This is a genomic window from Blastochloris viridis (assembly GCF_001402875.1).
GTDB lineage: Bacteria > Pseudomonadota > Alphaproteobacteria > Rhizobiales > Xanthobacteraceae > Blastochloris > Blastochloris viridis.
This window is the reverse complement of the sequence record NZ_CP012946.1, coordinates 167,778-222,992: the sequence shown is the minus strand read 5'-3', so window position 1 is coordinate 222,992 and position 55,215 is coordinate 167,778. Positions and strand designations below refer to the sequence as shown.

Here is a 55,215-nt window from a genome sequence, read left to right as displayed (position 1 = left end):
CGGATGTCGTGGCCGAAGCTGGCGCCGAGCGGGTCATTCTTGACCTTGCCGATGAAGGCGCCGCGGCCGCCGAGCGCGGCGACCCCGGCGATGGTGTTGGCCGCCGAGCCGCCGGACACCTCGATCGCCGGGCCCATGGCGGCGTAGATCGCCTCGGCGCGGGCCTCGTCGATCAGCGTCATCGCGCCCTTGGCCATGCCGTGCTGGACCAGAAAATCCTCCTCGCAGCGCGAGAGCACATCAACGATGGCGTTGCCGAGGCCGAGCACGTCGTAGCGAAGGGTCATGGGTCAGGATCCACTGGCGAGCGTTGGCGCGGCCTACCATCGCCACTGCGCCGACGCAACGGCTTGGCCGGCGCAGGCTGCCCGGTGACGGCGCTGGCGCCGCCGGCTAGGGTCGGGCAAAGGCGATTCCGATGGCCGCTTCCAGATCCCTCGCCCGCAAGGTCTCGACCGTCGGCGCCTTCACGCTGCTGTCGCGCCTGCTCGGCTTTGCGCGCGATGCCCTGATGGCGGCGGTGCTGGGCGCGGGGCCGCTGGCGGACGCCTTCGTCGCCGCGTTCCAGCTGCCCAACCTCGCCCGCCGCCTGCTGGCGGAGGGCGCGCTCAACGCGGCGTTCGTGCCGGCCTGGCTTCGCCTGCGCGCCGAGGGTGGCGCCGCCGCCGCCCGCACCTTCACCGGCGCCGTGCTCGCGAGCCTCGCCGTGCTGCTGGCCGCGGCGGCGGCGGTGGCGGCGGTGGCGATGCCGCAGCTGATCGGCCTGATCGCGCCGGGCTTCGCGCCGGACGACGCCCGCTTCGCGCTGGCGGTGACGTGGGGGCGCTGGACGGTCGGCTACGCCGTGCTGGCGGGGGTGGTGGCAGTGCTGGCCGGGGTGCTGAACGCCGAGGGCCGGGTGGGCGCGGTGGCCGGCCTGCCGATCGCGTTCAATCTGGTGATGATCGCGGCGCTGGCGGCGGCGCTGGGCGGCGGCCTCACCGGCCAGCCGGCCGCCGGTGCGCTGCTGGCGGCGGCGGTGCTGGCGGCGGGGGCGGTGCAGGTCGCGGTGGTGGCGGTGGCGGCGGCCCGGCTTGCCGAGCCGCCGGTGGGACGTCTCACGCCGTCGCTGGCGCCGGAGGTCAGGCGGTTCTTCCGCCGGGCCGGGCCGGGGCTGATCGCCGCCGGCATTCCCCAGCTCAAGCTGATGGCGGCGGTGGCGGTCGCCTCCGGCGTGCCGGGGGCGGCGTCATATCTGTGGTACGCCGACCGCCTTTACGAGCTGCCGCTCGGCGTGGTGTCGGCGGTCGTCGCCGGCGTGCTGGTGCCGGTGCTGGCGGCGCACGCCCGCGCCGACGACGGCGTGGCGCTGGTGGCGGCGCAGTCGCGCGCGGTCGAGCTTGCCGCCGGCCTGGCGCTGCCGGCGGCGGTGGGCCTGGTCGTGCTGGCCGGGCCGATCGCCCGCACCTTGTTCGAGCGCGGCGCGTTCGATGCCGCCGACAGCGCCACCACCGCCGCGGTGCTGGCGGCACTGGCGTTCGGCCTGCCCGGTCACGTGCTGGAGAAGGTGTTCGCCGCCGGCGCCTATGCCCGCGGCGACACCGCGACCCCGATGACCACTGCCTTGATCGGGCTTGGCGTCGCCATCGGCGGCGGCGTGCTGTTGCTGCCGGCGTTCGGCGCCAGCGGCGTGGCGGCGGCGGTGGCGGCGTCGGGCTGGCTCAACGCGGCGACGCTGGCCGGGGCCGAGGCCTGGCGCGGCCGGCTGCGGCTCGACCATCCCGCCAGGGTGGCGCTGGCCAAGATCGTCGCCGCCGCCGCCGCGATGGCGGTGGCATTGACCGCGGCGCAAACGCTGGCGGCACCGCTGGCGGGCGGCACCGCGGCGCGCGCCGCCGTGCTGGCCGGGCTGATCGCGCTTGGCGCCGCGGTCTACGGCGCGGTGGTGCATCTCACCGGCGCGCTCGATCTGCGCCGGCTGGCAAGGCTCGGCGCGGGGGCCGGGCGGGACGGTTGACGCCCGTGGTTTGACAACGGCGCCAACATGGCCTTGATGGCGCTCGTTCCGGTCCGGTGGCCGCCCTGGCGTGCCGGCCGGGCCGCCGCGACGCGACGCGCGTCGCCAAAATCGCACGGAACGAACCAAGTGACCGACCGGACGCTCCAACAGGCTGGCCAAAGCGAGGCCGGCCGCGGCGAGGCTGGCCATGATGGCGACGCCGGCCGCGCCGCCGCCTGCCGGCTGAGCGAGCACGTGCTCAGCTCGCCGACCGCCACCGAGGGCCTTCTCACCTGGTGCGAGGCCCATGGCCTGTCGCACGGGCCGATCACCGTGCGCCTGCTGCGCGAGGTCGCGCCGCGGCCGCTCGACGAGGAATGCCGCGGCGAGCTGAGGCCGGAGGCCGGCGAGGCGGTGATCTACCGCCTGGTGGTGCTGAAGCGTGGCGATCTGGTGCTGGCGGAGGCCGACAACTGGTTCCGGCCGCGCCTGCTCAGCCCGGCCATGGTGGCGGCGCTGGAGACCACCGACATTCCGTTCAGCGGCGTCATCGAGCCGCTGCGGCCGGTGCGCCGGACCTTCGGCGTGTCGTTCGACACCCCGCGCCTGACCGCCGGCTTCGCGTTCGAGCACCGCGCGGTGCTGGTGGGCGAGGACGGCCGGCCGATCGCGGTGGTGCGGGAGCGCTTCCGCGCCGATTTGCTGGCACCCGCCGCCGGCTGATGCGAATTGCGGCCGGGCATATGAAATCCGGCCGGTCAGGCCGCAGTTCCGAATTCCTGTCGCCGAAAAAGCCCGCTCCAATCAAGGCGTTTGCGACGATGGTGCTTCGGGAGATCCGGCCGGCCATCGTATCGCTGGCGGGCGTTCGGATCACCGCCGCGGAAACAGCCGCGCCTCGACCAGCGTCGGGTCGGCCGGGATCTGGCGGACGCGGTGCTGGGCGATGGCCTCGTCGATCAGCTTCGACAGCAGCTCGGTGAACAACAGCGGCTCGGCCGCCGCCTCCCACAGGAAGAACGCGAACGAGCCGGGGCAGGGATTGACCTCGTTGAGGAACACCGCCCCGGTCTCGGCATTGCCGAGGAAGTCGATGCGCGGGGTGCCGGTGCCACCCACCGCCAGGAAGGTCTGCTCCGCCCATTTGCGCAGCTTGTCCGCCAGCCCGTCCGGCAAGGTGGGGTTGATGTCGCGGGTGAGCGACAGCATGCCCTCGCTGCGGGCGCCGGGGGACTTGCCCCCCTTCGCGCCGCCGGAGAGGTATTTCTGCTTGAAGTCGAGCAGGTCGGACGCCCGCTTCGGCCGCTCGACCGCCGAGGTGCGCACCTTGCCCTCGAAGCCGGCCACCGCGATGTTGTACTCGACCAGGTTCTCGACGAACGGCTCGACGATGGCCTGGTTGTCGAGCTTGAAGATCGGCGGCAGCACCGCCCGCAGTTCCTCGACGGTGGCCACCTTGGCGACGCCGATCGAGGAGCCGAGGTGGGCCGGCTTCACGATCACCGGGAAGGCCAGCGCCTTCGTCAGCTCGGCCAGCGCGGCGAGCGAGGGCAGCATGCCGGTCGCCGGCCGGTCGATCACCTCGCACGGCAGCAGCGGAATGCGGGTCTCGGCCAGCAGGCGCTTGGTGGCCGCCTTGTCCATCAGCACGGCGGAGGCCAGGGTGCGCATGCCGGTATAGGGCACGTTGGCGGTCTCGAATGCGCCCTGGATCTGGCCGTCCTCGCCGATCAGGCCGTGGAAGGCGGGCAGCGCGACGTCGAAGGCGATCTCCTTCGCCCGCGAGAACAGCCCGCCTTTGTCCTTGGGCAGCAGCACGCCGTGGCCAAGGTCGTTCGGCGTCAGATCGAGCGTGACCTGGGTCAGCTTCTTCTCGGCGTCGGGGCCGGGCAGGTAGAAGCTGCGCTCGCGGAGCTGCTCGCCGACGAACCAGCGCCCGGTGGTCGAGAGATAGACCGGGAACGCCTCGAACCGGCCCTGGTCGAGCGCGTCCAGCACCTGAAGCCCGGTGACGATCGACACGTCGTGCTCGGGCGAGCGCCCGCCGAACAACACCGCGACCCGCGTTTTCATGACGACGTCCCCCAATGCTCCGCGTCGGCGACGATGGCGGCCGTGCTCCGCGGCCGCGTCCGAACCGGCCTCCGGGCCAAGATTGTTTTGCCCGGGCCAAGCCGTCGTCCTACAACGCTCAAGTCATGGCAATAGTGAGTCCCGTTTGGCTGAAAAGCCATCCCGACGCCAGCCGCCCCGTTCCCAAGGTCGGGCGGGGCGCCATGGTTCGCGCGCGCCAGGTGCCGTTCGACGGCACCGACGGCCGCAGCCGCGAGCCGCTGGTCGAGGCCCGCGCCTTCGGCCTCGTCGGCGAATGCTATTACGCGATTCGCGACGGCCGCAACCCGCCCTATGGCGGGCCGATCGAGGGCGCCATCCCGGACCTGCTGGTCCGCCAGGGCGTGGCCGAGGCGCTGATACGGGTCGAGCGCGCGCTGGCCCCCCACGGCCTGGCGCTGTGGCTGCACGACGGCTGGCGGCCGCTCCTCACCCAGCGCGGGCTGTGGACCTTCTACGAGCGCAAGGTCCGGCGCGACAACCCGTCCTGGCCGGACGTGCAGATCGCCCACGAGGTCGCGACCTTCATCGCCGACCCGCGCGGGTTCGACCTCAACGATCCGGGTTCGTGGCCGCCGCATCTGACCGGCGGCGCGGTCGATCTGGTGCTGCGGCTGCGCGAGACCGACACGCTGCTCGATTTCGGCGCCGGCTTCGACCATGCCGGCGAGCGCAGCGAGACCGATTTCTTCGAGCGCGAGTTCGACGCCGGGCGGGTCCGCGCCGACGACCCCCGCCTGCTCGCCCGCCGCATCCTCACCCACGCCATGGCGGCGGAGGGCTTCACCAATTACGCTGAAGAATACTGGCATTTCGACCTCGGCACCAAGCTGTGGGCGGCGGTGGTCGGCAACGGCGCGCGCGCCTTCTACCGGCCGGTGCTGGCGCCGTGATAAGGCCACCTCATGACCGCTGAAACCGTTGTGATGGCCGGCGCGCCGGTCCACCTCGTCCATCTCGGCGATGCCGGCGAGGGCGGGCTGCACCTGATCTGGGCGCACGGCTGGGGCCACTCCGGCGCGGCGATGGCGCCGCTGGCCGAGAGCGCGCGCCGCTGGGGCCGCTCCACCCTGATCGACTTTCCCGGCTTCGGGTCGAGCCCGCCGCCGCCGGCGACGTGGACCACCGCCGATTATGCCGACGCCGTCGCCGGCTGGCTGGCCACCCTGCCGCCCGGCCGGCGGGTGTGGATCGGCCACTCGTTCGGCACGCGGGTCGGGCTGCAGCTCGCCGCCCGCCACCCCGATCTGGTCGACGCGCTGTGCCTGATCGCCGCCGCCGGCCTCAAGCGGCGGCGCTCGCCGCAGCAGCGGGCGTGGATGTGGCTCAAGGTGCGCACCTTCAAGGCGCTGAAGCTGTTGGTGCCCGAAGGGCCGGCGCGCGAGCGCCTGCGCGCCCGCTTCGGCAGCGCCGACTATGCCGGCGCCGGCGCGCTGCGCGCGGTGTTCCTCGCCGCCGTCCGCGAGGACCTGGCCGAGGTGGCGCGCCAGGTCCGGGCGCCGACGCTGTTGATCTACGGCAGCGCCGACACCGACACCCCGCCCGAGCTCGGCGAGCGCCTCAACGCGTTGATCCCCGCCTCCAAGCTGGTGCTCCTGGAGCGCCAGGACCACTTCACCGTGCTGGGCTCGGCCCGGCCGCAAACCCTGTTCCAGATCCAGACCTTCCTGAAGGGGCTCGGATGGTTGTCCTGACCGTGATTGCCCAGTTCGTCCTCGCCGGCGGCTTCGCCTTCTTCGCTTGGCGGCGCGCGCTGACCTATCTCCACGTCTTCCAGCAGGAGGAATACGACGGCGCCCGCTTTCTCGGCTGGCTGCTGCGCACCTTCACCGTCGACATCCGCGCCACCGTGGCGATGGCGGTGCTGGGCATCGCGTTCTACGCGCCCGAGGACGAGCTGGTCGCCGCCATCGGCGCCGTGCTCGGCGCGGTGACGTTCGTGGTGCTGGGCCTGCGCGAGTCCGATCCGCGCCGCGTCGCCAAGAAGACGCTGGCGATCACCGAGCGCGCCCGCCGCATCCTGATCGCCGCCGGCGCGGTGCAGGCGGCGGTGGTGCTCGCCATTGTCGCCGCCGGACTGCCGCTGCTGGCCTGGATCGCCGCGGTGCAGGCGATTCCGTTCGCGCTGATCGCCGGCAATCTGATGCTGAAGCCGTTCGAGGCGCGGGTGCAGCGGCGGTTCTGGACCGAGGCCCACCACAAGCTCCAGACGCTGAAGCCGACCACCGTCGGCATCACCGGCTCGTTCGGCAAGACCTCGGTCAAGCACATCCTCGGCCACCTGTTGTCGATGCAGGCGCCGACCCTGGTGACGCCTGGCAGCATCAACACCCCGATGGGCATCGCCCGCATCGTGCGCGAGCAGCTCGCGCCGCACCACCGCTTCTTCGTCTGCGAGATGGGCGCCTACGGACCGGGCTCGGTCGAGCGGCTGTGCAGGCTGGCGCCGCCCGATCTCGCCATCGTCACCGCCATCGGCCCGGCCCATTACGAACGCTTCAAGTCGCTCGACACCGTCGCCCGCGCCAAGTTCGAGCTGCCGGCAGCGGCGCGCGCCCGCGGCGGCATCGCCGTGCTCGCCGGCCAGGTGCTCGGATTCGACGCGGCCAAGGCGTTCCTCGCCGGCGGCACCGACAAGGTGATCGTGGTCGGGCCGGAGACCGAGGCCCGGCTCAAGGTGCTCGCCACCCGCGAAAGCCGCCAGGGCGTCGAGGCCGACGTGGTGTGGGAGGGCAAATCCTACGCCCTCAAGGCGCCGCTGCACGGCCTGCACCACGCCGGCAACATGGCGCTGGCGTTCGCGGCGGCGTGCGCGCTCGGCGCCGACCCCGACGACCTCGTCACCGCGCTGAAATCGACGCCGCAGATCGCCCACCGCCTGGAGGTGAAGCCGCAGCCCGACGGCTCGATCGTGGTCGACGACGCCTACAATTCGAACCCGGTCGGGTTCGCGGCGGCGCTGGCCTCGCTCGACCTCATCGTCGGCAAAACCGGCCGGCGCATCCTGGTGACGCCCGGCATGGTCGAGCTCGGCACCATGCACGACGAGGAGCACGCCCGGCTCGGCGGGGTGGCGGCCGACCACGTCGACGTGCTGCTGCCGGTGATCCCCGACCGCATCGACAGCTTCATCGACGCGTTCCGCCGCGCCGCGCCGGACCGCCCGGTGGTGCCGTGCGAGACGTTTGCCGACGCGATGGGCTGGCTCAAGGCCAATCTGCGCGCTGGCGACGTGGTGCTGTTCGAGAACGACCTGCCGGACCTCTACGAGCGCCGCATCCGGTTGTAGCGGCCGCGCCGCGGCGCCGGCCGGACCGACCTTTCGTTCACCAACTCGCGCGACGCCGGCCGCCGCCGAAAAGACACTCGCCTAGGAGTTGCCGGCAGGTTATCTCTGCATGGTCCACGAAGGTGGCTATGTTCGGGACGTCGTCGCGCAAACTTCTGTTCGAAACGGCGCTCACCGCGGACGGGTGGCAGCGCGAGGTGCTCGTCACCGTCGCCGATGGGCACTTCGCCACGGTTGAACCCGGCGGGGCAGCCGACGGGGCCGAGCGCATCGGCGGCGTGGCGCTGCCCGGCCTGCCCAACCTGCACTCCTGCGTTATCGAGCGCGCCCTGGCCGGCCTGCTCGAGCGCGACGGCGAGGCCGCCGCTGCCGAACTTGCCGCGCGCGTCGTCGCCGCTTTGAACCCGGACGACGTCGAGGCCATCGCCGCGCAGGCCTATGCCGAGATGTTGGAGGCCGGCTTCACCGCCGCCGGCGAGTTCCAGACCCTGCACCTCGATCCCAACGGGCGGCCCTATGCCGACGTTGCCGAGATCAACGCCCAGGTGGTGGCCGCCGCCGAGCAGACCGGCATCGCATTGACGCTGCTGCCGGTGCTGCAGGTCCATGGCGGCTTCGGGCCGTGCCCGGCCACCCCGCGCCAGCGCCGCTTCCTCCACGACCTCGACGGGTTCGCCGAGCTGATGCGCGCGACCCGGCTCACCGTGGCGTTCTATCCCGGCACCCGGCTCGGCCTCGCCTTCCACTCGCTGCGCACCGTGACGATCGGCGACATCCGCAGGTTGGCGCGCGAGGCCGCCGCCGGCCCGATCCACATCCAGCTCGCCGCGAGCGACCGCGAGGTCGCCGAGTGCCTCGCCGTCACCGGGGCGCGGCCGGCGAGCTATCTGCTCGACTGGGTCGCGGTCGACGAGCGCTGGTGTCTGATCCATCCGCTCCAGCTGTCGGCCGAGGAGCGGCTGCGGCTCGCCAAGGCGGGCGCGGTCGCCGGGCTGTGCCCGGTGGCGGAGGCGCACCGCGGCGAGGCGGCGTTCGACGCCGTGCCGTTCCTCAACGAGGGCGGGCGGATCGGGGTCGGCACCGGCTCGAACCTTTGCACCTCGCCGGCCGGCCTGTTGCGGACGCTGGAATACAGCCAGCGCCAGCGCAACCGCGCGCGGCCGCAACTGGTCCGGCCCGACGCCTCCGCCGGCCGGGCGCTGTTCGACCTGGCGCGCCTCGGCGGCAATCAGGCGCTGGCGCAGCCGGTCGGCGGCATCACCGCCGGCGCGCCGGCCGACGTCGTGGTGCTCGACACCGGCCATCCCGCGTTTGCCGGGCGAAGCGGCGATCGCGTGCTCGACGTCTGGGTGTTCGTGGCGGGCGCGGCGGCGGTGCGCGATGTCTGGGTCGGCGGCCGCCAGCTGGTGCGCGAGGGCCGCCACCGCGATCGCGACCGCATCCGCACCCGCTTCCGCGCCGCGATGGAGCGGCTGTCCGGCCGGGTCTAAGCCGGGTCTAAACAGAAACCGTGCGCGCTGCGCGCCACGGCGCCGTGGCGTCCGACGTCCAAGGCCGGCCGACCGCCCGGCCGCGGCGGAGACCTTGCGCCGTCGTCCGCATCGCCCGTAGCGGCGCGACCTTGCTCGCGTTGCCGTTGCCGGAAACGTCGCGGATCATGGGTTCGGAGTCTCAGCTTCGCTTCGCCCGGAACGACCGGCGGCTTCATCCCCGGCGAATCGGAATTCCGGCGGCAAAATTATACCAACGGCGGCGGCAGCGGCCGTTGGTACCGATGGCATATTCCCGTGGAATCATACCAACGGCCTTTACATTTGACCTTTGGCCGACGTCGGCTCGCCTCATCCTGAGGAGCGGTCGCAAGACCGCGTCTCGAAGGATGAGGCGACGCTGACGTCGGCCTTCGGCCCATGCTTCGAGACGGCTGCGGAGCCTGGCATCGGGCGCGCCTGCGGCGCGACCCGGTGGCAGCCTCCTCAGCATGAGGCCACGAAAGGTCGCCCCTCAGGGCCACCGGTATCATCCGGCCGATAACGCCAAATGGGCCAGAGCGGACTGACGTACGGCCTCGGCGACGGACGCGAACTGCTCGGACAGCGGGGTGGTTTTGCGCCAGACCATGCCCAGCCTACGTGTCGGACACGGCTGCGCGAGCCGCGCCACCGAGACCGCCGCGGACCGGGTTTCGATCGCGACGGCGATTTCCGGGATCAGGGTGACGCCGATACCGGCGCCGACCATCTGCACCAAGGTGGTGAGAGAACTGCCTTCCATGAGATTGCGCGTCATCGACGACGGCATCTTGCAGAAGGACAGCGCCTGATCGCGGAAGCAATGCCCCTCCTCCAGCAGAAGAAGGCGCATCTCGCGCAGCGTTTCCGGATTGGGCACCGGCTTTGAAGCATCCTCCTTCGGGCGCACCAGAACGAACTCTTCCTCGAACAGCGCGTGCTCGTGCAGGCTCGGCTCCGACAACGGCAATGCGACTATGGCGGTGTCCAGCCGGCCTTCGATCAGCCCCTCCACCAGCGTCTGCGTCACCGCTTCGCGCGGCCTGACGTCAAGGCCCGGAAAATGCTCCGTCAGGCTCTGGATGATCGCTGGCAGCAGATACGGGGCGACCGTCGGGATGATGCCGACGCGAAAACGCCCGCGCAGCGGGCCGAGCGACGCGCGGGCGAGGTCGCCAAGGTCATCCGCCGCCCTGAGGATGTCGCGCGCGCGCTCGGCAAAGACCTCGCCCAGACCGGTCAGCCGAATCTGCCGCGTGCCGCGTTCGATCAGCGGCGCGCCGAGCAGGTCTTCCAGCTCCTTCATCTGCAACGACAGCGCCGGCTGCGAAATGGCGCAGGCCTCGGCCGCACGCCCGAAATGCCCATGCTGGGCGAGCGCCTCGAAATAGCGTAGGTGTCGCATCGATAGTCCAGCCATAAGCGATACCTATCGTATCAATAAGTAAATGAAAATTCGCTTTATGGAGCAGTGCTGCTATGCAACCACGAGGCAGCGGGAGACTGCAGGCGGCGAGTCGTCCCTGTGCGAGGACAACACGGATACGTTTCGCACCAACGCTGTCGCCAGATGAGGGAGAATGGCATGGCTGAAAATAAAATCGTGGGCGCCGGGAAATGCCCGGTGATGCATGGCGCGAACACCGCAATCGGCACCACCGTGATGGATTGGTGGCCAAATGCGCTGAACCTCGACATCCTCCACCAGCACGACACCAAGACCAACCCACTCAAGGGCTTCAACTACCGCGAAGAAGTCAAAAAGCTCGATTTTGCCGCGCTGAAGCGGGATCTGACCGCGCTGATGACCGACAGCCAGGAGTGGTGGCCGGCAGACTGGGGCCATTACGGTGGGCTGATGATCCGCATGGCCTGGCACGCCGCCGGGTCCTACCGCACGGCCGACGGTCGCGGCGGCGGCGGCACCGGCAATCAGCGGTTTGCGCCGCTGAACTCGTGGCCGGACAACGTCAACCTCGATAAGGCCCGCCGCCTGCTGTGGCCGATCAAGAAAAAATACGGGAACAGGATCAGTTGGGCCGACCTGATCATCCTGGCCGGCACCATCGCTTACGAGTCGATGGGTCTGAAGACCTTCGGTTTCGGCTTCGGCCGCGATGACATTTGGCACCCTGAAAAGGACGTCTATTGGGGATCGGAGAAGGAATGGCTGGGCTCCACGCGCTATGTCGGCGAAAGCCGCGAAGGCCTTGAGAACCCGCTCGCCGCCGTGCAGATGGGCCTGATCTACGTCAACCCTGAAGGCGTTGGCGGCACGCCCGACCCGCTGCGCACCGCGCAGGACGTTCGCGTGACGTTCAAGCGGATGGCGATGAACGACGAGGAAACCGTGGCCCTGACCGCGGGCGGCCACACCGTCGGCAAGTGCCACGGCAATGGCATCGCCACCAATCTGGGCCCCGATCCGGAGGGCGCCGATGTGCAGGATCAGGGCCTCGGCTGGATCAACCGCACCAGCCGCGGCGTGGGCCGCGATACAGTGACCAGCGGCCTCGAAGGCGCATGGACCACCCATCCGACGACGTGGGACAATGGTTATTTCTATCTGCTTCTGACCTACGACTGGGAACTGAAAAAGTCTCCGGCCGGGGCTTGGCAGTGGGAGCCGATCAACATCAAGGAAGAAGACAAGCCGGTTGACGTCGAGGACCCCACGATCCGCCGCAACCCGATGATGACCGATGCCGACATGGCCATCAAGATGGACCCGGACTATCGCAAGATTGCGGAGCGGTTCTACGCCGATCCGGATTACTTTTCGAAAGTCTTCGCCCGCGCATGGTTCAAGCTGACCCATCGCGACATGGGGCCGAAGGTGCGCTACGTCGGGCCGGACGTGCCCGGCGAGGACCTGATCTGGCAGGATCCGGTGCCCGCCGGCCGCACCAACTATGATGTCGCGGCGGTGAAGGCCAAGATCGCCTCGAGCGGCCTCACGGTATCCGAACTGGTGTCGACCGCCTGGGACAGCGCCCGCACCTTCCGCGGCTCGGACATGCGCGGCGGCGCCAATGGCGCACGCATCCGCCTTGCCCCGCAAAAGGAGTGGGACGGCAACGAGCCCGCCCGTCTGGCCAAGGTGTTGAACGTGCTGGACGGCATCGCCAAGGAGGCCGGAGCGAGCCTTGCCGACGTGATCGTGCTTGCGGGCAATGTCGGTGTCGAGATCGCCGCCAAAGCGGCAGGCTTCGACGTGACCGTGCCGTTCGCGCCGGGCCGCGGCGACGCCGTGCAGGACGAAACCGACGTCGAATCCTTCGCCGTGCTGGAGCCGGTGGCCGATGGCTATCGCAACTGGCTGAAGGGGGATTACGTCGTCAGCGCCGAAGAGCTGATGCTGGATCGCACCCAGCTGATGGGCCTGACCGCGCCTGAGATGACAGCGCTGGTCGGCGGCATGCGTGTGATCGGCACCAATCACGGCGGCACCAAGCACGGTGTCTTCACCGACCGCGAGGGCGCGCTGACCACCGACTTCTTCGTCAACCTGACCGATATGGCCAACCAATGGGTGCCCACCGGTCCGAACCTCTATGAAATCCAGGATCGCAAGTCGGGCACGGTGAAGTGGACGGCGACGCGCGTCGATCTTGTGTTCGGATCGAACTCGATCTTGCGCGCCTATGCCGAGGTCTATGCCCAGGACGACAACAAGGAGAAGTTCGTGACGGACTTCGTCGCCGCCTGGACCAAGATGATGAACGCAGACCGCTTCGATCTGCTTTGATCTGAAACGCCCCCCTGCGCGGCCAACGGGTTGCGCAGGGGGATCGCGTCCCGTTTGATGGTTTATACCCGAGGCCCTGAAGGCTGACCTTTCTCGGACTCATGGTGAGGAGGCTGCCACCGGGTCGCGCTGCAGGCGCGCCCGATGACAGGCTCCGCAGCCGTCTCGAACCATAGGGCCGACCTCAGCTCTTAAGTTCGCCTTATCCTTCGGGACGCTCACTGTCGCGGGCTCATCAGGATGAGGCGAGCTGGCGTCGGTGGAAGGTCAAGCTCAAAGGCCGCGGCTATGAGACTTTCCGCAGTCCCGAAACCGCCGTTAACCTGACGTCCAGGCCATGGCTCCTAGCCGCTCCATCCTTGACTCCGCCCCCCGCTGCGCTTAGCTAGCCGGTCTTTCCAGCCGGCGTTCGTAAAGAGCCGCCGACCGGGCCAGCGACACCCGCGTCCCGCGTGCGTCCGAAGCCCGGAGGTCAACACCCGACAGCGCGATGCGCCCTCGGGTGCGTTTTGCGTTATGGCCGGTCGCCCCGGCCGCAAGGCCCGAGTCTGCCGGCCCCGGCAGAGCATGCCGCATCCCGCGGCGGAGGTGACGATGTTCGAGACGCTGACGGACCGCCTCGGCGGCATTCTCGAAAAGCTGACCAAGCGCGGCGCGCTCTCCGAGAGCGACGTCAACGAGGCGATGCGCGAAGTGCGCAGAGCCCTGCTGGAAGCCGACGTCGCCCTCGACGTCGTGAAGAGCTTCACCGACCGCGTGCGCGTCCGCGCCGTCGGCGCCGAGGTGCTGCGCTCGGTGACGCCGGGCCAGATGCTGATCAAGATCGTCCACGACGAGCTGATCAAGACGCTGGGCTCCGACGCCCAGGCCATCGACCTCGACGCCCCCGCCCCGGTGGCGATCCTGATGGTCGGCCTGCAGGGCTCGGGCAAGACCACCTCCACCGCCAAGATCGCCCGCCGCCTCACCGAGCGCATGAAGCGCAAGGTGCTGATGGCCTCGCTCGACACCCGCCGCCCGGCGGCGATGGAGCAGCTCGCGGTGCTGGGCGAGCAGAACGGCATCGCGACGCTGCCGATCGTGACCGGCCAGCAGCCGGTGCAGATCGCCAAGCGCGCCATGGAGGCCGCCCGCCTCGGCGGCTTCGACGTGGTGCTGCTCGACACCGCCGGCCGCACCACGGTCGACGAGGCGCTGATGGCCGAGGTCGCCGACGTCAAGAAGCAGGTTTCCCCGCACGAGGTGCTGCTGGTCGCCGACGCCCTGACCGGCCAGGACGCCGTCAACACCGCCCGCGCCTTCGAGGAGCGGGTGGGCATCACCGGCATCGTCTTGACGCGCGTCGACGGCGACGGCCGCGGCGGCGCCGCCCTCTCCATGCGCCACGCCACCGGCAAGCCGATCAAGCTGCTCGGCACCGGCGAAAAGGCCGACGCGCTGGAGGATTTCGACCCCGCCCGCGTCGCCGGCCGCATCCTCGGCAAGGGCGACATCGTCGCGCTGGTCGAGAAGGCGGCGCAGGCCATCGATGCCGAACAGGCGGCCAAGATGGCCGCCCGCATGCAAAAGGGCGCGTTCGACCTCGCCGACCTGCGCGACCAGCTCACCCAGATGGAAAATCTCGGCGGTGTCGGCGGCGTGCTCGGCATGCTGCCCGGCGTCGCCAAGATGAAGGACCAGATCGCAGCCTCCGGCATGAGCGATGCCACCTTCCGCCGCCAGCGCGCCATCATCGATTCGATGACGCCGCAGGAGCGCCGCAGCCCCGACCTGCTCAAGGCCAGCCGCAAGCGCCGCATCGCGGCCGGCTCTGGCACCAAGGTCGAGGAGGTCAATCGGCTGCTGAAGATGCACCGCGGCATGGCCGACATGATGAAGGCGATGGGCGGCGCCAAGCGCGGCCCGCTGGCCGGCATCGGCCGGGCGCTGGGCTTCGGCGGCGGCGGCATGCCCCAGCCGACGCCGGAAATGCTGGAAGAGTTCAAGCGCCGCGGCCCGGCGGCGTTCGCCGACAAGATGCCGGAGCTGCCCAAGGATTTCGGCAAGGCGCTGCCCGGCGGCATGCCGGGCGGCCCGCCCTCCGGTCTGCCGGGGCTGCCGGGGCGCTTCCCCGGCCTGCCGTTCGGAACGAAAAAGAAGTGATTTCCTGGACTTAACGTTCGAGATTGGAAAGGACTGCCAACATGTCTCTCAAGATCCGCCTCGCCCGCCGCGGCACCAAGAAGCGCCCGCACTACGCGATTGTTCTCGCCGACGAGCGCGCGCCGCGCGATGGCCGCTTCCTGGAGAAGCTCGGCACCTATGACCCGCTGCGCGGCAAGGACGAAGGCACCCGCGTCCAGTTCGACGTCGAGGCGGTGAAGGCCTGGCTCGCCAAGGGCGCCCAGCCGACCGACCGCGTCGCCCGCTTCTTCGACGCCGCCGGCCTCCTGACCCGCAAGGCCCGCTCGAACCCCGAGAAGGCCAAGCCGAAGAAGAAGGCCCAGGAGCGCGCCGCCGCCGAGGCCGCCGCTGCGGCGGCCGCTGCCGCCGAGTGATCCGAAATCCGGCCGATCAGGCCGGAGTTTCGGTCTCCGGTCGCCGAAATATCCCTTCTGATCAAAGGGGGTTCGGCGAGGTTGTTTTCGGACATCACGACGTGATCGCCCGGAAACCGTCTAGAGCGTCCGCCGATCCGATTGAAACAAGCGGACGTTCTAAGTCTTTGAGTTGTCGCATTCTCTTCCGCAATACCGGTTCCCACTTTTGCGGAGAATGCTCTAATGCCCAGCTGTCGTCCCGGGTCACGGCAAAGCCGCTCGCCCGGGACGCCACGTTCGATTGACGGAGGCTCCGCGATGTCCGGCGACATCCCGCCCCGACCGGAGCCGGCGGCCGGCGAATCCCGCGTCTGCGTCGCCCGCATCGCCGGCACTTACGGTGTGCGCGGCGAGGTGCGTCTGCTGGTCTTCACCGAGGACCCCGACGCCCTCCGCACGCTGGGACCGTTCGAGGACCAGGCCGGCACCCGCACCTTCTCGCTCACCAGCCTTCGCCCGCACGGCGAGGGTTTTGTCGCCCGCCTGGCCGAGATCGCCAGCTGCGACGACGCCGAGGCGCATCGCAATACCGATCTGTTCGTCCCCCGCGCCCGCCTCCCCGCCATCGACGACGAGGAGACGTTTTATCACGCCGACCTGATCGGCCTTGAGGCCCGCACCCCGTCCGGCGATATCGTCGGCAAGGTGGTGGCGGTGCAGAACTTCGGCGCCGGCGATATTCTCGACATCGCGCCGACCGGCAGCAAAACCAGCCAGATGGTGCCGTTCACCAAAGCGATGGTGCCTTCGGTCGACCTCGGCGCCGGCTACCTCACCCTCGCCTCAGCCGACGTCGTGGTGCCGCCGGCGCCGCGCCGATCCCGGAGCCCCCGCCCGTGAGCGTTTCGCCCTCCCCCGTCCGCGCGCTGATCTTCGACATGGATGGTACGCTGGTCGACAACATGGCCGCCCACACCGCGGCGTGGGGCGAATGGCACGCCCGCCGCGGCCTGCCGTTCGACCAGCCGAGCTTCTTCGACCGCACCGCCGGCCGCACCGACCTCGACATCCTGGCCGACCTCGAGCCGCAGCGCTCGCGCGCAGACTTGGTCGCGCTCGGCGAGGAGAAAGAGGCGATCTACCGCGAGCTGTTCCTGCCGCAGCGCCGGCTCACCGCCGGCACCGCAGCGCTGTTGGCCGAGGCCGGCCGTCGCGGCCTGCCGATGGCGGTAGCGACCGCGGCACCGCCGCCCAACATCGATTTCATCCTCGATGGCTTGGGCATCCGCCGCCATTTTCGCGCCGTGGTATCGCCGGCGCTCGGCCTGCCCGGCAAGCCGGCGCCCGATATGTTCCTGGAGGCGGCCGAGCTGATGGCGGTCGAGCCCGCTGCCTGCCTGGTGTTCGAGGATGCCCCGCTCGGCGTCGAGGCCGCCAGGCGCGCCGGCATGCGCGCGGTGGCGCTGACCACCACGCTGCCGGCGGCGGCGTTCGCCGGCAATCCCCACGTCATCGAAACCCGCCCTGACTTCGCCGGCTTCGATCTCGCCGCGTTGACCGGGCCCGGACTGGCAGCATGAGCTGGCGCGCCGACATCCTGACGCTGTTCCCCGAGGCGTTTCCCGGACCGCTCGGGCTGTCGCTGGCCGGGCGCGGGCTCAACGACGGCAAGTGGGCGCTCGCCGCCACCGACATCCGCGGCTTTGCGCTCGACCGCCACCGCTCGGTCGATGACACCCCGGCCGGCGGCGGCGCCGGCATGGTGATGCGCGCCGACGTGCTGGCGCGGGCGATCGACGCGATCGCGCCCGAAGGCGATCCCAGGCCGCGCCTGTTGATGTCGCCGCGCGGCGTGCCGCTGACGCAACAGGCCGTGCGCGCGCTCGCCGCCGGCCCCGGCGTCGTGGTGGTGTGCGGCCGGTTCGAAGGGGTCGACCAGCGCGTGATCGAGGCCCGCGCCCTTCAGGAGGTCTCGATCGGCGACTACGTGCTGTCGGGCGGCGAGATCGCGGCGATGGCGCTGCTCGACGCCTGCGTGCGGCTGATCCCCGGGGTGATGGGCAACGCCGAGTCGGGCACCGAGGAGAGCTTTTCGTCCGGCCTGCTCGAATACCCGCAATATACCCGCCCGCAGCTGTTCGAGGGCCGCGGCATCCCGGAGGTCGTCACCTCCGGCGACCACGCCAAGGTGGCGGCGTGGCGGAAGGCGGAGGCCGAGCGGCTGACGAAGGCGCGAAGGCCGGACCTGTTCGCTGCCTACGTGGCCGGAAACGCATGACAGGCGCGGCCGCTTCGTGTATGGACGCCCGTCCCAACTGAAAACAGCGTGCCAAAGCGCTCGCGGTCCTTGGGTGACCCAAAGGTCCGCGCACGGAGTCATGTCATGAACATCATCGAACAGCTCGACCAGGAACAGATTGCCAAGCTCTCCGCGAGCAAGGAGATTCCGACGTTCCAGCCGGGCGACACCGTCATCGTCAACGTGAAGGTGGTGGAAGGCGACCGCTCGCGCGTGCAGGCCTATGAGGGTGTCTGCATCGCCCGCAACGGCGGCGGCCTCAACCAGAGCTTCACCGTCCGCAAGATTTCCTACGGCGAGGGCGTCGAGCGCGTGTTTCCGCTCTACTCGCCGCTGATCGACTCGATCAAGCTGGTCCGCCGCGGCAAGGTCCGCCGCGCCAAGCTCTATTATCTGCGCGATCGCCGCGGCAAGTCGGCCCGCATCGCCGAGCGCACCGACAACACCGACAAGGCCAACAAGGCCAAGAAGTGATCGAGCCCGTCCGCTGGCCGGCGGGGCTCGCAGCTCCGCCTCCAGCGCCTTGACGATCAAACGGCCCGCTGCCTCGGCAATGCGGGCCGTTTTCATTTTTCGTGCAACGGGCCGGGGGCGTCGGCAGCCCGGAGGACCGCGTCGTGCCCGCGGCAACGACTACCTGGCTTCGTTGCGCGCCTGCAGGATCCAGCGGTGGCCGAACGGATCGCGCACCGCCGCGAAGCGCAGCCCCCAATAGGCGTTGGTCGGCGCCATTTCCGGCGCCGCGCCGTTGGAGACCGCGCGCGCGTACCAGGCATCGACCAGTTCGATCGACGGCAGCATCAGCCGGAGCGACACCGAGGCACCCTCGCCGGGCAATGGCGGCGCCGTCGTCTCCGCCTCGCTTTCGGTATCCGACAGCACGATCAGGCCGCGATTGATGGTCAGCTCGGCGTGGGCCACCCCGCCGGCGCGACCGGGCAGGCAGCGCCGCTCCACCGCGTCGAACACATTCCGATAAAACGTCATCGCCGCGGCCGCGTCGGTCACGGTCAAGTGCGGCGTCAACGGCGGGTAATCCCGCCCGACTGCGAGCATTCCTGGTCCTCGTCGCCTCGCCCGGCCTAGGGGCCGCGAAGCTCTTCCCTGCATAATTTTGGCCGGAGGATTTCCGGCTCCGAGCCCGGCGGGCTCGGAAATCCTGCGGCCGGTGTGGTCCTGCAGGATTGCATTGGCCGGACTCTGAGCACGTCAAATCCGGCAAGACTGTGTGGGCCGTCCCGATCCGCGTAGTCTTACTAAAGCCCGCGCGGCGGTCCGGAATGTCCCTTGGGCAATCCTGCGCAAGGCGGCGCCGGCAATCAAACCCCGGAGGACTGCCTACGGCCATGCTCGCGCGGTAAATTGCTCCGGCGACGCGGGCGCAGCGCCGCGGCGCGGCGGCAGGCCACGGCCATCGCACCATGTTGATTCGTGCCACGTTGCGCCCGCCGAAGCCGCGTGATACCCCGCGCCACTCCGTTCATACTTGCGGCGCGGTGCGCCCGTTCACGAGTTCGCGATCCGATGACCAAGCCCCGTACGCTCTACGACAAGATCTGGGACGACCATTTGGTCGAGGTGCAGCCGGACGGGACCTGCCTGCTCTATATCGACCGCCACCTCGTTCATGAGGTGACCAGCCCGCAGGCGTTCGAGGGGCTGCGCGTCGCCGGCCGCAAGGTGCGCGCACCGCAGAAGACCCTCGCCGTGGTCGACCACAACGTGCCGACCTCCGACCGCACCAAGGGCATCGACGATCCCGAGAGCGCGCTGCAGGTCGCGACGCTGGCCGACAACGCCCGCGATTTCGGCATCGAGTATTACAGCGAGATCGACGTCCGCCAGGGCGTGGTCCACGTCGTCGGCCCCGAGCAGGGCTTCACCCTGCCCGGCACCACCATCGTGTGCGGCGACAGCCACACCTCGACCCACGGCGCGTTCGGCGCGCTGGCCCACGGCATCGGCACCTCCGAGGTCGAGCACGTGCTCGCCACCCAGACGCTGATCCAGTCGAAGGCCAAGAACATGCGGGTCACGGTGGACGGCCAACTACCGGCCGGCGTCACCGCGAAAGACGTCGTGCTCGCCATCATCGGCGAGATCGGCACCGCCGGCGGCACCGGCTCGGTGATCGAATATGCCGGCGAGGCGATCCGGGCGCTGTCGGTGGAAGGCCGCATGACGGTCTGCAACATGTCGATCGAGGGCGGCGCGCGGGCCGGCATGATCGCGCCCGACGAAAAGACCTTCGCCTATATCAAGGACCGCCCCAAGGCCCCCAAGGGCGCCCACTGGGACGCCGCGCTGCGCTACTGGGAGACGCTGCGCAGCGACGACGGCGCCCACTTCGACCACGAGCTGAGGCTCGACGGCGCCAATTTGCCGCCGATCGTGACCTGGGGCACCAGCCCCGAGGACGTGGTGTCGGTCGCCGGCGTGGTGCCGAACCCCGACGACATCCAAGATGAGAACAAGCGCGCCTCCAAGTGGCGGGCGCTGGACTATATCGGCCTGAAGCCCGGCCAGAAGATCACCGACATCGCCGTCGACGTGGTGTTCGTCGGCTCCTGCACCAATGGCCGCATCGAGGATCTGCGGGAGGCCGCCAAGATCGCGAGCGGCAAGACCGTGCATCCGGCCGTGCGGGCGCTGATCGTGCCGGGCTCGGGCTTGGTGAAGGCGCAGGCCGAGGCCGAGGGGCTGGATGCGATCTTCAAGGCCGCCGGTTTCGAGTGGCGCGAGCCGGGCTGCTCGATGTGCCTCGCCATGAACCCGGACAAGCTCAAGCCGGGCCAGCGCTGCGCCTCGACCTCCAACCGCAATTTCGAGGGCCGCCAGGGCTTCAAGGGCCGCACCCACCTGGTCTCGCCGGCGATGGCGGCAGCGGCGGCGATCGCCGGGCGGTTCGTCGACGTGCGCGAGTGGGCATAACGACAAAAGCCACGCGGCCTTGCCGCGTGGCTTTCAACGTCGATGACCGGCGATAGGTCAGCGTTCGGCTGCCGCCGCTGGAATATTACCAGCGGCTGCGCCAGCCCCAACCGCCGCCGCCGCCGCGCACGAGGCTGATGAGAAACAGCAGCACCAGCGCGCCGATGGTGGCGTTGACGATGGCGGCGACAATGCCGGCGCCGAGGTGAACGCCAAGCTGCGGCAATAGCCAGCCGCCGAACAAGGCGCCGAGCAGCCCGACCACCAGGTCGCCGAGCAGGCCAAACCCGGTGCCGCGGAAAACCTGGCCGGCCAGCCAGCCGGCGATGAGCCCGACCACGAGGATGACGAGCAGGCTTTCGTTGGATAAATTCATGGTGGCCTCCGCCAGCGCGGAATGCGCCGATCACCAACGCGCGCCGGCACTGTGAAGTTCCGGGCGCAGGCTCAGCCGTAGCGGCGCTGCGCCTCGACGGCAAGGCCGGTGCCGACCGCGCCGAAGCGGTCGCCGTCGACCACCGCGGCCTGCGGCACCAGACCCCGGATCACCGAGCGCACCGCCGGGATGGCGCTGGTGCCGCCGGTGAAGAACAGCGCGTCGACGTCCGCCGCCTCAAGGCCCGCCGCTTTGAGGCAGCGCCGGACGGTGTCGGCAAGGCGGCGGGTGAGGCGTGCCGTGGCATCCTCGAAGCCGGCGCGGCTCGCTTCGGCGGCAAGGCCCGCCTCCAGCCAGGACAAGTCGATTGCGGCGCGCTCATCAGCTGACAGCGCGATCTTGGCCGCCTCCACCGCCATCAGGATGCCGTGGCCGCGCCGCGCCTCAATGACGTGCAGCAGGCGCTCGACCAGCTCCGGCTGCGCCGCGTCGCGGCGGGTGGAGCGGATCTGCGAAATCGCCTTGGCGTCATAGAGCCGATTGACCTGCGACCAGGTAGCAAGGTCCCAATAGGGCCCGCCCGGCACGTCGATGTCGCCGCGCGCCATGCGCGAGCCGAAGCCGAACTGCGGCATCACGCTCGCCATGGCGAGGCGCTGATCATAATCGGTGCCGCCGATGCGCACGCCGTCATTGGCCAGGAGGTCGGCGGCGCGGTCGGGCGCCTTGCGCCGCTCCGGGCCAAGCCGCACCACCGTAAAGTCGGCGGTGCCGCCGCCCAGATCCGCGATCAAGGCCAGCGTCTCGCGCCCCACCTCCTGCTCATAGGCCAGCGCCGCCGCCACCGGCTCGAACTGGAACGACACCTCGCTGAAGCCGACCTGATGGGCGACCTCGGCCAGCGTCGCCTCGGCGCGGGCGTCGGCATCAGTGTCGTCGTCGACGAAATGGACCGGGCGACCCATCACCACCTTGCCGAGCGGCTGGCCGAGCTGGTGCTCCGCCCGTGTCTTCACCTCGCGCACGAAGGCGCTGACGATGTCGCGGAAGGCAACGCGGCGGCGGTGAACCTGGGTGGTCTCCTCGATCAGCGCGGTGCCGAGCACCGACTTCAGCGAGCGCATCAGCCGCCCGCCATGGCCCTCGACATAGGCGGCGACCGCCGCCCGCCCGATCAGGAAGCGGGTGTCATGCTCGGTGCCGTAGAACACCGCGGTCGGCAGGTCGGTCGCGGCACCTTCCAGCGCAACGAGGCGCGCGGCGCCGTCGGCAATGCCGAGGGTGGAGTTGGAGGTGCCGAAATCGATGCCGCAATGACGGCCAGGCGGGAGGCGGCGGGGGGTCGGTGTCATCGGTCTTTCGCAGGCGAAACGGCCACCCGGCGCAAAGCGCCGGCCGTGGGCCGAAGCGGGGCAAGGACGGGCGGGAACGGGGAGCGGGTTATAGCTGCCGAGACCGGGAAGAAAAGACCTCCTCGCTCAGCCGATGCCTTCAAGCGCCGCCAGGTGTTTCAAAGCCGAGTCCTCCGAATAGCAGCAGAACGTCACTCGCTCCGGCACCCAAACCTCAGCCAAGCCCGCCAGCGCCGTCGCCACCGCGATCCGCGCGGCGCGGTCGGCCGGGAAGCCGTAGATGCCGGTCGAAATCGCCGAGAACGCGATCGAGGCGAGCTTATGCTCCTGCGCCAGGGCGAGCGAAGAGCGGTAGCAGCCGGCCAACAGGGCGTCCTCGTTCTGCCCGCCCCCTCGCCACACCGGCCCCACCGCGTGGATGACGAAGCGCGCCCTCAGCCGGAAGCCGGGCGTGATCCTGGCCTCCCCGGTCGGGCAGCCGCCGAGCGCCCGGCAGGCCTTGATCAGCTCGGGCCCGGCGGCGCGGTGGATGGCGCCGTCGACCCCGCCGCCGCCGGCGAGCCGCGCATTGGCGGCGTTGACGATGGCGTCGACCTCGAGCGTGGTGATGTCGGCCACCACCACCTCGATCAACGGCCCGGCGCTCTGGCGATGCACGGTGGCCATGGTCATATCTCTCCAGACAGCAGGATTTCGCCGGGTCGCAAGAGTCGCCTCGCCATAAGCTCTCACCTCGCCGCGGCGGCGGCCAGGATGCGCTGAGCGCCGACCGGTGTATGATGCCGCAATGTCCGCTCCCAACCATCCCGACGTCCTGAGCGAAGGCCAGCCGTGCGAGGCTCACGCCAGCGCGGGCCATGACGGGCCGCGGACCTGCGGCCCGCCGCGCGACGCCGCGGCGATTGTGGCGGACGTCGAGGCAGCCTGCACCGGCCGCGAGCGGCGGCTGACCCCGATGCGGCGGCGGGTGCTGGAGGCGCTGGCCCGGCGCGGCCTGCCGCTCGGCGCCTACGACATCATCGACCTGCTCGGCCGGCATGGCGACCGCCCGGCCCCGATCTCGGTCTACCGCGCGCTCGACTTCCTGGTGGCGGAGGGGTTCGTCCACCGGCTCGAGAGCCGCAACGCCTTCCTGATCTGCAAGCACCGCCATGGTGCCGGAGAGACGGTTGTATTCCTGATCTGCGAGCGCTGCGGCTCGACCGCCGAGGCGAGTTCGCCCGAGTTGCAGCGTGCCGTCCACGACGCCGCCGCCGGCCAGGGCTTCCTGCCGCGGGCGCCGGTGATCGAGGTGCCGGGCTTGTGCGCGACCTGCCGGCGGCTGTGAGCGATCCGTTCCCGGCGAAGCGCCGCCCGGCGCCCCGGAGAGGTTCGCATTGACTGTAACGGTGCGCTCTTCTACCTCGACGCCGACCAACGGAGTGTTGCCCATGAACGCGCCCGTGCCCCCCCCGATCGAGACAGCCTCGATCGACGCGACGATCCATCCAGGCTCCCAGGCGGCGCCCAAGCCCCGGCGCCAGTCGGTGGCGGTGATGGTCGGCGGGGTGATGGTGGGCGGCTCGGCGCCGGTCGTCGTCCAGTCGATGACCAACACCGACACCGCCGACGCCGCCGGCACCGCCGAGCAGGTGGCCGCGCTCGCCCGCGCCGGCTCGGAGCTGGTGCGCATCACCGTCGACCGCGAGGAGGCCGCCGCCGCGGTGCCCCATATCCGCGAGCGGCTCGACCGCATGGGCGTCGACGTGCCGTTGATCGGCGACTTCCATTATGTCGGCCACAAGCTGCTCGCCGAATACCCGGCGTGCGCCGAGGCATTGGCGAAGTACCGCATCAACCCCGGCAACGTCGGCTTCAAGGACAAGAAGGACAAGCAGTTCTCCACGATCGTCGAACTCGCAGCCAGGTACGGCAAGGCGGTGCGGATCGGCGTCAACTGGGGCTCGCTCGACCAGGAGCTGCTGACCCACCTCATGGACATCAACGCCCGATCCGACACGCCGATCGACGTGCGCGCGGTGACCCGCGAGGCGATGGTGCAGTCGGCGCTGCTGTCGGCGGCGCGGGCCGAGGACATCGGGCTCACGCGCGATCGCATCGTACTGTCGGGCAAGGTGTCGGCGGTGCAGGACCTGATTGCGGTCTATCGCGAGCTGGCGCGGCGCTCCGACTACGCCATCCACCTCGGCCTCACCGAGGCCGGCATGGGCTCCAAGGGCATCGTCGCCTCGGCGGCGGCGCTGTCGGTGCTGCTGCAGGAGGGGATCGGCGACACCATCCGCGTCTCGCTGACGCCGGAGCCGGGCGCCGACCGCGCGCTGGAGGTCAAGGTCGCCCAGGAAATCCTGCAGACCATGGGCTTTCGCACGTTCGTGCCGCTGGTCGCCTCGTGTCCCGGCTGCGGCCGCACCACCTCGACCACCTTCCAGGAACTGTCCAAGGACATCCAATCCTACATCCTGAGCCGGATGCCGGAGTGGAAGAAGACGTATCCCGGCGTCGAGACGCTGCAAGTTGCGGTGATGGGCTGCATCGTCAACGGCCCCGGCGAATCGAAGCATGCCGACATCGGCATCTCGCTGCCCGGCACCGGCGAGGCCCCCACCGCGCCGGTGTTTGTCGACGGCAAGAAGGCGGCAACGCTGCGCGGGCCGACCCTTGCCGCCGATTTCGAGGCGATGGTCGAGGATTACGTCGCGCGCCGGTTCGGAGGCGGCGCCGCCTCACCTTCAGCTTGAGCGGCGCGAAAGGCGGAACATTGCCTCCTGGTCGATGTTGTCCGGCGCCCTGAGCGGCGCGGGGATTTCGGCGGGCAGGATTGAACGGGCTTGCGAACAGTCGTAAAGCACGCGCCCATGGCGGCGGTCGCGCCATGACGGCCTGTGTTTTCCGCAAATGTGAGTTCGTACGCGAATCGCGACAGATCGACGAGGCGGCCGGCCGATCGGCGCGGCGGATCGTCGTCGGTTCTCCGGAAACAACGACAGGATTTGCCTCCGGCAACACGCCTGCAAAACAATACCGTGGTCATGAACGACGTGATGGACGCCCAGCCGGGCCGTGAAACGCCGGAGCAATCGCCGAACTCACGCGAGCACCACGTCACCGCGGGGCTGGGCGTCATGGCCCTCGGCTCGCTCGGCGTGGTGTTCGGGGATATCGGCACCAGCCCGCTTTACGCCTTCCGCGAGGCCGTGGTCGCCGCCAGCGGCCATGGCGCGGTCGACCGTGCCGCGGTGATCGGCATCCTGTCGCTGATCTTGTGGTCGCTGATCCTGGTGGTGACGGTGAAATACGTCGTCATCCTGCTGCGGGCCGACAACCACGGCGAGGGCGGCACGCTGACGCTGGTTGCGCTGGCGCAACGCGCGCTCGGCCGCGGCGGCAACACCGTCATTTTACTCGGCATCGCCGGCGCGGCGCTGTTCTACGGCGATTCGATCATCACCCCGGCGATCTCGGTGCTGTCGGCGGTCGAGGGCCTGGAATTGATCGCCCCGGCGCTGGAGCCGGTGGTGGTTCCGGTCACGCTGGTGATCCTGACCGCGCTGTTCGCGGTTCAGAGCAGCGGCACCGGGCGGGTGGCGGCGTTCTTCGGGCCGATCATGGCGGTGTGGTTCGCAACGCTGGCCGCCACCGGGCTGAGCCACATCACCGACGATCCGGCGGTGTTCGCGGCGCTCAACCCGCTGGAAGGCGTGGCGTTTCTGTTCGCCCACGGCAAGGTGGCGCTGATCACGCTCGGCGCGGTGTGCCTCGCCGTGACCGGCGCCGAGGCGCTCTACGCCGACCTCGGCCATTTCGGCAGGAAGCCGATCCGGCTGGCCTGGATCGGCTTCGTTTTTCCGGCGCTGGTGCTGAACTATTTCGGCCAGGGCGCGCTGGTGCTCGCCCACCCCGAGGCCATCGAGAACCCGTTCTACCGCATGGCGCCGGAGTGGGGGCTGGCGCCGATGATCGTGCTGGCGACGCTCGCCACCGTGATCGCCAGCCAAGCCGTCATCACCGGCGCGTTCTCGCTCACCCGCCAGGCGGTTCAGCTCGGGCTGATGCCGCGGCTCGCCGTGCTCCACACCTCCGAGAGCCATGCCGGACAGTTTTACATGCCGCGGGTCAACTGGTTCCTGCTTGCCGGCGTGGTGACGCTGGTGCTGCTGTTCCAGCGGTCCAGCGACCTCGCCGCCGCCTACGGCATCGCGGTGACCTCGTCGATGGCGGTCGATGCCATGCTGGCTTTCATCGTGATCTGGAAGGTGTGGGGCTGGCACCGCGCCGCCGCCGCCGCCCTGATCGTGCCGTTCCTGTTCATCGACCTGTCGTTCGTGGTCGCCAACACCCTGAAGTTCGTGCAGGGCGGCTACGTGCCGGTGGCGCTCGGCCTGTTCCTGGCGCTGTTGATGTGGACCTGGGTCAAGGGCTCGCGCATCCTGTTCGACAAGACCCGCAAGTCCCACGTCGCGCTCACCGGCCTGGTGTCCTCGCTGGAGCGCCGGCCGCCGCCGCGCGTGCCCGGCACCGCGGTGTTCCTGACCACCGACGCCGAAACCGCGCCCAGCGCCCTGCTGCACAACCTCAAGCACAACAAGGTTTTGCACGAGAAGAACGTGATCGTCACCGTCGCCAGCGCCGACGAGCCGCGGGTGCCGGACGACCAGCGCGCGGTGGTGGAATGCCTGTCGCCCAGCTTCATGCGTGTCAGGCTGACCTTCGGCTACATGGAATCGCCCAACGTCCCGCGCGGCCTGGCGCTGGCGCGCAAGCTCGGCCTCAGCTTCGACATCATGTCGACGTCGTTCTTCCTGTCACGGCGCTCGCTGCGGCCGGCAGCCGAGCCCGGCATGCCGCTGTGGCAAGACCACATGTTCATCCTGTTGTCGAAGACGGCCAGCGACGCCACCGACTTCTTCCAGATCCCGGCCGGCCGGGTGGTCGAGGTCGGCACCCAGATCACGCTGTAGCGGCCGCTCCGTCGTCCCGGGCAAGCGGCGTCGGCCGCTCGCCCCGGAACGAGGCCATTCACGCCTTGCGGTCGGCAACGAAGCGGGCGGCGGCCTTCAGCATACCGGCGCGGCTTCCGAACGGCGCCAGCGCCGCGGCGGCCTCACCCACCAGTTCCTCCAGCCGCGCGTGGGCGCGGGCGCTGCCCATCAGCCCGATCAGGGTGGCCTTGCCGAGCTCGGCGTCCTTGCCGACCGCCTTGCCGGTGGTCGCCGCGTCACCTTCGGCGTCGAGCAGGTCGTCGGCGATCTGGAACGCCACCCCGAGCGCGTTGGAATAGGCCGCCAGCGCCTGGGTCTCCACCGCCGACGCCCCGCCGAGCCGCGCGCCGGCCTCGCAGGCGTAGGCCAGCAACGCGCCGGTCTTCATGGCCTGCAGCTCCAGCACCTCCGCTTCCGAAAGCGCCAGCGGCTTGCGGTCGACGGCAAAGCGGCCTTCCGCCGCGAGGTCGCGGATCTGGCCGCCGGCCATGCCGCCGACCCCGGAATTGCGGGCGAGCCCGAGCACCAGCGCGATCCTGACCGCCGGGTCGGGATGGGCGGATTCGCTCGCCAGCACCTCGAACGCCAGCGTCATCAGCGCGTCGCCGGCCAGGATGGCGGTGGCCTCGTCGAAGGCGATGTGGGTGGTCGGCCGGCCGCGCCGGAGCGCGTCGTTGTCCATCGCCGGCAGGTCGTCGTGGACCAGCGAGTAGCAGTGCACCAGTTCGAGCGCGCACGCCGTCGGCATCGCCTTTTCGATCGGCACGCCGAACAAGGCAGCGGTTTCCACCACCAGAAACGGCCGGAACCGCTTGCCGCCGGCCAGCGCGCCGTAGCGCATGGCGGCGACCAGACGGTCGCTGCCGCTCACCTGCGGCCCGCCGGCCAGCAAGGATTCCAGCGCCGCTTCGGTGGCAGCGGCAACTTCCGCCAGGCGAGCCGAAAACACGGCTGGGCTGATCACGTCCGACATGCGACAAGTCCCCCTCGCTGGTGGCGATGCCCCAGCCCGCTCGTCCGGTCAAGCTGTTGCTCGGCCCCAGGTCTCACTCTCGGCGGGGATTTTCCCCCCGTGTCCCCCCGCCGCCCGCAATGCATCGTCCCGCTCTCCGCTGGATCGTCCTCACTCTGGCCGCGCTGGCAGCGGTGCCGGTGCTGCTGCTGGCGCTGTACACCGTGGTGGCGCCGGTTTCGACCCTGATGCTGGCGCGCTGGGCCACCGGCCAGCCGGTGGTGCGGATCATGACGCCGATCGCGGCGATCGATCCCCAGCTGATCAAGGCGGTGATCGCCTCCGAGGACACCGGCTTTTGCCGCCACCACGGCGTCGACTGGGGCGAGCTGAAGGAGGTGATCGACGACGCCGACGGCGACGCGCCACGGCGGGGCGCTTCGACCATCACCATGCAGGTCGCCAAGAACCTGCTGCTGTGGCCGGGTCGCAGCTATGTGCGCAAGGCGCTGGAGATTCCGCTGGCGCTCGTCATCGACGCGGTGTGGTCGAAGCGGCAGATTCTTCAGACCTACCTGAACATCGCCGAGTGGGGACCGGCCGGCGAGTTCGGCGCCGAAGCCGGGGCGCAGCGCGCGTTCGGCAAGAGCGCCGCCAACCTGTCGCGTTCGGAAGCGGCGCTGCTGGCGGTGATGCTCCCCAACCCGCACCGCCGCAATGCCGCGCGTCCCGGCCCTGGGCTGCGGCGGGTCGCCGGCACCGTGTCGCGCCGGGCCGCGGCGCTGCCCGACCTTGCGAACTGCATCAGGCGGTAACCGGGCTCTGGCCAACGGCGAAGCGATCGGGTATAGGCACCCCTCCATTCGGTCTCAACGGGCCGCGTGACTACGCGCCCGCGCGTTATTGCTCCGAGGATCATCATGGCCGTTCCGAAGAAAAAGACCTCGCCGTCGCGGCGTGGCATGCGCCGTTCCGCCGACGCGCTCAAGGCGCCGACCTATATCGAGGACAAGGATTCCGGCGAGCTGCGTCGGCCGCACCACCTCGACCGCAAGACCGGCATGTATCGCGGCCGTCAGATCCTGACGCCGAAGGCCGAGGCCTGACACGACGTCCGGCCTCGCGGCCGGACATTCGACGGCCGGCCGGCGAAACCTCCGGTTTCGCTCTGAACATTCCGGCGAGACGTTTTTCTCAATGTCACGGCGGACGTCTCCAGGCCGCTCGATGCCGCCGGCGACCGCCGACCGCTGACTCGGGACGCGGATTTCCGCACCGTTCCGCCTTGGATGCGAAAATCCGTGGGGCGAGACGGCGTCGCAGGGCTTGAGGCGAGAGGGCCATCGGCCGTGCTCGCCCGAACGATGTCGCAGGGGATGCGGGGCAACCTGCGAGAGTTCGGCCCGGCCGCCGCGGTTTTGCCGCGCGGCCTTGCCAGCTTGATTTGCCGCCGGCGCGGCAAGAGCTATCGTTCCCGCCGGGCTGCTCTCCGGAGGTTGCCGCTGTGGTCGGATTTCCGCTGCTGCTGATCCCGTTCGCGATCTATTTCATCCTGGCGTTTCTGATGCCGGGGGTGGAATGGACCGCGGTGCTCGCCGACATCCCGATGATGTCGGGCGCAACGTGGCGCGTCACCTTCTCCGACGCCCTGGTCTGCGCCGCGCTGCTGCTGCTGTTCCTTGAGATCGTCAAGGCGACACGCCCGGCAAACCGCTCCATCGTCGACAATCTGTTGTCGACACTGATCTTCGTCGGCGCGTTGGCGGCGTTCCTCATGCTGCCGCAAGCGGCGACCTCGACGTTCGCACTGCTGGTCGTGATCTCCTTCGTCGACGTGATCGGCGGCTGGTCGGTATCGGTGCGGACTGCCTCGCGCGATTTCAGCGTCGAGCACATCTCCGACTGAACGCCGCGACTGACCCGGTCGCCGGGTGGATCCATTCGGCTCTCGTCTTCACCTCTCCTCGCGGGAGAGATCGGCGAGGATGAGCGAAGTGCCGGAGGCCGCCGCGCCCCGCATCCCTCACCGCCGCAGGCCGCGGCGCTCCTCCTCGATCACCGAGTTGAGTTCGCCGCCATAGACGAAGATCGCCGCGAAGAAATAGAGAAACGCCAGCGCGACCATCACCGAGGCGAGGCCGGCATAGGTGGTGACGTAGTTCGAGGCGAATTCGGCGAGATAGCGGCCAAACGCGGCGCCGGCGCCGAGCCAGAGCAGCAGCGTCACCACGATCCCCGGCCAGACGTCGCCGATGGTGCGCCGCCCGCCCGGCAGCCACAGATGGACGACGATCAGCGTCGCCACCAGCACTGCCGCGGCCGCCGCCAGCCGGATGAATGTGACCGTCCAGCCCAGCGGCTCCAGCGCCGGCGCGAAGCGTACCGCGGTCGCCCATGCCAGCGGCCCCAGCACCACCAGGAACGACGCCGCCAAGATCGCACCGGAGCCGACCAGCACATAGCCGATCGATTCGAGCCGGAGCAGATACCACGGCCTCATCTCCTTGACGCTGTAGGCGCGGTTGAGCCCGATGCGCAGAGATTCGACCCCGTTCGACGCGAAATAGAGCGCCAGCACCACGCCGACGGTCAGCACATCGGTGCGCACCTGGGTGAGAACATTGTGGATTTCACGCGCGATCGGAGTGGCGACCTGGGTCGGCCACGCCTCCAGGATGATCTGAACCGCGGTGTCGGCGAGTTCCTTGGAGCCGAAGAAGCCGGCCAGCGCGGTGAGAAAGATCAGAAACGGGAACAGCGCCATCAGGCTGGACAGCGCGACATGGCTCGCCAACGCCCAGCCGTCGTCGTCCACGAATCGCCAGAACGCGTCGTAGCCGATGCGCCACAGCCGCAGCATCACGCCTCCCTGTCCGCCCGCAGGCTCCGGCTTCCGGCCCACCGGAGCAGCGGTGGGTGGACCGGTTACAGCCGGCGAACTCGACATGCGCGAACCCGATCCGAACAAACCAGGTCCACCCGGTCGACCAACCGGGCGTCCGAACAGGCCGGCAATCGGCGATGCGACAACCGTCGAATCGCCGCGCCACGCGATGAACGCATGACCGTCCGACGACGGCCCGGAGCGCCGCGGAGCCCGCGGTACCGGACGCAATCGGTCATCAATTCGTCGGTACCGGCCGGTTTTGCAAGAGCGAAACCCACCTGATGGTGCCCCCGGCGCGAAAACGGCGGCCTGCCTCACCTTTGGTTTAAGACGACGCCGGTTTTCCGCAGCCTGCCGATCGGCTATGAACAAGGCAAGCGTCCCGTACCCCAAGCCCCCCGATGACCCCCGTCCCGACGCTCAACCGGCTCGCCCCCTTCACCTTCGTCCTGATCTGGTCGACCGGCTGGATCGTGGCGCGGGCGATCGCGCCTTATGCCGACCCGCTGACCTTTCTCGCCCTGCGCTACACCCTGGCCGGACTGTGCCTCGCCGGGTTTGCCCTGCTGGTTTCGGCACCGTGGCCGCGGCGCCCGGCCGAGATCGGCCACGGCCTCGTCTCCGGCATCCTGATCCACGCCATCTATCTTGGCGGCGTTTGGTGGGCAATCGCCAACGGCGTGCCGGCGGGCATCTCCGCCTTGATCGCCGCGCTGCAACCGATCATGACGGCGGTGCTGGCGCCCTGGCTGACCGGCGAGCGCATCCGCTCCGGCCAGTGGTTCGGCATCGCGCTCGGCTTCTTGGGCATCGTTCTGGTGGTGACGCCGAAGATCGCCGCCACCGACTCCGGCCAACTCGGCGCGGTGGTGGTGCCGCTCGCGATCAACGTCGCCGCGATGCTGTCGGTCACCCTCGGCACGCTGTACCAGAAGCGCTTCGTCGCCACCGGCGACCTCCGCACCACCACCGTCATCCAATATGTCGGAGCGCTGATCGCGACGGTTCCGGCCGCGATGCTGATGGAGGAGATGCGCTTCGAGGTGAACCTCGTCACCGTCGGCTGGATGGCATGGTCGGTGCTGGCGATTTCGATCGGCGCGGTGGCGCTGCTGCTGCTGCTGATCCGCAGGGGTGCGGTGGCGCGGGCGGCAGCGCTGATCTACCTGGTGCCGCCGGCCGCCGCGGTGCAGGCTTACCTGTTGTTCGGCGAAACGCTGACCGGCATCCAGCTCGCCGGCATGGCGCTCACCGCCATCGGCGTCTGGCGCGCCACCCGGCACTGACCTCCGGCCCCGCGGCGCGGGGCCGCCTTTCGTCCCATTGCAAACCAATTCGCCGGCAGTAGGGTGCCGGTCGCCCAACACCTTGCCAAAGGATCGATCATGAGCCGCGCCGCTGCCCGCGAGTCCGCCGAGTTCGACATCGTCGCGACCGCCGCCGCCGCGGCCGCTGCGATGGACGAACTGCTCTCCGACGCCACGGCGGCGGTGCGGGCTCTGGTCGCCGTCGACGGCAAGCTGTCATCGGCCGCGCTCGACCGCGAGCAGCGCGCCTGCCATGGCCTGGCCTGGCTCGCGACCTACGTCGAGGCGGTGCGCCAGCTGAGCGCCTATGCCGAGCGCATGCAGGCCGCCGGCCGGTTCGGCGAGACAGAGGCGCTTCTGGTCGAGATCGGCCTTGGCGAATACCTCGCCCAGATCGCCGGCGGCATTGCGATGAGCCAGGGCGAGATCGTCCGCTTGCGCGACCTCGGCCTCGATGCCCACCACCCCGCGCTCGCCGCGGCGGCGGTCGGCACCCTGATCGCGCACGGCAACACTGCGGCAAATCGTGCGCGCCTGACCCAGCTGATGCAGGCGGCCCACGGCGCCGCCACCTTCGGCGACACCGGCCTCGACGACACCTATGAGCAGATGCGCACCGAGATGCGCCGCTTCGCCGACGCCGAGGTGATGCCGTTCGCCCATCATTGGCACCTCAAGAACGCCTACATCCCGCTTGAGCTCGTCGCCAAAATGGCCGAGCTCGGCGTGTTCGGCCTGACCATCCCGGAAGAATATGGCGGCCTCGGCCTCGGCAAGGAGTCGATGTGCATGGTGTCCGAGGAGCTGTCGCGCGCCTATATCGGCGTCGGCTCGCTCGGCACCCGCTCGGAAATTGCCGCCGAGCTGATCCTCGGCGGCGGCACCGAGCAGCAAAAGCAGGCGTGGCTGCCGCGCATCGCCTCGGGCGAGGTGCTGCCGACCGCGGTGTTCACCGAGCCCAACACCGGCTCCGACCTCGCGAGCTTGCGCACCCGCGCGGTGCGGGACGGCGATGTCTACAAGGTCACCGGCAACAAGACCTGGATCACCCATCCGGTGCGCGCCGACCTGATGACCCTCCTCGTCCGCACCAACCCTGCCGAGCCGGGCTATCGCGGCCTGTCGATGCTGCTGGCCGAGAAGCCGCGCGGCACCGACGCCGAGCCGTTCCCGGCCGAGGGCATGACCGGCGGCGAGATCGAGGTGCTCGGCTATCGCGGCATGAAGGAATACGAGATCGGCTTCGACGCCTTTGAGGTGCCGGCTTCGAACCTGCTCGGCGGCGTCGAGGGCCAGGGCTTCAAGCAGCTGATGCAGACGTTTGAGTCCGCCCGCATCCAGACCGCGGCCCGCGCCATCGGCGTCGCCCAGTCGGCGCTGGAGCTGGGGCTGCGCTACGCCGAGGAGCGCGTCCAGTTCGGCAGGCCGCTGATCGCCTTCCCCCGCGTCGCCGACAAGCTGGCGATGATGGCGGTCGAAGTCATGATCGCCCGCCAGATCACCTATTTCGCCGCGCGCGAGAAGGACGAGGGCAAGCGCTGCGACCTGGAGGCCGGCATGGCCAAGCTGCTCGCCGCTCGCGTTGCCTGGGCCGCTGCCGACAACGCGCTGCAGATCCACGGCGGCAACGGCTTTGCCCTGGAGTATCCGGTGTCGCGGGTGTTGTGCGACGCCCGCATCCTCAACATCTTCGAGGGCGCCGCCGAAATCCAGGCCCAGGTCATCGCGCGGCGGCTGCTGGACGGCGGGAACTGAGGGCGGGCCGACGCTGAATGGTCCCGCCGGCCCGCGTCGTTCATCCCGTCGTCCCGGGTCGCGCGGCTGAAGTCGCTTGCCCGGGACGACGACCGGGGCGATCGGCCGCCCCCGCCGCCATTTGACGAACCGCTGCGCGCGCCTAGTTTTGGGGCTGGGCTTCCCCCTCGAACGCGGTGAGTGTCATGGCAAATGGCGTCCGTCTCCCCCACGACGCCTGGGTGCTGGTCGGCGACGGCCGGCGGGCGCTGGTGTTCCAGAACGAGGGCTCCCCGGACAAGCCCCGGCTGGTGGTGCAGCAGGTGTTCGAGGCGCCGCCCAACCCCTCGACCGCCGAGCAGGGGACCGAGCGGCCGAGCCGGGTGGTGGCGTCGGGCGAGGGTGGCAGCCGCCGCAGCGCGGTCGAGCCGACCGACTGGCACGAGATCGCCGAGGCCCGCTTCGCCCGCGATGTCGCCGCAGCGTTGTGCGAAGCCTCGCGCGCCGGCCGCTTCGACAAGCTGGCGGTGGTGGCGCCGCCCAAGACCCTGGCCGAGCTGCGCGACGCCTTCGACGATCCGGTCAAGAAGAAGATCGTCGGCGAGGTCGACAAGACCCTGACCAAGCATCCGGTTGCCGAGATCGAGCGCCTGCTCGCCGGCTGACGGCGGCTCCGGCGGCACGCGGCGCCGGCTGGCCATGGCGCGGCGCCGCGAACGCGCTTAAGTTCGGCGAAGCGGAGCTCGCATGTTCGTCCCTCTTTACGACTACAACCCGCTGCGCCACATCCGGACGCCGTGGGTGACGCGCAGCCTGATCCTCGCCAACGTCCTCATTTACATCGCCTTTCAGGATCCGCTGCTGGTCGGCCCGCTCGCCGCGGAGGCGGTGCTGGCCTCGTTCGGCATGATCCCGGCGGTGGTGAGCGGCTATGCCTACCTGCCGCCGGAGCTGCAGCGCCTGCCGGAAGAGACCACCCTCGTCACCTACATGTTCCTGCACGCCGGCTGGCTCCACCTCGGCACCAACATGCTGTTCCTTTGGGTGTTCGGCGACAATGTCGAGGACGCCCTGGGCCACGCCCGCTTCCTGGTGTTCTACCTCGTCTGCGGCGTCGCCGGCGGATTGCTCCATCTCGCCTCGGCGCCGAATTCCGAAGTCCCGCTGGTCGGCGCGTCCGGCGCGATCGCCGGCTGCATCGCCGCCTATCTGATGCTGCACCCGCGGGTGAAGCTGTGGGTGCTGGTGCTGATGCGCATTCCGCTGCCGATCCCGGCCTGGATCGCGCTCGGCGCCTGGGTCGGCGCGCAGATCGTCAACGGCATCTTGGTGCACGAGGACGGCACGGCGTGGTGGGCCCACATCGGCGGGCTCGTGGCCGGCGCCATCCTGGTGGTGCCGTTGCGCCGGAAGGGCGTGCCCCTGTTCGACCGCGGGCTCGACCGCCCGGCGTGATCGGCCGGGTTCCCCATCACCCGTGATAGCTCAGCGCCACCTTGGCCGCCGCTTCGCGAGCCGCCGCGCGGGCGATGTCGACGTCGCCCGCACGCGCCAACGCCAGCGCCACCCCCATGCGGCGATAGGGCCTGGTGGTCGGCTTGTTGAAGATGCGCACGTCGACGTCCACGCCCGGCACGGAGGGGCGTAGCGCCGCATCCAGCCCGGATATCGAGAAATCGGCAGCGTCGCGATCGGCCAGAATCACCGCCGAGGCGCTGGGGCCGTGCTGGGTGATGGCGGGAATCGGCAGGCCGAGAATGGCGCGCGCGTGCAAATCGAACTCGGTGAGGTTCTGCGAGATCAGCGTCACCATGCCGGTGTCGTGCGGGCGCGGCGACAGCTCGGAGAAGATCACCTCCTCGCCCTTAACGAAGAACTCGACCCCGAACAGGCCATAGCCGCCGAGATTGTCCACCACCGCCTTCGCCATGGCCTCGGCCGCGGCGATCGCCGCCGCCGACATCGCGGCCGGCTGCCAGCTTTCCTGATAGTCGCCGCGCTCCTGGCGGTGGCCGATCGGCGGGCAGAACACCACGCCGTCGCGGGTGCGGATGGTGAGGAGGGTGATCTCGTAGTCGAAGGGGATGAAGCTCTCGACGATCACCCGCTTGCGGTCGCCGCGCATGCCCTGCGCGGCGTAGGCGAAGGCGGCGTCCACCGCGTCGGTCGTGCGCACGGTGCTCTGGCCCTTGCCCGACGACGACATCACCGGCTTGACGACGCAGGGCAGGCCGATCGCGGCCACCGCCGCCCGCATCTCCGCCAGCGTCTCGGCGTAGCGGTAGCTGGAGGTCGGCAGCCCCAGCTCGGTGGCCGCCACCTCGCGGATGCGGTCGCGGTTCATCGTCATGATGGTTGCCCGCGCCGAGGGCACCACGGTGAAACCGCGATCCTCGTAATCCTTCAGCACCTCGGTGCGGATGGCCTCGACCTCGGGCACGATCAGGTCGGGCGCGTGCTTGTCGATCGCCGCGGCCAGCGCCGCACCGTCCAGCATCGAGAACACCTCGGCCGCGTCCGCGACCTGCATTGCGGGCGCGCCGGCGTAGGCGTCGCAGGCGACGACATACGCCCCCAGACGTTTGATGGATATCACGAATTCCCGGCCGAGCTCACCTGAGCCCAGCAGAAGAACCTTCGTAACCGACGCCATGGACGGCCAACTCCCAATCAGCAAGCGGCGGGACCATACCGGAGGCCCACCTTGCGCGGAACCAGCTTTGCCACCCTGCCCGAGCCTCACGCACACCGATCGGCTGCCGCTACGGCAGAAAACCGGCCTCGGCACGGCCTGATCGGCGGTGCCAGACGCCTCGGCCGGCACGGCGTGTGAGACGGCATCGCCGAGGATTCTAAGCCTGCCGCATAATTGACAATCGCCCCCTCGCCGCTACCGTGCCTTCGCTTCGTGCGCTGCAGAGCGTCGACAAGAACAGCGCGCAGCCGGCAATTCGCGCCCCGTTCGGGGACGACGGCGTGACCGCTGCGCCGCGGGGAGATTTGCATGAAAGTTCTGGTGCCCGTGAAGCGGGTGGTGGATTACAATGTCAAGATCCGCGTCAAGGCGGACGGTTCGGGCGTTGAACTTGCCAACGTCAAGATGTCGATGAATCCCTTCGACGAGATTGCCGTCGAGGAGGCCATCCGCCTGAAGGAAAAGGGCCACGTTACCGAGATCGTGGCGGTGTCGGTCGGGCCGGCCCAGGCCACCGAGACGCTGCGCACCGCGCTCGCCATGGGCGCCGACCGCGGCATCCTGGTCAAGACCGACGCCACGGTTGAGCCGCTCGCCGTCGCCAAGATTCTCGCCAAGCTCGTCGAAAGCGAAGCGCCCGGGCTCGTGATCATGGGCAAGCAGGCCATCGACGACGACTGCAACCAGACCGGCCAGATGCTGGCGGCGCTGCTGGGGTGGCCGCAGGGGACGTTCGCCTCCAAGGTGGTGCCGGGCGAGGGCTCCTTCGACGTCACCCGCGAGGTCGACGGCGGCCTCGTCACCGAACGGCTGACGCTGCCGGCGGTGGTGACCACCGACCTTCGGCTCAACGAGCCGCGCTATGCCAGCCTCCCCAACATCATGAAGGCGAAGAAGAAGCCGATCGACGAGACCAGCCCCGAGGCGCTGGGCGTCGACGCCGCGCCCCGGCTCAAGGTGCTGACGACCGCCGAGCCCGCCGCCCGCAAGTCCGGCGCCAAGGTCGGCTCGGTCGCGGAGCTGGTGTCGAAGCTGAAGAGCGAAGCAGGGGTGCTTTAATGACGACGCTTTTGATCGCCGAACACGCTGGGGACCATCTCTCCGACGCCACGGCGAAAGCGCTCAGCGCTGCCCGCCAGCTCGGCGCCCCGGTCCACGTGCTGGTGGCGGGCTCCGGCGTGCGCGCCATCGCCGACGCTGCCGCCGCGCTGGAAGGCGTGGAGAAAGTGCTGCTGGCCGACGACGCCCGCTACGGCCACCTGCTGGCCGAGCCGGTCGCCGCGCTGGTGGTGTCGCTTGCCGGCAGCTATGGCGCCCTGCTCGCGCCCGCCACCACCACCGGCAAGAACCTGCTGCCGCGCATCGCCGCCCTGCTCGACGTCATGCAGGTGTCGGAAATCACCAAGGTGGTGTCGCCCGACACCTTTGAGCGGCCGATCTACGCCGGCAACGCCATCCAGACCGTGCAGTCGACCGACAAGGTCAAGGTCGTCACCGTCCGCACCGCGAGCTTCGCCGCCACCGGCGCCAGCGGCGCGGCGGCGCCGGTCGAGACGGTGGCCGCGGCCGGCGATCCCGGCCTGTCGAGCTTCGTCGGCGAGGAGCTGTCGGTCTCCGACCGCCCCGAGCTGACCTCGGCCAAGATCATCGTCTCGGGCGGCCGGGCGATGCAGTCGCGGGAGAATTTCGCCAAGTATATCGAGCCGTTGGCCGACAAGCTCGGCGCGGCTGTCGGCGCCTCGCGCGCCGCGGTCGACGCCGGCTTTGCCCCCAACGACTGGCAGGTCGGCCAGACCGGCAAGGTGGTGGCGCCGGACCTCTACATTGCCGTCGGCATTTCAGGTGCCATTCAGCATCTCGCCGGCATGAAGGACTCCAAGGTGATCGTCGCCATCAACAAGGACGAGGAGGCGCCGATCTTCCAGGTGGCGGACTACGGCCTGGTGGCCGACCTCTACCAGGCGCTGCCGGAGCTGCAGGACGAGCTGGCCAAGCTCGGAAAATGATCAAGGCTTCCGGTCCGCAGGGACTGGGCCCATAGTTCCGCTCGCCGAGACGTCCGCGCGGCAGGCTCGGCGAGCGGGTCCATCTGGAACGGTCGACCCCGGACAGACGCGGGCGCGCGACTGTGCCGCGTGGTGCCAGCGTACGCAGGGTTGCTCTCAACGGCGTCGTCGGTGCGGCGGGCCGAGCGGATGGGAATGATGACGTTCGAGATCAAGAAGATCGGGATCATCGGCGCCGGCCAGATGGGCAACGGCATCGCCCATGTCTGCGCCGCCGCCGATTATGAGGTCGTGCTGAGCGACGTCTCCGAGGACCGCGTCAGGTCCGGGCTGGCGACCATCACCGGCAACATGGCGCGCATGGTGGCCCGCGGCAAACTGAGCGACGAGGCGCGCAAGACGGCGCTCGACCGCATCAAGCCGTCCGTCGGGCTCGCGCGGCTGGCCGATTGCGACCTCGTCATCGAGAGCGCGGTCGAGAAGGAAGACATCAAGCGCAAGATCCTGGTCGATCTGTGCGCGGTGCTCGGGCCGCGTGCCATGATCGCCACCAACACCTCCTCGATCTCGATCACCCGCCTTGCCGCGGTGACCGACCGCCCCGAACGGTTCATGGGCATTCACTTCATGAACCCGGTGCCGTTGATGGAGCTGGTCGAGCTGGTGCGCGGCATCGCCACCGGCGAGGAGACCTTCGAAGCCTCCAAGGCGTTCGTGCGGCGGCTCGGCAAGACCTATTCGGTGGCCGAGGACTTCCCGGCCTTCATCGTCAACCGCATCCTGCTGCCGATGATCAACGAGGCGGTCTACACCCTTTATGAGGGCGTCGGCACCGTCGAGGCGATCGACAATGCGATGCGGCTCGGCGCCAATCACCCGATGGGGCCGCTGCAACTCGCCGACTTCATCGGCCTCGACACCTGCCTGTCGATCATGCAGGTGCTTCACGACGGCCTCGCCGACTCCAAGTACCGGCCGTGCCCGCTCCTGGTGAAATACGTCGAGGCTGGCTGGCTCGGCCGCAAGACCCAGCGCGGCTTCTACGACTATCGCGGCGAAAAGCCGGTGCCGACCCGCTGAGCCAAACCATGGCGCCGGCCCGCCCCAGGGCGGGCCTTCGGTCATCGTCCGCTTTGTCTCACCGGGCCACCGCCGCCGCGATCAGCGCCGTCGCCTCCGGGCCGTCCCACGCCGCCGGCCCCGGCAGGTGCGCCACCTCGCAGCCCGCCGGATCGATGAGCAGCGTGGTCGGCAGGCCGACCGCGCGGCCGATGGCGCGCAGGTCCTGCAGCACCTGACCTGACGAATCGGCAAAGAAGCCGAGCCGGTTGGCGCCGGTCTCCGCCAGAAATGCCCGCGCCCGCTCGACGTTCCGGGTATCGATGTTGATCGCGACCACCCCGAAGCGCTCGCCCCCGAGGGTGCCCTCAAGCCGGTCGAGCGCCGGCATCTCGGCCCGGCACGGCGCGCACCAGGTCGCCCACAGATTGACCAGCAGCCATGTGCCGCGGAAGTCGGCAAGGCGCCTTGGCGCACCCGCAGCGTCCTTGAACGCGAGGTCAGGCAGCTTCAGCCCGCTCGTCGCCGGGATCACCCGCCCGACCTCGCCGCGCATCAACGGCTTCAGCCGTTCGGCCGCCGCCACCGCCGGCCGGCACGCCGGATCACCCGCGACCTTGCCCGCACCGGCGCCAATCCCGTAGAACAGCGCCAGTCCGGCGAGCGCCGCCGCGGCGACGGCGAGTGCGACCATCCGCCTGCGGCGGGTGCGCCGGCCGGTATCGCCTGTCGGGTGTGCTTCGTCCGTCACCGCATCGCCTCCGGGGAACTTTCATGAGCAACAGGATGTGGGGCGGCCGCTTCGCCTCGCCGCCCGCCGAGATCATGGCGGAGATCAACGCTTCGATCGGCTTCGACCAGCGCCTCTTTGCGCAGGACATCCGCGGCTCGATGGCCCACGCCGCCATGCTGGCGGCACGGGGCATCATATCCGCCGAGGACGCCGCCGCCATCCGCTTCGGCCTCGCCGCCATCGAAGCCGAGATCGACGCCGGCACATTCCAGTTCTCGCGCGAGCTGGAGGACATCCACCTCAACATCGAGGCGCGGCTGACCGAGCGCATCGGCCCGGCCGGCGGGCGGCTGCACACCGCGCGCTCGCGCAACGACCAGGTGGCGACCGATTTCCGCCTGTGGGTGCGCGACACCCTCGACACCCTCGATGACCAGTTCAAGGACTTCCAGCAGGCGCTGGCCGAGAAGGCGCTTGCGCACGCTGCGACGGTGATGCCGGGTTTCACCCATTTGCAGACCGCCCAGCCGGTGACATTCGGACATCATTTGCTCGCCTATGTCGAGATGGCCGGGCGCGATCGCGGCCGGCTCCAGGATGCCCGCCGCCGCCTCAACGAATGCCCGCTCGGCGCGGCGGCGCTGGCCGGCACCTCGTTCCCGATCGATCGCGACATGACCGCGGCCGAGCTCGGCTTCGACCGCCCCACCGCCAACTCGCTCGACGCGGTGTCCGACCGCGATTTCCTGATGGAGTCGCTGGCGATGGCGGCCATCGCCGCCGTCCACCTGTCGCGGCTCGCCGAGGAAATCGTGATCTGGACCTCGGCGCCGTTCGGATTTGTCAAGCTGTCGGATGCCTTCACCACCGGCTCCTCGATCATGCCGCAGAAGCGCAACCCCGACGCCGCCGAGCTGGTGCGGGCCAAGACCGGGCGGATCAATGGCGCCCTGATCGGCATCCTGACGGTGATGAAGGGCCTGCCGCTCGCCTACGCCAAGGACATGCAGGAGGACAAGGAGGGCGGCTTCGACGCGCTCGCCGCGCTGTCGCTGGTGCTCGCCGCCATGACCGGCATGATCCGCGACCTCGAGCCCGACACGGCGGCGATGAAGGCCGCCGCCGGCGGCGCCTACTCCACCGCCACAGATCTCGCCGACTGGCTGGTGCGGCGCCTCAATCTGCCGTTCCGCGACGCCCACCACGTCACCGGGCGCATCGTCGCCGCCGCCGCGGCGGCGGGCAAGCCGCTCGACGCGCTGGCGCTCGACCAGATGCAGGCGATCGAGCCGCGCATCACCGCCGAGGTGTTCGAGGTCTTGTCGGTCGAGAACTCGGTGAAAAGCCGCACGTCCTATGGCGGCACCGCGCCGGCCAATGTCGAGGCCCAGGCCCGGCGCTGGCTGGACCGCCTCGCCGCCGAGACCAGTGCGGCATAGCGCGGCCACGAACCAGGGTTCCGTGGCACCGATCTTGGGCTAAAGTGGACACTTCTCATGGAGACGACCCGCGTGACTGCGATGCTCCCGTCCCGCCGCCGGCTTTTGCTCCTCGCCGGCTCGCTCGTTGTCGCGACCGCATTGGCGGCCTGCGGCCGCAAAGGCCCGCTGGAGCCGCCGCCCGGCAGCTGGGAGCCGCCGCCGGGCACCGACAAGGACAAGGCCAAGCCGCCCAAGGGGCCGGTAAGGTCGCAGGATCCGATCATCCTCGACAGGCTTCTCAACTGAGCTTGGAGCGTCCGGCCTGATGCCATCAGGTTGAACGCTCCAAGCTTGTGAGTTTTCGCATATTCTTCCGCAAAGCCGGTTCCCGCTTTTGCGGAAAATGCTTCTGCCGGCACGCCATGAACCATTTTGCCTATCGCGACGGCGTCCTTCACGCCGAGGACGTCAACCTCGCCGCGATCGCGGCGCGGGTCGGCACGCCGTTCTATTGCTATTCGACCGCGACGCTCACCCGCCACTACCAGGTGTTCGCCGAGGCGCTGGCCGGGCTCGACGCGCTGATCTGCTACGCGATGAAGGCGAACTCGAACCAGGCGGTGCTGGCGACGCTGGCCGACCTCGGCGCCGGCGCCGACGTGGTGTCGGGCGGCGAGCTCGCCCGGGCGCTGACCGCCGGCATTCCGCCCGAGAAGATCGTGTTCTCCGGCGTCGGCAAGACCGAGGCGGAGCTGGCGGCGGCGCTCGACGCCGGCATCCTGTGCCTCAACGTCGAGTCCGAGCCCGAACTCGCCGCGCTGTCGCAGGTGGCGAGCGCCATGGGCAAGGTCGCGGCGGTGTCGCTGCGCATCAATCCCGACGTCGACGCCAAGACCCACAGCAAGATCGCCACCGGCAAGGCCGAGAACAAGTTCGGCATCCCGCGCGCCCGCGCCCGCGCCGTCTATGCCGAGGCGGCCAGAATGCCGGGCATCAAGGTGGCCGGCGTCGACATCCACATCGGCAGCCAGATCGTCGACCTGGCGCCGTTCGATCAGGCCTTCGCCATCCTCGCCGAGCTGGTCGGCGAGTTGCGCGCCGACGGCCACACCATCGACCACGTCGACCTCGGCGGCGGCCTCGGCATCCCCTACCGCACCGACAACGAGCCGCCGCCCGAACCGCTGCTCTATGGCGAGATCGTCAAACGCCGCATCGGCCCGCTCGGCTGCAAGGTGATCATCGAGCCCGGCCGGCTGATCGTCGGCAATGCCGGGGTGCTGGTCGCCCGGGTGCTCTACATCAAGGAGGGCGCGGCCAAGACCTTCGTCATCACCGACGCCGGCATGAACGACCTGATTCGGCCGACGCTGTACGAGGCCCACCACGACATCCGCCCGCTGGCCGAGCCGGCACCGGGGGCGCGGCGCATGGTGGCGGACGTGGTCGGCCCGGTGTGCGAGACCGGCGACTTCCAGGCGCTGCACCGCGACCTGCCCGAACTCAAGAGCGGCGACCTCATCGCCATCCTCACCGCCGGCGCCTACGGCGCGGTGCAGGCCTCGACCTACAACACCCGGCCGCTGGTGCCGGAAGTGCTGGTCAAGGACGCCGAATGGGCGCTGATCCGGCCGCGGATCGAGGCCGAGGAGCTGATCGCGCTCGACCGCCTGCCGCCCTGGCTGTGAGCGGCACCTCGTCGCCCCGGGCAAGGGCCGAAGGCCCGTGACCCGGGAGCGTCATCAAGACGGGCACCTTTGTGTAGACCATCCCGGGTCTGGCGCTCGCCCCCGTGATCGTTGTCAGGACAGCGGCCCGCCCCAAGGCCGGGCGCTGACGCGCTCGTGTTCGGCGGCTCACTTTCGACCGATTCGGCCCGTGTTATGCTTCCAGCGGCTACCTGGGAGCGCGCGTGACCGATACCCCGCGGACCGACACCCCCGACGGACGCCCGCCGGAACGAACGCCCGCCCGCGACGCGCTGGCGCGAGCGCTGAAGCGCGCGCGCCTTGCACTGCTGTGGGAGCGGCTGTGGCCGGCGTCGGTGCGGTTCGCCGCGGCGGTCGGGCTGTTCGTGGCGCTGTCGTGGGCCGGGCTGTGGGCGGTGATGCCGCCCCCGGCGCGGCCGTTTGTGCTGTTCCTCTTCATCGCGCTCGCCGCCTATGCCGGCGCACCGCTGCTGCGGCTGCGCGGTCCCGGCCGCCGGGCGATCCTGCGCCGGCTCGACCGCGTCTCCGGCCTGCCGCACCGGCCGGCGAGCGCGCTCGACGACGAGCTCGGCACCCGCCGCGAGGACCCGGTGTCGCGCGCGTTGTGGGATGCCCACCGCGCCCGCCTGCTGGCGGAGACCCGCGACATCGCGGTCGGCCTGCCGAGCCCGCGGCTGGTCGAGCACGACCGCTTTGCGCTGCGCGCGCTGGTGCTGCTTCTGGTGATCGCCACTTGGTTCATGGCCGAAGGCGAGCGCACCAAGCGGGTGCTGCTGGCGTTCGACTGGACCGGTCCGGCGGCGCCGGCGCCCTACCGCATCGATGCCTGGGTGACGCCGCCGGCCTATACCGGCCGGCCGCCGCTGCTGTTGTCCGGCGTGCGCTCGGGCGAGCCGGTCGCCGAGGGCCGGCACGCCGGCCCCATCGACGTGCCGGCCGGCAGCGTGGTCACCATTCGCGCCACCGGCCTCAGCACCCTGGCGCTGCGGATGCGCGGCAGCGGGTTCGCCGAGGTTGCGCCGGACGGCGCCGCCCCGCCCGCCGGCACCACCGAGCGCCGGCTCAAGATTACCGCCAGCGGCCAATTGGCGCTGCATGACGTCGGCGACGCCGACCTGGTGTGGTCGTTCAACGCCGTGCCCGACCGCGCCCCGACCATCGCCATGACCCGCACGCCCCAGACGGTCGGCCGCAACGCGCTGTCGCTGGCCTACCGCCTGGAGGACGACTACGGCGTGGTCTCGGCCGAGGCCGGTTTTCGGCTGAAGGAGCCCGCTCCCGGCGCGCGCCCGCTTTACGAGCTGCCGCCGCTGCCGCTCGCGCTGCCGCAGGCGCGCACCCGCTCGGGCAACGGCGAGACCGTCAAGGACCTCACCGACCATCCGTTCGCCGGCGCCAAGGTTCAGCTCGCGCTGAAGGCCCGCGACGACGCCGGCAACGAGGGCGTGAGCGAAACGGCCGACCTCACCTTGCCGCAGCGCGCCTTCACCAACCCGCTGGCACGGGCGCTGGTGGAGCAGCGCCGCATGCTGGCGCTCGACGCCGGCTGCCGCCTCCACGTCGAACGCGCGCTCGACGCCCTGGCGATCGGGCCGGAACGGTTCACGCCCGACACCGCCATCTATCTCGGCCTGCGCACCGCCTATTGGCGCCTTGCCGCCGCCCGCGACGACGACGGCCTGCGCGAGGCGGCCGATTATCTGTGGCAGATCGCGGTGCGGATCGAGGACGGCGAGATGGCCGACGCCGAGCGTGAGCTGCGCGCCGCGGAGGACGCGCTGCGTCAGGCGCTTGAGCGCGGCGTCGGCGAGGACGAGCTGAAGCAGCTCACCGACAACCTGCGCCAGGCGCTCGACCGTTTCATGCGCGAACTGGCCGAGGAGATGCGGCGCAACCCGAACCGCCAGGCCGAGAATCGGCCGCTCGACCGCAACACCCGCGTCCTGCGCCCGCAGGACCTGCAGGCCATGATCGACAGGCTGGAGAACCTCGCCAGGTCCGGCTCGCGCGATGCGGCGCAACGCATGCTGGACGAGTTGCAGGCGATGCTCGACAGCCTCGACCGCAGCCGCTCCGGCAACATGGCCGAAGGCGACGGCGACGCCATCGACCGGCTCGGCGACATGATCCGCAACCAGCAGCAGCTGCGCGACCGCACCTGGCGCGAGGGCCGCGAGCAGCGCGACCGCCAACGCCGCGGCGAGGGCAATCGCAGCCCGAGCGAGCCCGGCCAGCCCTTCGGCGAGCTGCAGCAGGGCCAGGAGGAGGTCCGCCGCCAGCTCGACGGCCTGCTCGACCAGCTCAACAAGATGCGCCGCGACCAGGGCGACGGCGAGGGCGGCGAGGGCGACGGCGAGCAGGCGTTCGGCCGCGCCCGCGACGCCATGCGCGAGGCCGAGCGCCAGCTCGGAGCCGGCAATGCCGACGGCGCGGTGGGCTCCCAGGGGCGCGCCATCGAGAATCTGCGCCGCGGCGCCCAGGCCATGGCGCGCGGCCAACCCGGCAGCGGCCGCCCCAATCCCGACGGCTCCGGCCAAAGCAGCGAAACCGACACTGACCCGCTCGGCCGGCCGCGTTCGGCCGGACGCGACCTCGACAATGACAGCCGCGACTTCGTCCCCGACGCCGTCGACGCCCAGCGCGCCCGAAGGGTGCTGGAAGAGCTCCGGCGCCGGCTCGGCGACGCCGAGCGCCCCCAGATCGAGCTCGACTATCTGGAACGGCTGCTCAAGGGGTTCTGACCCGAAATCCGGCCGATCGCGCCGGAGTCCCGTTCATGCCGCCGGCGCCAGCACCGCGGCGACCGCCGCCCGCAGCTCGGGCAGCGTGAACGGCTTCGACAGCACGTCGCGGACGATGGCGTCGAGGCCGTGGGCGCGCTCGCGCTGATCGGCGTAGCCAGTCATCAGCAGGATCGGCAGCCGCGGGTAGTCGCGCGTCGCGGTCAAAGCGAGGGCGATGCCGTCCATCACCGGCATCTTGATGTCGGACAGCAACAAATCGAAGCGGCCGTCCTCGCGGTTGAGGATATCCAGCGCCTCGCCGCCATCCTCGGCAGCGGTGACCTCATGGCCCTGGATGGCGAGTGCCCGGATCACCAGGGTGCGGACCTCGGCATCGTCTTCGGCGATCAGGATGCGCGCCATCGCATCACTCCGTCTGTTGCGGAACCCGTGCGGCCGCCGCGCGATTTCCCATCCCACCCCCGCCGCCAGGTTGGCGCAGCGGCATTCGGTCCCGCTCCCGGCGGCTGAAGCCGCCAAGCCCTTGCCGCGCGCGGAGCGCCCGCGCCGGGCGCGGGCCGGCAATCGCAACACCGTCCAAGACCGGAGGCCGGGCCTCGCATCGGCCAACGGCTCCACCCGGCCCGTTCAGCCGGGGGGCACGTCGGCATGATCGACCACGCCGACGAACGGCAACTGGCGAAAGGCGTGGGCGATGTCCATGCCGTAGCCGACCACGAACACGTCCTCGCAGCGAAACCCGAGGAAATCGGCGTCGACCTTGACGGCGCGCTTGCCGGGCTTTTCGAGCAGCACGCAGGTCCGCACCCGTGCCGCCCCGCGCGCGGCCAAAAGGTCCTTGGCGAACGCCAGCGTGCGGCCGGATTCCAGGATGTCGTCGACCAACAGCACGTCTCGGCCGCGCACCTCGCTCTCGACGTCCCGCAGGATCTGGACCCGGCCGGAGGAGACGGTCGAGGTGCGATAGCTCGACAGGATGATGAACTCGACCTCGGGCGCGACACCGGCGGCGTGCAGCGCGCGAATCAGGTCGGCCGCGAACACGAAGCTGCCCTTGAGCACGCACACCACCAGCAGGCGATGGGGGTGGATCGCCGCAATCTCCTCGGCGAGTTCGCGATTGCGGGCGGCGATGGCGTCGGCGTCGTAAAGCACACGGACAGCAGGCAGCGGTGTCGACGCGGGGGATGGTGTTTCGACCGTCATGGGCCCTCAGGGCTTGGCGTTGACCAGATCCCGCTTGAGCAGGAACCGGACCAGGACCTCCTGGCCGTCCTGCGGCGGCGAGGCGAGGCGGCTTCGCATCATGAAGCTTTCGCCTGCTGACAACATGGGCTGCGCCGGTTCTGCCGTCCAGGCATAGAGTTCGCGGCCATTCGGCCCGACCACCGCCATCCGCAGTTTCGAAATCTCGGCGGCCTTGGGGCCCGGATTGAACACATAGCCCTCGACCGACAGCACCGGGATGCCGTCCTTGACGTCGCGAACCGCCTTCACCTCGTGGAATTCCAGCCCGCGCAGGTTCACCGGCATGCCGAGCGCCTGAAAGAAGCCGCCCAGGCTGGGCGACAGCCGCACCAGGTCTGAGCGCCAGATCAGCGCGGCGGCGACCATCGCCACCACCGCGGTGGTGGCGATGTGCATCGCCCGCGTCCACGGACGTGGCCGCTCGACCAGCGCTCGGCGCCGCGGCCGCACCGGCTCGGCCGAATCGGCCGCAGCGGCAGAGTCGGCCGCGACCGCCTCGAGCGACGCCGTCTCGTCATCGTCGCGAAGCTCCACCGCCGGCGCTTTTCGCGCGGCGCCCTGCTGTGGACCAGGCTCGATCTCGCCAGCCAGCTCCCCGCCGGGCGGCTCCGCGCTGGGCGCCAGCGGCGGCGCGTCGGCGGCCTCGATCATCACCTCGTCTTCGAACGGCCGGTCGATGGCGATGATATCGTCGTCCGCGCCGATCGCCTCGAAGCTGCGGTCGGCTTCGGCGAACGCGGCTTCGACTTCGGCGTCGAGCCGCGAATCACCGGTCAAACTCGCGACCGGGGCCACCGCGCCGACCAACGCGTCCTCCAATTGCGGCTCCGGCACGAGATCGGCCGGCATCGCAATCCAGACATATTGGCAGGCGGAGCACCGCACGGATCGCCCTTCCGCCGCGATGGCGGCGGCAGGGACGCGGAATGCAGAGGAGCAGCTAGGGCAAGCGAGCAGCATGGCCGACACTGAGGTTTCGAGCGCAGTTTGCACCAACGACCGTTAACGGACTGGAAACCTCGTTGGCGCGACCGACACGTCGCGCGAAATTTGCGCGCGTTTCGGTTGCCGTGCCGGCGACGGCCAGCCCCGACGCGGCAACCGGCGGCCGCGCGCCCGGTTCCCATCGGGGCGGAAAATGCGCAAGGTCGCCCGGCGGGCACAATCCTGCCAGAGTTGCCCCGTTTGCAGGGGAGGCGGCGCGCCGTGCGGCGGCGCGGGCCGGCCTGCTCTATCGCCCGGAGGCGCCAGTGATCCGTTTCGAGAACGTCGGCCTGCGCTATGGCATGGGAGCGGAGGTGCTGCGCGACCTCACCTTCTCGATCGAGCAGAACTCGTTCCAGTTTCTCACCGGCCCCTCCGGCGCCGGCAAGACCTCGCTGCTGCGGCTGTTGTTCCTGTCGCTGAAGCCGACCCGAGGCCTGGTGTCGGTGTTCGGCCGCGAGGTCACCAGCCTCGAGCCCGACGAGGTGGCGATCATCCGCCGGCGCATCGGCATCGTGTTTCAGGATTTCCGCCTGCTCGACCACCTCACCACATACGAGAACGTGGCGCTGCCGCTCCGGGTGCTGGGGCGGGAGGAGGCGAGCTACCGCACCGAGGTGATCGAGCTGCTGCACTGGGTCGGCCTCGGCGAGCGCGCCTCGGCGCTGCCGCCGACGCTGTCGGGCGGCGAGAAGCAGCGCGCCGCCATCGCCCGCGCCCTGATCGGCCGGCCCGAGCTGCTGCTCGCCGACGAGCCGACCGGCAACGTCGATCCCTCGCTGGCCCGTCGCCTGCTCAAGCTGTTCGCCGAGTTGCACAGGCTCGGCACCTCGATCGTGATCGCCACCCACGACCTCGCCCTCATGGACCAGTTCGACGCCACGCGACTGGTGCTCGCCGACGGCCGCCTTCACGTCTATGAGTGAGTCGATGAGCCCGGACCCGGAGCTGACCCAAACCGAAAGCGGCCACGGCCCGCGGCCGCCCGGCGCGATCATCCCGACCAGCAGCATCTCCGGCACCGCGCTGGTGGCGGTGGTGGCGATCATGACCTTCCTGGCCGCGCTGGCGGTCGGCGCCGTCGGCCTGGTCTACGACGCCGCCACCGACTGGCGCTCCGACGTCGCCCGCGAGATGACGATCCAGGTGCGCCCGGTCGAGGGCCGCAACCTCACCGAGGACGTCCGCCGCGCCGGCGAGGTCGCCCGCGCCGCGCCCGGCATCGTCGACGTCCGCGTCTACAGCCAGGCCGAGGCCGAGCACCTGCTGGAGCCGTGGCTGGGCGCCGGGCTCGACCTCACCGGCCTGCCGGTGCCGCGGCTGATCGGCCTCCAGCTCGGCAGTGGCGGGCTCGATTCGCCGGCGCTCCGGCGCCAGCTCGCCGAAAAGGTGCCCAATGCCAGCCTCGACGACCACCGCGCCTGGTCGGCCTATCTGGTCACGATGGCCGACACCGTGGTTGCCGCCGGGATCGCCGTCACCGGCCTCGTGCTGGTGGCGACCGCGCTGTGCGTCGCCTTCGCCACCCGCGGCGCGGTCTCGGTCAACCGCAACGTCGTTGAGGTGCTGCACCTGGTCGGCGCCAAGGATTCCTTCATCGCCGTCCAGTTCCAGCGCCATTTCCTCCTGCTCGGGCTGAGAGGGGCGGCGACCGGCGGCGCCGTCGCCATGGTGCTGTTCCTGCTGATCGGCGCCCTTGCCGGCAGCGGCCTTGCCGACGGCACCGGCGGCGCGGCCACCCTGATCGGCGGGCTGGCGCTGCCGGGCCAGAGCTATCTGCTGATCGTCGCGCTGGTGCTGACCGTCGCCGCCGTGACCGCGACGACCACCCGCGTCACGGTGCGCTCGACGCTCCGCTCGTTCGACTGAGCGGGGCGGCGCGTCCCCCGGTCCTGCAAGGCCTTGCCGGCCCAAGGGTTGCGCGCGCGCCGGCGGTGGTGCATCCACCGGCTCCGGCCGCCCGCCATTGGCGGGGCTCCCGATGCAGGCGCAGGTTTCCACCCGCGCACGCAGTGTTTTATCCTCGACCCCGGAGGGGGGCATGGCCTTTGCGCAGGATCGCGGTCCGGTGAACGTGACGCCCGATCGGCACCACCGCCTCAAAACGGCGGTGCTGGTGGGCGGATTTTCGGCGTTGGTGCTGCTGTGCGCCGGGGTCGCCGGCTTCGTCTGGTTCCTGTCCGGGCTCGACGTCCAGCCACGGCCGCTGACCGAGAAGGCCGACGCCATCGTGGTGCTGACCGGGGGCGCCTCCCGCATCGACGACGCGCTGGACCTGCTCGAACGCGGCCACGGCCACCGCCTGCTGATCACCGGCGTCCACCCGGCGACGCGGGTCGATGAGCTCGCCCGCCTGACCTCGCAAAGCCCGGCGCTGTTTGCCTGCTGCGTCGACATCGACCGCCGGGCGCTCAACACCACCGGCAACGCCGCCGAAACCGGGGCGTGGGTGCGGCGGCACGGTTTCCGCTCGCTGGTGGTGGTGACGTCGGCCTACCACATGCCGCGCACGCTGCTCGAACTCGGCAGCGCGGTGCCGGGCGTGCGGCTGATCGCGTTCCCGGTGGTGTCCGACCAGCTGCGCGCCGGGCCGTGGTGGGCCAACGCCCGATTTGCCCGACTGATCGCGCTCGAATATCTCAAGTATATCGCCGCCCGCGTTCGCATCCGGCTTGAGCCGGCCACCTCGAGCGGCACGGTTGCCGCCGCCAACTCCGATTGACCCAGGGGCTCCGCCGTGGTGATTCTACGTTCTATTCTGTTCAACGTTCTGTTTTATTTGAACCTTGCCGTCCAAGCCATTCTCTATTTGCCGCTGCTGGCGCTGTCGCGCCGGCACGTCATCCGCGCCACCCAGTATTGGGGGCGCAGCACCAACTGGCTGCTGGGGGTGGTCGCCGGCATCCGGATCGAGTTCCGCGGCCTGGAAAACCTGCCGCCCGGCCCGTTGCTGATCGCCTCCAAGCACCAGTCGGCGTGGGAGACCTTCGGCCTCGTCGGAGTGCTGGCCGACCCGGTGTTCGTCTACAAGCGCGAACTGGGCTGGCTGCCGCTCTATGGCTGGTACTGCAAGCGCGCCGGCATGATCGCGGTCGACCGCTCCGGCGGCGCCGTCGCCTTGCGCCGCATGAGCGAGGAAGCCCGCGCCGCCATCGCGTTCGGCCGCCAGATCATCATCTTTCCCGAGGGCACCCGCCGCCCGGTCGGCGCCGAGCCCGACTACAAGCCCGGCATCGGCCTGCTCTACGGCCAGCTCAAGGTGCCGTGCGTGCCGGTGGCGCTCAATTCCGGGCTGTTCTGGCGGCGACGGACGTTCCGGCGCTTTCCCGGCACCATCATAGCGGAGTTCCTGCCGCCGATCCCGCCCGGCCTGCCGCGGGCGCAGTTCATGGCGCGCCTGCAGAACGACATCGAGACCGCCACCGACAGGCTGGTGGCCGAGGGGCGCAAGCAGGGGTGATCGCGCGAAATCCGGCCGATCAGGCCGGCGTTTCGGGTCACAATCGCTCGGCGAGCCAGATCAGCTCCTCGTCGCGGATGCCGAGCCGCTCCAGCTCGGCCACCGTCGCCAGCACGTAGTCGCGGTTGGCGCCGGAGCGGCCATGGCCCTGGCGCACGAGGTGAAGCTGCTCCTCGCGGCTGAGGGTGCCGGCATATTGGTGGTGGGCGCGGTCGATGACGTAGACCAGCGCCATCACCTCGCGCTCGGGATGCTTGATCAGCTGCACCCGGCGGTGGACCTCGCGATAAGCCTTGGTGGTCTGCTCGCGCTCGCGCAAATAGGCCAGCGTGTCGTCCCACGCTGCCGCCTCGACCCGATAGGCGACGCCGACGCACTGGCCGCCGAGGTCGAGGCCAAGCACGAGGCCGGGACGCTCCGGGGTGCCGCGGTGAACGTGCGAGAGCAGGCACAGCGCGCGGTGGGCGCCGGTCAGCCGGGCCGGATGGCGTTCGACATAGTCGAACCCCGGCCGCCACATCAGCGAGCCATAGCCGAACACCCAGTGGCCGGAGACGTCGATCGACGGCTCCGCTGCGTCATTGCTGCTTCCCGCCAGCTGTCCGTTGACAGCGGCGACGGAAACCGGTCCTTTCGGCATGTTGTTCGCCTGGGCCCGCCTGCCCGCGGCGGGTCAGGCGACCCGCCCCGGGCAAGCCAACAAGGTGGCCGCCTGCCACGATTTCGGTCTGGAATCATGGCATCGGCCTTCCCCGTTGGGTAGCAGGCCAATTCCAGATTTCCAACGCGATCACGCCCATGCCCAGCCCGCTGTCCTCCCGTCGCTTCTGGCTGCTCGTCGCGCCATTCGTGCTGCTCGTGCTGCTCGCCGTCGGCTGGTCGGCGCTGTGGAGCCACGCCCGCGACCGCGTCGAGGCCGAGATCGACCGCGCGATGGCGCGTGAAAGCGGCGCCGGCCGCCAGATCGCGTGCGCCGAGCGCACCGTCGCCGGCTTTCCGTTCCGCATCGAGTTGAGGTGCGAGCGGCCGTTGTTCGCCCAGAATCGCGGCCTGGCGCTCGAAATTGCCGGCAGCCGCATCGTCGCGGTGGCCGAGGTGTGGCAGCCGCAGCGGGTCCGTTTCGAACTCACCGGCCCGGTGCGGGTGGCCGAGCCCGGTCCGGGCGGCCGCGAGATCGCGGTGGCCGAGTTCGCCGCCGCCCACGCCGACGTCGTCTATGATTTCGACGGCCGCCACCAGCTCACCGCCGTCGCCGCCGACGTCACGCTCCGGGTGGCCGACGCGGCACAGCCGTTCCGGAGCCCGCGCGCCGAGCTTCTGCTGCATCGCCAGGACGCCGGCACTGCGCTCGACGTCACCCTTTCGGTCAACCGGCTCGACGGCCCGCTGGCGCTGCCCGGCGTGCGCGGCGCCATCGACCTCGACGCCGAGGCGAGGGTGTCGGGCATCGAGGCCATCCGCGGCGCCAGCCAGGCCGAGCGGCTGAGAAGCTGGGCGATCGCCGGCGGCAAGGCCGACATCACCCGCCTGCGCGTCATCAGCGACGGCGTCGCCAGCGACGCCTCGGGCACCCTCGCGCTCGATCCCCACGGCCGGATCAACGGCGCGCTGCGGGTGCTGGTGCACGGCGTCGACCAGGTGATGGCCGATCTGGTGCAGCGCCGCGCGCTCCCGCGCGAGATATTGACGCTGGTGCCGACCCTGGCCGCCATCAGCCAGAGGGGCGATATCGCCGGCCGCCCGGCGATGTCGCTGCCGATCGCGTTCCGCGAGGGGCTGATCCGGGTCGGCCCGCTGCCGGTCGGCGCCATCCCGCCGCTGTTCTGATCCGGCTTGCGGTTGGCCCCGTCGTGATTCCGAAAACGGCCTCGCCGAAAAGCCCTTGGTCGAACAGGAGCGTTCCGGCCACCGGACGACGAAACGCCGCCCTGATCGGCCGGATTTCGCACGATTGCATTTGACCAGGGAGAGGCCATGTCCCCCGACGACATTCGCGGCGCGCTCGACTTTGTGCGCGGCGCCGAGCGGCTGAAGGATGTGCTGCGTTGCTCGCACACCTCCAGCGGCCGGCCGGAGAGCACCGCCGAGCACACCTGGCGGCTATGCCTGATGGCGATGGTGTTCGCCGACGCCGTTCCGGGCATCGACGTCGCGCGGCTGCTCAAGATCTGCGTGGTGCACGACCTCGGCGAGGCGATCCATGGCGACGTGCCGGCGGTGGTGCAGGACGGCGGGCCGGACAAGGCCGCCCGCGAGCGCGCCGACCTCGCAACGCTCACCGAGCCGTTGCCGGCGGCGATCCGCACCGAGATCCTGGCGCTGTGGGAGGACTACGAGGCCGCCGCCTCGCCCGAAGCGCGGCTGGCCAAGGCGTTCGACAAACTGGAGACGATGCTCCAGCACGCCCAGGGCCGAAATCCGCCCGACTTCGACTACGCCTTCGACCTCGGCTACGGCACCAAATACACCGCCGCCCACCCGCTCACCGCCGCCATCCGGGCGCTGATCGACGACGACATGCGCGCCCGCATCCGGCAACAGGCCGGGGCTGAATAGCAGCGGGTCGGGCGAGGTCGCCGCGGGACGTCCGCGCCACGCACGGCCCGCCCGCTAACCCCGTCGGCGCAGCAGAAACACCGCCTGCTCGCCGAACAGGTTCCAGAACCACCACGGCACATTGACCCGCACCGGGCGTCCGTAGCGGTCGAGCGCCACCGCCTTTTCGATCTCGACGTCGATCTCGTGCACCAGATCGACGAAGTCGCGGATGGTGCAGAAATGGATGTTGGGGGTGTCGTACCAGGAATCCGGCAGGTTGTCGGTCACCGGCATGCGGCCGCGGAACAACAGGTGGGCGCGGATGCGCCAGTGGCCGAAATTGGGGAACGACACGATGCCGCGGCGGCCGATGCGCAGCATCTGCTCGATCACCCAGCGCGGCCGGCGCATCGCCTGCAGCGTCTGCGACAGCACCACGAAGTCGAAGGCGTCGTCGGGATAGTGCGCAAGGTCGGCGTCGGCATCGCCCTGGATCACCGCCAGTCCCTTGGCCATTGAGGCACTCACGCCCTCGCGCGAGATCTCGATGCCGCGGGCGTCGGCGCCGCGGGTCTCGGCCAAAAGACGGAGCAACTCGCCGTCGCCGCAGCCGACGTCGAGCACCCGCGCCCCGGGCCCGATCA

General features: G+C 70.1%; 53 protein-coding genes and 1 pseudogene (2 of these 54 running past the window's edge). 37 read left to right on the top strand and 17 right to left on the bottom strand.

Annotated elements, in window-relative coordinates; all coding sequences use genetic code 11:
- A protein-coding gene (locus BVIR_RS01045; protein ID WP_055036059.1) for an adenosine kinase crosses the window boundary here: on the bottom strand, nucleotides 1-287 show its 5' portion. Its footprint begins 712 nt before the window's first position; only the first 287 of its 999 coding nucleotides appear in the window; the start codon lies at nucleotides 285-287; its stop codon lies beyond the left edge, outside the window.
- Between the two features lie 131 nt (nucleotides 288-418).
- Between BVIR_RS01045 and murJ the strand changes: the two genes are divergently transcribed.
- Together murJ and BVIR_RS01035 are read left to right on the top strand one after the other, a co-directional pair.
- Complete coding sequence (murJ, locus tag BVIR_RS01040) at nucleotides 419-1,996, top strand: murein biosynthesis integral membrane protein MurJ (RefSeq protein ID WP_055036058.1); 1,578 nt, start codon at nucleotides 419-421, stop codon at nucleotides 1,994-1,996.
- A 129-nt stretch (nucleotides 1,997-2,125) separates the two neighbouring features.
- On the top strand, nucleotides 2,126-2,701 hold the full coding sequence (locus BVIR_RS01035) for a hypothetical protein (protein WP_145911915.1): 576 nt from the start codon (nucleotides 2,126-2,128) through the stop codon (nucleotides 2,699-2,701).
- 150 nt (nucleotides 2,702-2,851) lie between these two features.
- On the opposite strand, the gene BVIR_RS01030 is transcribed toward BVIR_RS01035, so the two are convergent.
- Nucleotides 2,852-4,051, bottom strand: coding sequence for a D-alanine--D-alanine ligase (locus BVIR_RS01030; protein WP_055036056.1), 1,200 nt, complete (start codon nucleotides 4,049-4,051; stop codon nucleotides 2,852-2,854).
- Nucleotides 4,052-4,254: 203 nt separating this feature from the next.
- On the opposite strand from BVIR_RS01030, the gene BVIR_RS01025 reads away from it, so the two are divergent.
- The 4 genes from BVIR_RS01025 (at nucleotide 4,255) to hutF (ending at nucleotide 8,869) form a co-directional block, all read left to right on the top strand.
- Nucleotides 4,255-4,983, top strand: a complete 729-nt coding sequence (locus BVIR_RS01025) for a M15 family metallopeptidase (protein ID WP_055036055.1) — start codon at nucleotides 4,255-4,257, stop codon at nucleotides 4,981-4,983.
- A gap of 12 nt (nucleotides 4,984-4,995) precedes the next feature.
- Nucleotides 4,996-5,784: an alpha/beta fold hydrolase gene (locus BVIR_RS01020; RefSeq protein ID WP_055036054.1), complete on the top strand. Its 789-nt coding sequence runs from the start codon at nucleotides 4,996-4,998 to the stop codon at nucleotides 5,782-5,784.
- Nucleotides 5,772-7,379, top strand: coding sequence for a Mur ligase family protein (locus tag BVIR_RS01015; protein WP_055036053.1), 1,608 nt, complete (start codon nucleotides 5,772-5,774; stop codon nucleotides 7,377-7,379). Before BVIR_RS01020 ends, BVIR_RS01015 begins: the two co-directional genes overlap by 13 nt.
- 128 nt (nucleotides 7,380-7,507) lie before the next feature.
- Nucleotides 7,508-8,869, top strand: a complete 1,362-nt coding sequence (gene hutF, locus BVIR_RS01010; protein ID WP_055036052.1) for a formimidoylglutamate deiminase — start codon at nucleotides 7,508-7,510, stop codon at nucleotides 8,867-8,869.
- Between the two features lie 529 nt (nucleotides 8,870-9,398).
- Here hutF and BVIR_RS01005 read toward each other — a convergent pair.
- Complete coding sequence (locus tag BVIR_RS01005; RefSeq protein WP_055036051.1) at nucleotides 9,399-10,310, bottom strand: hydrogen peroxide-inducible genes activator; 912 nt, start codon at nucleotides 10,308-10,310, stop codon at nucleotides 9,399-9,401.
- Between the two features lie 150 nt (nucleotides 10,311-10,460).
- Here BVIR_RS01005 and katG point away from each other — a divergent pair, with 150 nt between their 5' ends.
- The 7 genes from katG (at nucleotide 10,461) to rplS (ending at nucleotide 17,930) form a co-directional block, all read left to right on the top strand.
- Entirely contained in the window at nucleotides 10,461-12,638 is a 2,178-nt protein-coding gene (gene katG, locus BVIR_RS01000; RefSeq protein ID WP_145912076.1) for a catalase/peroxidase HPI, read from the top strand.
- A gap of 594 nt (nucleotides 12,639-13,232) precedes the next feature.
- A complete protein-coding gene (gene ffh, locus BVIR_RS00995) occupies nucleotides 13,233-14,780 on the top strand; it encodes a signal recognition particle protein (RefSeq protein ID WP_055038586.1) in 1,548 nt (515 codons plus the stop codon).
- 41 nt (nucleotides 14,781-14,821) lie between these two features.
- A complete protein-coding gene (gene rpsP / locus BVIR_RS00990) occupies nucleotides 14,822-15,175 on the top strand; it encodes a 30S ribosomal protein S16 (protein ID WP_055036049.1) in 354 nt (117 codons plus the stop codon).
- Nucleotides 15,176-15,475: 300 nt separating this feature from the next.
- Entirely contained in the window at nucleotides 15,476-16,057 is a 582-nt protein-coding gene (gene rimM, locus BVIR_RS00985) for a ribosome maturation factor RimM (protein ID WP_055036048.1), read from the top strand.
- Nucleotides 16,054-16,737: an HAD family hydrolase gene (locus BVIR_RS00980; RefSeq protein WP_082416531.1), complete on the top strand. Its 684-nt coding sequence runs from the start codon at nucleotides 16,054-16,056 to the stop codon at nucleotides 16,735-16,737. Before rimM ends, BVIR_RS00980 begins: the two co-directional genes overlap by 4 nt.
- The gene (gene trmD, locus BVIR_RS00975) at nucleotides 16,734-17,435 is read left to right on the top strand and encodes a tRNA (guanosine(37)-N1)-methyltransferase TrmD (RefSeq protein WP_055036046.1); all 702 of its coding nucleotides are present in this window, start codon (nucleotides 16,734-16,736) and stop codon (nucleotides 17,433-17,435) included. The genes BVIR_RS00980 and trmD overlap by 4 nt, the downstream gene beginning before the upstream one ends.
- 105 nt (nucleotides 17,436-17,540) lie before the next feature.
- Entirely contained in the window at nucleotides 17,541-17,930 is a 390-nt protein-coding gene (rplS, locus tag BVIR_RS00970; protein ID WP_055036045.1) for a 50S ribosomal protein L19, read from the top strand.
- A 159-nt stretch (nucleotides 17,931-18,089) separates the two neighbouring features.
- On the opposite strand, the gene BVIR_RS00965 is transcribed toward rplS, so the two are convergent.
- Nucleotides 18,090-18,464 (bottom strand): VOC family protein, encoded by a 375-nt coding sequence (locus BVIR_RS00965; RefSeq protein WP_236823779.1) that lies wholly within the window; start codon nucleotides 18,462-18,464, stop codon nucleotides 18,090-18,092.
- 516 nt (nucleotides 18,465-18,980) lie between these two features.
- Here BVIR_RS00965 and leuC point away from each other — a divergent pair.
- A complete protein-coding gene (leuC, locus tag BVIR_RS00960; RefSeq protein WP_055036043.1) occupies nucleotides 18,981-20,387 on the top strand; it encodes a 3-isopropylmalate dehydratase large subunit in 1,407 nt (468 codons plus the stop codon).
- Nucleotides 20,388-20,472: 85 nt separating this feature from the next.
- Here leuC and BVIR_RS00955 read toward each other — a convergent pair whose 3' ends face one another.
- The 3 genes from BVIR_RS00955 to BVIR_RS00945 form a co-directional block, all read right to left on the bottom strand.
- Nucleotides 20,473-20,763: a GlsB/YeaQ/YmgE family stress response membrane protein gene (locus BVIR_RS00955; RefSeq protein ID WP_055036042.1), complete on the bottom strand. Its 291-nt coding sequence runs from the start codon at nucleotides 20,761-20,763 to the stop codon at nucleotides 20,473-20,475.
- A 71-nt stretch (nucleotides 20,764-20,834) separates the two neighbouring features.
- Nucleotides 20,835-22,115, bottom strand: a complete 1,281-nt coding sequence (locus BVIR_RS00950; protein ID WP_055036041.1) for an Hsp70 family protein — start codon at nucleotides 22,113-22,115, stop codon at nucleotides 20,835-20,837.
- A gap of 126 nt (nucleotides 22,116-22,241) precedes the next feature.
- The gene (locus BVIR_RS00945) at nucleotides 22,242-22,781 is read right to left on the bottom strand and encodes an O-acetyl-ADP-ribose deacetylase (protein ID WP_055038585.1); all 540 of its coding nucleotides are present in this window, start codon (nucleotides 22,779-22,781) and stop codon (nucleotides 22,242-22,244) included.
- A gap of 121 nt (nucleotides 22,782-22,902) precedes the next feature.
- Here BVIR_RS00945 and BVIR_RS00940 point away from each other — a divergent pair, with 121 nt between their 5' ends.
- From BVIR_RS00940 to BVIR_RS00930, 3 genes are all read left to right on the top strand, one after another.
- Complete coding sequence (locus BVIR_RS00940; protein WP_082416528.1) at nucleotides 22,903-23,442, top strand: transcriptional repressor; 540 nt, start codon at nucleotides 22,903-22,905, stop codon at nucleotides 23,440-23,442.
- Between the two features lie 103 nt (nucleotides 23,443-23,545).
- Nucleotides 23,546-24,853 (top strand): flavodoxin-dependent (E)-4-hydroxy-3-methylbut-2-enyl-diphosphate synthase, encoded by a 1,308-nt coding sequence (gene ispG, locus BVIR_RS00935; protein WP_082416526.1) that lies wholly within the window; start codon nucleotides 23,546-23,548, stop codon nucleotides 24,851-24,853.
- A gap of 384 nt (nucleotides 24,854-25,237) precedes the next feature.
- Nucleotides 25,238-27,073, top strand: coding sequence for a potassium transporter Kup (locus tag BVIR_RS00930; RefSeq protein ID WP_236823778.1), 1,836 nt, complete (start codon nucleotides 25,238-25,240; stop codon nucleotides 27,071-27,073).
- A 58-nt stretch (nucleotides 27,074-27,131) separates the two neighbouring features.
- Here BVIR_RS00930 and BVIR_RS00925 read toward each other — a convergent pair whose 3' ends face one another.
- On the bottom strand, nucleotides 27,132-28,067 hold the full coding sequence (locus BVIR_RS00925; RefSeq protein ID WP_082416524.1) for a polyprenyl synthetase family protein: 936 nt from the start codon (nucleotides 28,065-28,067) through the stop codon (nucleotides 27,132-27,134).
- Nucleotides 28,068-28,186: 119 nt separating this feature from the next.
- Here BVIR_RS00925 and BVIR_RS00920 point away from each other — a divergent pair, with 119 nt between their 5' ends.
- The 3 genes from BVIR_RS00920 to BVIR_RS00910 all read left to right on the top strand — a co-directional run bounded on the left by BVIR_RS00920 (nucleotide 28,187) and on the right by BVIR_RS00910 (nucleotide 29,952).
- Nucleotides 28,187-28,861, top strand: a complete 675-nt coding sequence (locus BVIR_RS00920) for a transglycosylase domain-containing protein (RefSeq protein ID WP_055036040.1) — start codon at nucleotides 28,187-28,189, stop codon at nucleotides 28,859-28,861.
- Nucleotides 28,862-28,966: 105 nt separating this feature from the next.
- Entirely contained in the window at nucleotides 28,967-29,152 is a 186-nt protein-coding gene (gene rpmF, locus BVIR_RS00915; protein ID WP_055036039.1) for a 50S ribosomal protein L32, read from the top strand.
- A 398-nt stretch (nucleotides 29,153-29,550) separates the two neighbouring features.
- Nucleotides 29,551-29,952 carry a hypothetical protein gene (locus tag BVIR_RS00910; RefSeq protein WP_055036038.1) on the top strand — a complete coding sequence of 134 codons (402 nt, stop codon included), beginning with the start codon at nucleotides 29,551-29,553 and terminating at the stop codon, nucleotides 29,950-29,952.
- 117 nt (nucleotides 29,953-30,069) lie between these two features.
- On the opposite strand, the gene BVIR_RS00905 is transcribed toward BVIR_RS00910, so the two are convergent.
- Complete coding sequence (locus BVIR_RS00905) at nucleotides 30,070-30,906, bottom strand: YihY/virulence factor BrkB family protein (protein ID WP_055036037.1); 837 nt, start codon at nucleotides 30,904-30,906, stop codon at nucleotides 30,070-30,072.
- 428 nt (nucleotides 30,907-31,334) lie between these two features.
- Here BVIR_RS00905 and BVIR_RS00900 point away from each other — a divergent pair, with 428 nt between their 5' ends.
- The 4 genes from BVIR_RS00900 to BVIR_RS00885 all read left to right on the top strand — a co-directional run bounded on the left by BVIR_RS00900 (nucleotide 31,335) and on the right by BVIR_RS00885 (nucleotide 35,429).
- On the top strand, nucleotides 31,335-32,219 hold the full coding sequence (locus BVIR_RS00900) for a DMT family transporter (RefSeq protein WP_055036036.1): 885 nt from the start codon (nucleotides 31,335-31,337) through the stop codon (nucleotides 32,217-32,219).
- 99 nt (nucleotides 32,220-32,318) lie between these two features.
- Complete coding sequence (locus BVIR_RS00895; protein WP_055036035.1) at nucleotides 32,319-33,995, top strand: acyl-CoA dehydrogenase family protein; 1,677 nt, start codon at nucleotides 32,319-32,321, stop codon at nucleotides 33,993-33,995.
- A 185-nt stretch (nucleotides 33,996-34,180) separates the two neighbouring features.
- Nucleotides 34,181-34,639 (top strand): host attachment protein, encoded by a 459-nt coding sequence (locus tag BVIR_RS00890; protein WP_055036034.1) that lies wholly within the window; start codon nucleotides 34,181-34,183, stop codon nucleotides 34,637-34,639.
- 82 nt (nucleotides 34,640-34,721) lie between these two features.
- The gene (locus tag BVIR_RS00885; protein WP_055036033.1) at nucleotides 34,722-35,429 is read left to right on the top strand and encodes a rhomboid family intramembrane serine protease; all 708 of its coding nucleotides are present in this window, start codon (nucleotides 34,722-34,724) and stop codon (nucleotides 35,427-35,429) included.
- 16 nt (nucleotides 35,430-35,445) lie between these two features.
- Here the strand turns inward: BVIR_RS00885 and purT are convergent, their stop codons facing one another.
- Nucleotides 35,446-36,627, bottom strand: coding sequence for a formate-dependent phosphoribosylglycinamide formyltransferase (gene purT, locus BVIR_RS00880; protein WP_055036032.1), 1,182 nt, complete (start codon nucleotides 36,625-36,627; stop codon nucleotides 35,446-35,448).
- A gap of 351 nt (nucleotides 36,628-36,978) precedes the next feature.
- On the opposite strand from purT, the gene BVIR_RS00875 reads away from it, so the two are divergent.
- The 3 genes from BVIR_RS00875 to BVIR_RS00865 all read left to right on the top strand — a co-directional run bounded on the left by BVIR_RS00875 (nucleotide 36,979) and on the right by BVIR_RS00865 (nucleotide 39,755).
- Complete coding sequence (locus BVIR_RS00875) at nucleotides 36,979-37,728, top strand: electron transfer flavoprotein subunit beta/FixA family protein (protein WP_055036031.1); 750 nt, start codon at nucleotides 36,979-36,981, stop codon at nucleotides 37,726-37,728.
- Nucleotides 37,728-38,675 carry an electron transfer flavoprotein subunit alpha/FixB family protein gene (locus BVIR_RS00870; protein ID WP_055036030.1) on the top strand — a complete coding sequence of 316 codons (948 nt, stop codon included), beginning with the start codon at nucleotides 37,728-37,730 and terminating at the stop codon, nucleotides 38,673-38,675. The genes BVIR_RS00875 and BVIR_RS00870 overlap by 1 nt, the downstream gene beginning before the upstream one ends.
- 198 nt (nucleotides 38,676-38,873) lie before the next feature.
- Nucleotides 38,874-39,755, top strand: a complete 882-nt coding sequence (locus BVIR_RS00865; RefSeq protein ID WP_055038580.1) for a 3-hydroxybutyryl-CoA dehydrogenase — start codon at nucleotides 38,874-38,876, stop codon at nucleotides 39,753-39,755.
- Nucleotides 39,756-39,813: 58 nt separating this feature from the next.
- On the opposite strand, the gene tlpA is transcribed toward BVIR_RS00865, so the two are convergent.
- Entirely contained in the window at nucleotides 39,814-40,485 is a 672-nt protein-coding gene (tlpA, locus tag BVIR_RS00860) for a thiol:disulfide interchange protein TlpA (RefSeq protein WP_236823647.1), read from the bottom strand.
- Between the two features lie 23 nt (nucleotides 40,486-40,508).
- On the opposite strand from tlpA, the gene argH reads away from it, so the two are divergent.
- The 4 genes from argH (at nucleotide 40,509) to BVIR_RS00840 (ending at nucleotide 46,338) form a co-directional block, all read left to right on the top strand.
- A complete protein-coding gene (gene argH, locus BVIR_RS00855) occupies nucleotides 40,509-41,906 on the top strand; it encodes an argininosuccinate lyase (RefSeq protein WP_055036028.1) in 1,398 nt (465 codons plus the stop codon).
- Between the two features lie 81 nt (nucleotides 41,907-41,987).
- Nucleotides 41,988-42,194, top strand: a complete 207-nt coding sequence (lptM, locus tag BVIR_RS00850; RefSeq protein ID WP_055038579.1) for an LPS translocon maturation chaperone LptM — start codon at nucleotides 41,988-41,990, stop codon at nucleotides 42,192-42,194.
- Nucleotides 42,195-42,310: 116 nt separating this feature from the next.
- Nucleotides 42,311-43,576 (top strand): diaminopimelate decarboxylase, encoded by a 1,266-nt coding sequence (gene lysA, locus BVIR_RS00845; RefSeq protein WP_055036027.1) that lies wholly within the window; start codon nucleotides 42,311-42,313, stop codon nucleotides 43,574-43,576.
- A gap of 224 nt (nucleotides 43,577-43,800) precedes the next feature.
- A complete protein-coding gene (locus tag BVIR_RS00840; protein ID WP_055036026.1) occupies nucleotides 43,801-46,338 on the top strand; it encodes a TIGR02302 family protein in 2,538 nt (845 codons plus the stop codon).
- A gap of 33 nt (nucleotides 46,339-46,371) precedes the next feature.
- On the opposite strand, the gene BVIR_RS00835 is transcribed toward BVIR_RS00840, so the two are convergent.
- The 4 genes and pseudogenes from BVIR_RS00835 to BVIR_RS17400 all read right to left on the bottom strand — a co-directional run.
- Nucleotides 46,372-46,743, bottom strand: a complete 372-nt coding sequence (locus tag BVIR_RS00835; protein ID WP_055036025.1) for a response regulator — start codon at nucleotides 46,741-46,743, stop codon at nucleotides 46,372-46,374.
- Between the two features lie 225 nt (nucleotides 46,744-46,968).
- A complete protein-coding gene (gene hpt, locus BVIR_RS00830) occupies nucleotides 46,969-47,547 on the bottom strand; it encodes a hypoxanthine phosphoribosyltransferase (RefSeq protein ID WP_055036024.1) in 579 nt (192 codons plus the stop codon).
- Between the two features lie 6 nt (nucleotides 47,548-47,553).
- Complete coding sequence (locus BVIR_RS00825) at nucleotides 47,554-48,438, bottom strand: hypothetical protein (RefSeq protein ID WP_055036023.1); 885 nt, start codon at nucleotides 48,436-48,438, stop codon at nucleotides 47,554-47,556.
- A gap of 12 nt (nucleotides 48,439-48,450) precedes the next feature.
- A pseudogene (locus BVIR_RS17400) lies at nucleotides 48,451-48,549 on the bottom strand (zinc-ribbon domain-containing protein); the annotation flags it as partial.
- A 290-nt stretch (nucleotides 48,550-48,839) separates the two neighbouring features.
- Here BVIR_RS17400 and ftsE point away from each other — a divergent pair.
- From ftsE to BVIR_RS00805, 4 genes are all read left to right on the top strand, one after another.
- On the top strand, nucleotides 48,840-49,499 hold the full coding sequence (gene ftsE / locus BVIR_RS00820) for a cell division ATP-binding protein FtsE (protein WP_055036022.1): 660 nt from the start codon (nucleotides 48,840-48,842) through the stop codon (nucleotides 49,497-49,499).
- 4 nt (nucleotides 49,500-49,503) lie between these two features.
- On the top strand, nucleotides 49,504-50,442 hold the full coding sequence (locus tag BVIR_RS00815) for a cell division protein FtsX (protein WP_055036021.1): 939 nt from the start codon (nucleotides 49,504-49,506) through the stop codon (nucleotides 50,440-50,442).
- Between the two features lie 172 nt (nucleotides 50,443-50,614).
- The gene (locus BVIR_RS00810; RefSeq protein ID WP_055036020.1) at nucleotides 50,615-51,295 is read left to right on the top strand and encodes a YdcF family protein; all 681 of its coding nucleotides are present in this window, start codon (nucleotides 50,615-50,617) and stop codon (nucleotides 51,293-51,295) included.
- A 15-nt stretch (nucleotides 51,296-51,310) separates the two neighbouring features.
- Entirely contained in the window at nucleotides 51,311-52,033 is a 723-nt protein-coding gene (locus tag BVIR_RS00805; RefSeq protein ID WP_055036019.1) for a lysophospholipid acyltransferase family protein, read from the top strand.
- A 37-nt stretch (nucleotides 52,034-52,070) separates the two neighbouring features.
- On the opposite strand, the gene BVIR_RS00800 is transcribed toward BVIR_RS00805, so the two are convergent.
- Nucleotides 52,071-52,673 carry a gamma-glutamylcyclotransferase gene (locus tag BVIR_RS00800; RefSeq protein ID WP_082416518.1) on the bottom strand — a complete coding sequence of 201 codons (603 nt, stop codon included), beginning with the start codon at nucleotides 52,671-52,673 and terminating at the stop codon, nucleotides 52,071-52,073.
- 158 nt (nucleotides 52,674-52,831) lie between these two features.
- Between BVIR_RS00800 and BVIR_RS00795 the strand changes: the two genes are divergently transcribed.
- Nucleotides 52,832-53,860 carry a DUF2125 domain-containing protein gene (locus BVIR_RS00795; RefSeq protein ID WP_055036018.1) on the top strand — a complete coding sequence of 343 codons (1,029 nt, stop codon included), beginning with the start codon at nucleotides 52,832-52,834 and terminating at the stop codon, nucleotides 53,858-53,860.
- A gap of 147 nt (nucleotides 53,861-54,007) precedes the next feature.
- Complete coding sequence (locus BVIR_RS00790) at nucleotides 54,008-54,589, top strand: HD domain-containing protein (protein ID WP_055036017.1); 582 nt, start codon at nucleotides 54,008-54,010, stop codon at nucleotides 54,587-54,589.
- A 54-nt stretch (nucleotides 54,590-54,643) separates the two neighbouring features.
- Here the strand turns inward: BVIR_RS00790 and metW are convergent, their stop codons facing one another.
- Nucleotides 54,644-55,215 carry the 3' portion of a methionine biosynthesis protein MetW gene (metW, locus tag BVIR_RS00785; RefSeq protein WP_055036016.1) on the bottom strand. 88 nt of this gene lie beyond the right edge of the window, so only the last 572 of its 660 coding nucleotides appear in the window; its start codon lies beyond the right edge, outside the window; the stop codon is at nucleotides 54,644-54,646.

Excerpts from the sequence above, each read along its gene's own strand:
- murJ (WP_055036058.1), top strand. The coding sequence starts at position 419 with ATGGCCGCTTCCAGATCCCTCGCCCGCAAGGTCTCGACCGTCGGCGCC.
- BVIR_RS01030 (WP_055036056.1), bottom strand. The coding sequence starts at position 4,051 with ATGAAAACGCGGGTCGCGGTGTTGTTCGGCGGGCGCTCGCCCGAGCAC.
- BVIR_RS01025 (WP_055036055.1), top strand. The coding sequence starts at position 4,255 with ATGGTTCGCGCGCGCCAGGTGCCGTTCGACGGCACCGACGGCCGCAGC.
- BVIR_RS01020 (WP_055036054.1), top strand. The coding sequence starts at position 4,996 with ATGACCGCTGAAACCGTTGTGATGGCCGGCGCGCCGGTCCACCTCGTC.
- BVIR_RS01015 (WP_055036053.1), top strand. The coding sequence starts at position 5,772 with ATGGTTGTCCTGACCGTGATTGCCCAGTTCGTCCTCGCCGGCGGCTTC.
- hutF (WP_055036052.1), top strand. The coding sequence starts at position 7,508 with ATGTTCGGGACGTCGTCGCGCAAACTTCTGTTCGAAACGGCGCTCACC.
- BVIR_RS01005 (WP_055036051.1), bottom strand. The coding sequence starts at position 10,310 with ATGGCTGGACTATCGATGCGACACCTACGCTATTTCGAGGCGCTCGCC.
- katG (WP_145912076.1), top strand. The coding sequence starts at position 10,461 with ATGAGGGAGAATGGCATGGCTGAAAATAAAATCGTGGGCGCCGGGAAA.
- ffh (WP_055038586.1), top strand. The coding sequence starts at position 13,233 with ATGTTCGAGACGCTGACGGACCGCCTCGGCGGCATTCTCGAAAAGCTG.
- rpsP (WP_055036049.1), top strand. The coding sequence starts at position 14,822 with ATGTCTCTCAAGATCCGCCTCGCCCGCCGCGGCACCAAGAAGCGCCCG.
- rimM (WP_055036048.1), top strand. The coding sequence starts at position 15,476 with ATGTCCGGCGACATCCCGCCCCGACCGGAGCCGGCGGCCGGCGAATCC.
- trmD (WP_055036046.1), top strand. The coding sequence starts at position 16,734 with ATGAGCTGGCGCGCCGACATCCTGACGCTGTTCCCCGAGGCGTTTCCC.
- rplS (WP_055036045.1), top strand. The coding sequence starts at position 17,541 with ATGAACATCATCGAACAGCTCGACCAGGAACAGATTGCCAAGCTCTCC.
- leuC (WP_055036043.1), top strand. The coding sequence starts at position 18,981 with ATGACCAAGCCCCGTACGCTCTACGACAAGATCTGGGACGACCATTTG.
- BVIR_RS00955 (WP_055036042.1), bottom strand. The coding sequence starts at position 20,763 with ATGAATTTATCCAACGAAAGCCTGCTCGTCATCCTCGTGGTCGGGCTC.
- BVIR_RS00950 (WP_055036041.1), bottom strand. The coding sequence starts at position 22,115 with ATGACACCGACCCCCCGCCGCCTCCCGCCTGGCCGTCATTGCGGCATC.
- BVIR_RS00945 (WP_055038585.1), bottom strand. The coding sequence starts at position 22,781 with ATGGCCACCGTGCATCGCCAGAGCGCCGGGCCGTTGATCGAGGTGGTG.
- BVIR_RS00940 (WP_082416528.1), top strand. The coding sequence starts at position 22,903 with ATGTCCGCTCCCAACCATCCCGACGTCCTGAGCGAAGGCCAGCCGTGC.
- ispG (WP_082416526.1), top strand. The coding sequence starts at position 23,546 with ATGAACGCGCCCGTGCCCCCCCCGATCGAGACAGCCTCGATCGACGCG.
- BVIR_RS00930 (WP_236823778.1), top strand. The coding sequence starts at position 25,238 with ATGGCCCTCGGCTCGCTCGGCGTGGTGTTCGGGGATATCGGCACCAGC.
- BVIR_RS00925 (WP_082416524.1), bottom strand. The coding sequence starts at position 28,067 with ATGTCGGACGTGATCAGCCCAGCCGTGTTTTCGGCTCGCCTGGCGGAA.
- BVIR_RS00920 (WP_055036040.1), top strand. The coding sequence starts at position 28,187 with ATGCATCGTCCCGCTCTCCGCTGGATCGTCCTCACTCTGGCCGCGCTG.
- rpmF (WP_055036039.1), top strand. The coding sequence starts at position 28,967 with ATGGCCGTTCCGAAGAAAAAGACCTCGCCGTCGCGGCGTGGCATGCGC.
- BVIR_RS00905 (WP_055036037.1), bottom strand. The coding sequence starts at position 30,906 with ATGCTGCGGCTGTGGCGCATCGGCTACGACGCGTTCTGGCGATTCGTG.
- BVIR_RS00900 (WP_055036036.1), top strand. The coding sequence starts at position 31,335 with ATGACCCCCGTCCCGACGCTCAACCGGCTCGCCCCCTTCACCTTCGTC.
- BVIR_RS00895 (WP_055036035.1), top strand. The coding sequence starts at position 32,319 with ATGAGCCGCGCCGCTGCCCGCGAGTCCGCCGAGTTCGACATCGTCGCG.
- BVIR_RS00890 (WP_055036034.1), top strand. The coding sequence starts at position 34,181 with ATGGCAAATGGCGTCCGTCTCCCCCACGACGCCTGGGTGCTGGTCGGC.
- BVIR_RS00885 (WP_055036033.1), top strand. The coding sequence starts at position 34,722 with ATGTTCGTCCCTCTTTACGACTACAACCCGCTGCGCCACATCCGGACG.
- purT (WP_055036032.1), bottom strand. The coding sequence starts at position 36,627 with ATGGCGTCGGTTACGAAGGTTCTTCTGCTGGGCTCAGGTGAGCTCGGC.
- BVIR_RS00875 (WP_055036031.1), top strand. The coding sequence starts at position 36,979 with ATGAAAGTTCTGGTGCCCGTGAAGCGGGTGGTGGATTACAATGTCAAG.
- BVIR_RS00870 (WP_055036030.1), top strand. The coding sequence starts at position 37,728 with ATGACGACGCTTTTGATCGCCGAACACGCTGGGGACCATCTCTCCGAC.
- BVIR_RS00865 (WP_055038580.1), top strand. The coding sequence starts at position 38,874 with ATGACGTTCGAGATCAAGAAGATCGGGATCATCGGCGCCGGCCAGATG.
- argH (WP_055036028.1), top strand. The coding sequence starts at position 40,509 with ATGAGCAACAGGATGTGGGGCGGCCGCTTCGCCTCGCCGCCCGCCGAG.
- lptM (WP_055038579.1), top strand. The coding sequence starts at position 41,988 with ATGCTCCCGTCCCGCCGCCGGCTTTTGCTCCTCGCCGGCTCGCTCGTT.
- lysA (WP_055036027.1), top strand. The coding sequence starts at position 42,311 with ATGAACCATTTTGCCTATCGCGACGGCGTCCTTCACGCCGAGGACGTC.
- BVIR_RS00835 (WP_055036025.1), bottom strand. The coding sequence starts at position 46,743 with ATGGCGCGCATCCTGATCGCCGAAGACGATGCCGAGGTCCGCACCCTG.
- hpt (WP_055036024.1), bottom strand. The coding sequence starts at position 47,547 with ATGACGGTCGAAACACCATCCCCCGCGTCGACACCGCTGCCTGCTGTC.
- BVIR_RS00825 (WP_055036023.1), bottom strand. The coding sequence starts at position 48,438 with ATGCCGGCCGATCTCGTGCCGGAGCCGCAATTGGAGGACGCGTTGGTC.
- BVIR_RS00815 (WP_055036021.1), top strand. The coding sequence starts at position 49,504 with ATGAGCCCGGACCCGGAGCTGACCCAAACCGAAAGCGGCCACGGCCCG.
- BVIR_RS00810 (WP_055036020.1), top strand. The coding sequence starts at position 50,615 with ATGGCCTTTGCGCAGGATCGCGGTCCGGTGAACGTGACGCCCGATCGG.
- BVIR_RS00800 (WP_082416518.1), bottom strand. The coding sequence starts at position 52,673 with ATGCCGAAAGGACCGGTTTCCGTCGCCGCTGTCAACGGACAGCTGGCG.
- BVIR_RS00795 (WP_055036018.1), top strand. The coding sequence starts at position 52,832 with ATGCCCAGCCCGCTGTCCTCCCGTCGCTTCTGGCTGCTCGTCGCGCCA.
- BVIR_RS00790 (WP_055036017.1), top strand. The coding sequence starts at position 54,008 with ATGTCCCCCGACGACATTCGCGGCGCGCTCGACTTTGTGCGCGGCGCC.